The 57,671-nt window shown below is 70.4% G+C and carries 47 protein-coding genes and 2 pseudogenes (1 of these 49 running past the window's edge); 17 read left to right on the forward strand and 32 right to left on the reverse strand.

Annotation, left to right across the window (positions count from 1 at the left end):
* The 5 genes from pgi to tkt all read right to left on the reverse strand — a co-directional run.
* Positions 1–1,529, reverse strand: a 1,529-nt coding sequence (gene pgi, locus AB0D14_RS32945) for a glucose-6-phosphate isomerase (RefSeq protein ID WP_362786440.1), incomplete at its 3' end; no start/stop codon positions are given.
* On the reverse strand, positions 1,522–2,454 hold the full coding sequence (gene opcA / locus AB0D14_RS32950) for a glucose-6-phosphate dehydrogenase assembly protein OpcA (protein WP_362786442.1): 933 nt from the start codon (positions 2,452–2,454) through the stop codon (positions 1,522–1,524). The genes opcA and pgi, both read right to left, overlap by 8 nt.
* Positions 2,451–4,247, reverse strand: a complete 1,797-nt coding sequence (zwf, locus tag AB0D14_RS32955) for a glucose-6-phosphate dehydrogenase (RefSeq protein WP_362786444.1) — start codon at positions 4,245–4,247, stop codon at positions 2,451–2,453. The genes opcA and zwf overlap by 4 nt, the downstream gene beginning before the upstream one ends.
* Complete coding sequence (gene tal / locus AB0D14_RS32960; RefSeq protein ID WP_362786446.1) at positions 4,244–5,413, reverse strand: transaldolase; 1,170 nt, start codon at positions 5,411–5,413, stop codon at positions 4,244–4,246. Before tal ends, zwf begins: the two co-directional genes overlap by 4 nt.
* A 20-nt stretch (positions 5,414–5,433) precedes the next feature.
* Positions 5,434–7,539 carry a transketolase gene (tkt, locus tag AB0D14_RS32965; RefSeq protein WP_362786447.1) on the reverse strand — a complete coding sequence of 702 codons (2,106 nt, stop codon included), beginning with the start codon at positions 7,537–7,539 and terminating at the stop codon, positions 5,434–5,436.
* Positions 7,540–7,685: 146 nt separating this feature from the next.
* Between tkt and AB0D14_RS32970 the strand changes: the two genes are divergently transcribed.
* On the forward strand, positions 7,686–8,618 hold the full coding sequence (locus AB0D14_RS32970) for an AraC family transcriptional regulator (RefSeq protein WP_362786448.1): 933 nt from the start codon (positions 7,686–7,688) through the stop codon (positions 8,616–8,618).
* 130 nt (positions 8,619–8,748) lie between these two features.
* On the opposite strand, the gene AB0D14_RS32975 is transcribed toward AB0D14_RS32970, so the two are convergent.
* From AB0D14_RS32975 to AB0D14_RS32985, 3 genes are all read right to left on the reverse strand, one after another.
* Complete coding sequence (locus AB0D14_RS32975; RefSeq protein ID WP_362786450.1) at positions 8,749–10,125, reverse strand: glycoside hydrolase family 16 protein; 1,377 nt, start codon at positions 10,123–10,125, stop codon at positions 8,749–8,751.
* A gap of 324 nt (positions 10,126–10,449) precedes the next feature.
* Positions 10,450–11,208, reverse strand: coding sequence for an IclR family transcriptional regulator (locus AB0D14_RS32980; RefSeq protein WP_362786452.1), 759 nt, complete (start codon positions 11,206–11,208; stop codon positions 10,450–10,452).
* Positions 11,209–11,221: 13 nt separating this feature from the next.
* Positions 11,222–11,656: a MarR family transcriptional regulator gene (locus AB0D14_RS32985; RefSeq protein WP_362786454.1), complete on the reverse strand. Its 435-nt coding sequence runs from the start codon at positions 11,654–11,656 to the stop codon at positions 11,222–11,224.
* Between the two features lie 323 nt (positions 11,657–11,979).
* Between AB0D14_RS32985 and AB0D14_RS32990 the strand changes: the two genes are divergently transcribed.
* From AB0D14_RS32990 to AB0D14_RS33005, 4 genes are read left to right on the forward strand one after another with little or no spacing between them, the layout of a single operon-like run.
* On the forward strand, positions 11,980–12,927 hold the full coding sequence (locus AB0D14_RS32990) for an SDR family oxidoreductase (protein WP_362786456.1): 948 nt from the start codon (positions 11,980–11,982) through the stop codon (positions 12,925–12,927).
* A gap of 21 nt (positions 12,928–12,948) precedes the next feature.
* Positions 12,949–13,824 carry an amidohydrolase family protein gene (locus AB0D14_RS32995; protein ID WP_362786554.1) on the forward strand — a complete coding sequence of 292 codons (876 nt, stop codon included), beginning with the start codon at positions 12,949–12,951 and terminating at the stop codon, positions 13,822–13,824.
* Between the two features lie 52 nt (positions 13,825–13,876).
* Positions 13,877–15,403 carry a long-chain fatty acid--CoA ligase gene (locus AB0D14_RS33000; protein WP_362786457.1) on the forward strand — a complete coding sequence of 509 codons (1,527 nt, stop codon included), beginning with the start codon at positions 13,877–13,879 and terminating at the stop codon, positions 15,401–15,403.
* 11 nt (positions 15,404–15,414) lie between these two features.
* Complete coding sequence (locus AB0D14_RS33005) at positions 15,415–15,870, forward strand: MaoC family dehydratase (protein ID WP_362786459.1); 456 nt, start codon at positions 15,415–15,417, stop codon at positions 15,868–15,870.
* 53 nt (positions 15,871–15,923) lie between these two features.
* Here AB0D14_RS33005 and AB0D14_RS33010 read toward each other — a convergent pair whose 3' ends face one another.
* From AB0D14_RS33010 to AB0D14_RS33040, 7 genes are all read right to left on the reverse strand, one after another.
* Positions 15,924–16,751 (reverse strand): PaaX family transcriptional regulator C-terminal domain-containing protein, encoded by an 828-nt coding sequence (locus tag AB0D14_RS33010; protein WP_362786461.1) that lies wholly within the window; start codon positions 16,749–16,751, stop codon positions 15,924–15,926.
* A 139-nt stretch (positions 16,752–16,890) separates the two neighbouring features.
* Positions 16,891–18,594 (reverse strand): histidinol-phosphatase, encoded by a 1,704-nt coding sequence (locus AB0D14_RS33015; protein WP_362786463.1) that lies wholly within the window; start codon positions 18,592–18,594, stop codon positions 16,891–16,893.
* A 102-nt stretch (positions 18,595–18,696) separates the two neighbouring features.
* Positions 18,697–21,621 (reverse strand): glycoside hydrolase family 2 TIM barrel-domain containing protein, encoded by a 2,925-nt coding sequence (locus tag AB0D14_RS33020; protein ID WP_362786465.1) that lies wholly within the window; start codon positions 21,619–21,621, stop codon positions 18,697–18,699.
* Positions 21,621–22,487: a carbohydrate ABC transporter permease gene (locus AB0D14_RS33025; protein ID WP_362786466.1), complete on the reverse strand. Its 867-nt coding sequence runs from the start codon at positions 22,485–22,487 to the stop codon at positions 21,621–21,623. Before AB0D14_RS33025 ends, AB0D14_RS33020 begins: the two co-directional genes overlap by 1 nt.
* Before the next feature lie 14 nt (positions 22,488–22,501).
* Complete coding sequence (locus tag AB0D14_RS33030) at positions 22,502–23,464, reverse strand: sugar ABC transporter permease (protein ID WP_362786468.1); 963 nt, start codon at positions 23,462–23,464, stop codon at positions 22,502–22,504.
* A 1-nt stretch (position 23,465) separates the two neighbouring features.
* Positions 23,466–24,752: an extracellular solute-binding protein gene (locus AB0D14_RS33035; protein ID WP_362786470.1), complete on the reverse strand. Its 1,287-nt coding sequence runs from the start codon at positions 24,750–24,752 to the stop codon at positions 23,466–23,468.
* A gap of 50 nt (positions 24,753–24,802) precedes the next feature.
* On the reverse strand, positions 24,803–25,876 hold the full coding sequence (locus AB0D14_RS33040) for a carbohydrate kinase family protein (RefSeq protein WP_362786472.1): 1,074 nt from the start codon (positions 25,874–25,876) through the stop codon (positions 24,803–24,805).
* 177 nt (positions 25,877–26,053) lie between these two features.
* Here AB0D14_RS33040 and AB0D14_RS33045 point away from each other — a divergent pair, with 177 nt between their 5' ends.
* The 3 genes from AB0D14_RS33045 to AB0D14_RS33055 all read left to right on the forward strand — a co-directional run bounded on the left by AB0D14_RS33045 (position 26,054) and on the right by AB0D14_RS33055 (position 31,291).
* Entirely contained in the window at positions 26,054–26,803 is a 750-nt protein-coding gene (locus tag AB0D14_RS33045) for a DeoR/GlpR family DNA-binding transcription regulator (RefSeq protein ID WP_362786474.1), read from the forward strand.
* A gap of 64 nt (positions 26,804–26,867) precedes the next feature.
* A complete protein-coding gene (locus AB0D14_RS33050; RefSeq protein ID WP_362786476.1) occupies positions 26,868–28,205 on the forward strand; it encodes a 6-phospho-beta-glucosidase in 1,338 nt (445 codons plus the stop codon).
* A gap of 29 nt (positions 28,206–28,234) precedes the next feature.
* Positions 28,235–31,291 (forward strand): glycoside hydrolase family 38 C-terminal domain-containing protein, encoded by a 3,057-nt coding sequence (locus AB0D14_RS33055; RefSeq protein ID WP_362786478.1) that lies wholly within the window; start codon positions 28,235–28,237, stop codon positions 31,289–31,291.
* A 158-nt stretch (positions 31,292–31,449) separates the two neighbouring features.
* Here the strand turns inward: AB0D14_RS33055 and AB0D14_RS33060 are convergent, their stop codons facing one another.
* Positions 31,450–32,616 carry an ATP-grasp domain-containing protein gene (locus AB0D14_RS33060; RefSeq protein WP_362786479.1) on the reverse strand — a complete coding sequence of 389 codons (1,167 nt, stop codon included), beginning with the start codon at positions 32,614–32,616 and terminating at the stop codon, positions 31,450–31,452.
* A gap of 428 nt (positions 32,617–33,044) precedes the next feature.
* On the opposite strand from AB0D14_RS33060, the gene AB0D14_RS33065 reads away from it, so the two are divergent.
* Together AB0D14_RS33065 and AB0D14_RS33070 are read left to right on the forward strand one after the other, a co-directional pair.
* On the forward strand, positions 33,045–33,950 hold the full coding sequence (locus AB0D14_RS33065; RefSeq protein ID WP_362786481.1) for a metallophosphoesterase: 906 nt from the start codon (positions 33,045–33,047) through the stop codon (positions 33,948–33,950).
* Positions 33,898–34,605, forward strand: coding sequence for a 4'-phosphopantetheinyl transferase superfamily protein (locus AB0D14_RS33070; protein ID WP_362786483.1), 708 nt, complete (start codon positions 33,898–33,900; stop codon positions 34,603–34,605). Before AB0D14_RS33065 ends, AB0D14_RS33070 begins: the two co-directional genes overlap by 53 nt.
* A 60-nt stretch (positions 34,606–34,665) precedes the next feature.
* Here AB0D14_RS33070 and AB0D14_RS33075 read toward each other — a convergent pair whose 3' ends face one another.
* Together AB0D14_RS33075 and AB0D14_RS33080 are read right to left on the reverse strand one after the other, a co-directional pair.
* On the reverse strand, positions 34,666–34,893 hold the full coding sequence (locus AB0D14_RS33075; protein ID WP_362786484.1) for a hypothetical protein: 228 nt from the start codon (positions 34,891–34,893) through the stop codon (positions 34,666–34,668).
* A gap of 304 nt (positions 34,894–35,197) precedes the next feature.
* Complete coding sequence (locus tag AB0D14_RS33080) at positions 35,198–35,857, reverse strand: helix-turn-helix transcriptional regulator (protein WP_362786486.1); 660 nt, start codon at positions 35,855–35,857, stop codon at positions 35,198–35,200.
* Between the two features lie 277 nt (positions 35,858–36,134).
* On the opposite strand from AB0D14_RS33080, the gene AB0D14_RS33085 reads away from it, so the two are divergent.
* Positions 36,135–36,818, forward strand: a complete 684-nt coding sequence (locus AB0D14_RS33085; protein WP_362786488.1) for a hypothetical protein — start codon at positions 36,135–36,137, stop codon at positions 36,816–36,818.
* A gap of 40 nt (positions 36,819–36,858) precedes the next feature.
* On the opposite strand, the gene AB0D14_RS33090 is transcribed toward AB0D14_RS33085, so the two are convergent.
* The 4 genes from AB0D14_RS33090 to AB0D14_RS33105 are packed head-to-tail and all read right to left on the reverse strand — an operon-like array spanning position 36,859 to position 40,245.
* A complete protein-coding gene (locus AB0D14_RS33090; RefSeq protein ID WP_362786490.1) occupies positions 36,859–37,680 on the reverse strand; it encodes an ABC transporter ATP-binding protein in 822 nt (273 codons plus the stop codon).
* A 20-nt stretch (positions 37,681–37,700) separates the two neighbouring features.
* On the reverse strand, positions 37,701–38,480 hold the full coding sequence (locus AB0D14_RS33095; protein WP_362786556.1) for an ABC transporter permease subunit: 780 nt from the start codon (positions 38,478–38,480) through the stop codon (positions 37,701–37,703).
* Positions 38,481–38,500: 20 nt separating this feature from the next.
* A complete protein-coding gene (locus AB0D14_RS33100) occupies positions 38,501–39,274 on the reverse strand; it encodes an ABC transporter permease (RefSeq protein ID WP_362786492.1) in 774 nt (257 codons plus the stop codon).
* Positions 39,271–40,245: an ABC transporter substrate-binding protein gene (locus tag AB0D14_RS33105; protein ID WP_362786494.1), complete on the reverse strand. Its 975-nt coding sequence runs from the start codon at positions 40,243–40,245 to the stop codon at positions 39,271–39,273. Before AB0D14_RS33105 ends, AB0D14_RS33100 begins: the two co-directional genes overlap by 4 nt.
* 184 nt (positions 40,246–40,429) lie before the next feature.
* Here AB0D14_RS33105 and AB0D14_RS33110 point away from each other — a divergent pair, with 184 nt between their 5' ends.
* Positions 40,430–41,245: an IclR family transcriptional regulator C-terminal domain-containing protein gene (locus tag AB0D14_RS33110; RefSeq protein ID WP_362786496.1), complete on the forward strand. Its 816-nt coding sequence runs from the start codon at positions 40,430–40,432 to the stop codon at positions 41,243–41,245.
* Here the strand turns inward: AB0D14_RS33110 and AB0D14_RS33115 are convergent.
* Genes AB0D14_RS33115 through AB0D14_RS33125 form a run of 3 tightly spaced genes read right to left on the reverse strand, consistent with a single transcriptional unit; the run spans position 41,196 to position 43,455 of the window.
* The gene (locus tag AB0D14_RS33115) at positions 41,196–42,191 is read right to left on the reverse strand and encodes a PDR/VanB family oxidoreductase (RefSeq protein WP_362786498.1); all 996 of its coding nucleotides are present in this window, start codon (positions 42,189–42,191) and stop codon (positions 41,196–41,198) included. The two genes, AB0D14_RS33110 and AB0D14_RS33115, sit on opposite strands and share 50 nt — an antisense overlap.
* Positions 42,188–42,394, reverse strand: coding sequence for a hypothetical protein (locus AB0D14_RS33120; RefSeq protein ID WP_362786500.1), 207 nt, complete (start codon positions 42,392–42,394; stop codon positions 42,188–42,190). Before AB0D14_RS33120 ends, AB0D14_RS33115 begins: the two co-directional genes overlap by 4 nt.
* Positions 42,391–43,455, reverse strand: a complete 1,065-nt coding sequence (locus tag AB0D14_RS33125) for an aromatic ring-hydroxylating dioxygenase subunit alpha (RefSeq protein ID WP_362786501.1) — start codon at positions 43,453–43,455, stop codon at positions 42,391–42,393. The genes AB0D14_RS33120 and AB0D14_RS33125 overlap by 4 nt, the downstream gene beginning before the upstream one ends.
* A gap of 266 nt (positions 43,456–43,721) precedes the next feature.
* Between AB0D14_RS33125 and AB0D14_RS33130 the strand changes: the two are divergent.
* Positions 43,722–43,884, forward strand: a pseudogene (locus AB0D14_RS33130) (IS110 family transposase); the annotation flags it as partial.
* A gap of 115 nt (positions 43,885–43,999) precedes the next feature.
* Here the strand turns inward: AB0D14_RS33130 and AB0D14_RS33135 are convergent.
* Both AB0D14_RS33135 and AB0D14_RS33140 read right to left on the reverse strand, forming a co-directional pair.
* A pseudogene (locus AB0D14_RS33135) lies at positions 44,000–44,374 on the reverse strand (GntR family transcriptional regulator); the annotation flags it as partial.
* Complete coding sequence (locus AB0D14_RS33140) at positions 44,367–45,170, reverse strand: hypothetical protein (protein WP_362786503.1); 804 nt, start codon at positions 45,168–45,170, stop codon at positions 44,367–44,369. The gene AB0D14_RS33140 and the pseudogene AB0D14_RS33135, both read right to left, overlap by 8 nt.
* A 412-nt stretch (positions 45,171–45,582) precedes the next feature.
* Between AB0D14_RS33140 and AB0D14_RS33145 the strand changes: the two genes are divergently transcribed.
* Positions 45,583–47,643, forward strand: a complete 2,061-nt coding sequence (locus AB0D14_RS33145) for a phosphocholine-specific phospholipase C (protein ID WP_362786504.1) — start codon at positions 45,583–45,585, stop codon at positions 47,641–47,643.
* Positions 47,644–47,778: 135 nt separating this feature from the next.
* Positions 47,779–48,624 carry a phospholipid scramblase-related protein gene (locus AB0D14_RS33150; protein ID WP_362786506.1) on the forward strand — a complete coding sequence of 282 codons (846 nt, stop codon included), beginning with the start codon at positions 47,779–47,781 and terminating at the stop codon, positions 48,622–48,624.
* A 66-nt stretch (positions 48,625–48,690) separates the two neighbouring features.
* Here the strand turns inward: AB0D14_RS33150 and AB0D14_RS33155 are convergent, their stop codons facing one another.
* Both AB0D14_RS33155 and AB0D14_RS33160 read right to left on the reverse strand, forming a co-directional pair.
* Positions 48,691–49,650, reverse strand: coding sequence for a DMT family transporter (locus AB0D14_RS33155; RefSeq protein ID WP_362786508.1), 960 nt, complete (start codon positions 49,648–49,650; stop codon positions 48,691–48,693).
* The gene (locus tag AB0D14_RS33160) at positions 49,647–50,495 is read right to left on the reverse strand and encodes a phosphatase PAP2 family protein (RefSeq protein WP_362786510.1); all 849 of its coding nucleotides are present in this window, start codon (positions 50,493–50,495) and stop codon (positions 49,647–49,649) included. Before AB0D14_RS33160 ends, AB0D14_RS33155 begins: the two co-directional genes overlap by 4 nt.
* 292 nt (positions 50,496–50,787) lie before the next feature.
* On the opposite strand from AB0D14_RS33160, the gene AB0D14_RS33165 reads away from it, so the two are divergent.
* Positions 50,788–51,411, forward strand: a complete 624-nt coding sequence (locus AB0D14_RS33165; RefSeq protein ID WP_362786511.1) for a TetR/AcrR family transcriptional regulator C-terminal ligand-binding domain-containing protein — start codon at positions 50,788–50,790, stop codon at positions 51,409–51,411.
* Positions 51,412–51,602: 191 nt separating this feature from the next.
* Here the strand turns inward: AB0D14_RS33165 and AB0D14_RS33170 are convergent, their stop codons facing one another.
* On the reverse strand, positions 51,603–52,610 hold the full coding sequence (locus AB0D14_RS33170) for a DUF2510 domain-containing protein (RefSeq protein ID WP_362786513.1): 1,008 nt from the start codon (positions 52,608–52,610) through the stop codon (positions 51,603–51,605).
* Between the two features lie 418 nt (positions 52,611–53,028).
* On the opposite strand from AB0D14_RS33170, the gene AB0D14_RS33175 reads away from it, so the two are divergent.
* Entirely contained in the window at positions 53,029–55,704 is a 2,676-nt protein-coding gene (locus AB0D14_RS33175; protein WP_362786515.1) for an AAA family ATPase, read from the forward strand.
* Positions 55,705–55,764: 60 nt separating this feature from the next.
* Here AB0D14_RS33175 and pcaD read toward each other — a convergent pair whose 3' ends face one another.
* Positions 55,765–56,880 (reverse strand): 3-oxoadipate enol-lactonase, encoded by a 1,116-nt coding sequence (pcaD, locus tag AB0D14_RS33180; protein ID WP_362786517.1) that lies wholly within the window; start codon positions 56,878–56,880, stop codon positions 55,765–55,767.
* A gap of 38 nt (positions 56,881–56,918) precedes the next feature.
* Positions 56,919–57,671 carry the 3' portion of a 3-carboxy-cis,cis-muconate cycloisomerase gene (gene pcaB, locus AB0D14_RS33185; protein WP_362786558.1) on the reverse strand. It continues 546 nt past the right edge of the window, so the window shows 753 of its 1,299 coding nt (coding positions 547–1,299); its start codon lies off the right edge, out of view; the stop codon is at positions 56,919–56,921.

Here is a 57,671-nt window from a genome sequence, read left to right on the forward strand (position 1 = left end):
TCGACGCCCCACTGGTCGAAGGAGTCGATGTTCCAGATCGCGCCCTGCACGAACACCTTGTGCTCGTAGAGGGCGATCAGCTGGCCGAGGACCGAGGGGGTCAACTCGGCGGCCAGGACGGTGGTGGTCGGGTGGTTGCCGCGGAACGTGCGGTGCGGCACCTGTTCCTCGGGCACCCCCTCCGCCCGCACCTCGTCGGCGGTTTTGCCGAACGCGAGCGCCTGGCCCTGGGCGAAGAGGTTCGCCATCAACAGGTCGTGCTGCGCGGCGAGTTCACCGCCGAGCTCGGCGACCGGGTTGACGAAGCCGATCAGGTCGGCCGGGATCGTCTTCGTGCCCTGGTGGAGCAACTGGTAGTAGGCGTGCTGCCCGTTGGTGCCGGGCGTGCCCCACACCACAGGGCCGGTCTGCCACTCGACCGGCCTGCCCTGGCGGTCCACGGACTTGCCGTTGGACTCCATGTCGAGCTGCTGGAGGTACGCGGTGAACTTGGACAGATAGTGCGAGTACGGCAGCACCGCGTGCGACTGGGCGTCGAAGAAGTCGCCGTACCAGACACCCAGCAGGCCCAGCAGCAAGGGCGCGTTGGCCTGCGCGGGGGCCGTACGGAAGTGCTCGTCGACGAGACCGAAGCCGTCCAGCATCTCCCGGAAGCGGTCCGGGCCGATCGCGATCATCAGGGACAGGCCGATGGCGGAGTCGAACGAGTAGCGCCCGCCGACCCAGTCCCAGAACTCGAACATGTTGGCCGTGTCGATACCGAAGTCCGCGACCTTCTCCGCGTTCGTCGACAGCGCCACGAAGTGCTTCGCCACGGCCTCCTGACCGGCCTTGAGCCCGGTCAGCAGCCAGTCGCGCGCCGAGGTCGCGTTGGTGATCGTCTCGATGGTGGTGAAGGTCTTCGAGGCGATGACGAAGAGCGTCTCGGCCGGGTCCAGGTCCCGCACCGCCTCGTGGAGGTCGGCCCCGTCGACGTTCGACACGAAGCGGACCGTCAGGTCCCGGTCGGTGAAGGCGCGCAGCGCGTCGTACGCCATCGCCGGGCCCAGGTCGGAGCCGCCGATGCCGATGTTGACGATGTTGCGGATGCGCCTGCCGGTGTACCCGGTCCACTTGCCCGAGCGCACCTGCTCGGCGAAGTCGGCCATCCTGTCGAGCACGGCGTGCACCTTCGGCACGACGTTCTCGCCGTCGACCTCGACGACCGCGTCGCGCGGGGCGCGCAGCGCGGTGTGCAGGACCGCCCGGTCCTCGGTGACGTTGATCCGCTCACCGCGGAACATCGCGTCGCGCAGGGTGAACACACCGGTGGCGGTGGCGAGTTCCTGGAGCAGCGCGAGCGTCTCGTCGGTGATCAGATGCTTCGAGTAGTCGATGAACAGGTCACCCACCCGCACGGTGTAGCGCCGGGCGCGCTCCGGGTCGCGTCCGAACAGCTCGCGCAGCTGCGGATGGAGGAGCGGCCCTGCCCGGTGGTCCTCCAGTGCGGTCCACTCGGGCCGGTGGGTGAGCTTCGGAGCGTCAGACACGGCTCGCTCCTTGGGTGTCGTCCGCGCGCAGGGCGACGGCGTACATCTCGTCCGCGTCGAGCCGGCGCAGTTCCTCGGCGATCAGCTCGGAGGTGCTGCGGACCTTCAGCGCGAGGGTGCGCGAGGGCTGACCGGGCAGGGACAGGGTCGCGAGCGGGCCCTCGGGGCGGTCGATGACGATCTCGCCGTTCTCGGTGCCGAGCTTCACTGCGGTGACCACGGGGCCGGCGGTGACGACCCGCTCGACCGAGACATTGAGGCGGGCCTCCAGCCAACGGGCCAGCAACTCGGCGCTCGGGTTCTCGGCCTCGCTCTCGACGGAGGCCGAGGTGATCTTCGTACGGGCCTGGTCGAGGGCGGCGGCCAGCATGGAACGCCAGGGCGTCAGCCGGGTCCAGGCCAGGTCGGTGTCGCCCGGCGCGTACGCGGCGGCGCGCGCCTCCAGGGCCGCGAGCGGCGTCTCCACGGCGTACATGTCGGTGATGCGGCGCTGGGCGAGGGCGCCGAGCGGGTCCTTGACCGGGACCTCCGGCGCGTCCACCGGCCACCAGACGACGACCGGCGCGTCCGGCAGCAGCAGCGGCAGGACCACCGAGTCGGCGTGGTCGGACACCTCGCCGTACAGCCGCAGGATGACCGTCTCACCGGTGCCCGCGTCGGCCCCGACCCGTACCTCGGCGTCGAGGTGGGAGTTCGTGCGGTCGCGAGGGCTGCGGGCGTGCCGCTTGATGACGACCAGGGTGCGCGAGGGGTGCTCGTGCGAGGCCTCCTCGGCCGCCTTGATCGAGTCGTACGCGTTCTCCTCGTCCGTCACGATGACCATCGTCAGGACCATGCCCACGGCAGGCGTGCCGATGGCGCGGCGGCCCTGCACAAGGGCCTTGTTGATCTTGCTTGCCGTGGTGTCGCTCAGGTCGATCTTCATGGCCTGCGCCAGCTCCGTCCGTCTCGTGCGAGCATCTCGTCGGCTTCCCCGGGGCCCCAGCTGCCCGAGGCGTACTGCGCCGGCTTGCCGTGGGTGTCCCAGTACTCCTCGATCGGGTCGAGGATCTTCCAGGACTCTTCCACCTCCTGGTGACGGGGGAAGAGGTTGGCGTCGCCGAGCAGTACATCCAGGATCAGGCGTTCGTACGCCTCCGGGCTGGACTCCGTGAACGACTCGCCGTACGCGAAGTCCATCGACACGTCCCGGATCTCCATCGACGTACCCGGCACCTTCGATCCGAAGCGCACTGTCATGCCCTCGTCGGGCTGGACGCGGATGACGATCGCGTTCGCGCCGAGTTCCTCGGTGGCGGTGGAGTCGAAGGGGGAGTGCGGGGCGCGCTGGAAGACGACGGCGATCTCGGTGACACGGCGGCCCAGGCGCTTGCCGGTCCGCAGATAGAAGGGGACGCCCGCCCAGCGGCGGTTGTCCATCTCCAGCTTGACCGCGGCGTAGGTGTCGGTCGTCGACCCGGGGTCGATGCCGTCCTCTTCGAGATAGCCGGACACCTTCTCGCCGCCCTGCCAGCCCGCCGCGTACTGGCCGCGGACGGTGTGCTCGCCGAGGTCGTCCGGCAGCTTCACGGACTTGAGGACCTTGAGCTTCTCGGTGAGCAGCGAGTCGGCGTCGAAGGCGATGGGCTCCTCCATCGCGGTCAGCGCCATCAGCTGCAGGAGGTGGTTCTGGATGACGTCACGGGCCGACCCGATGCCGTCGTAGTAGCCCGCGCGGCCGCCGATGCCGATGTCCTCGGCCATCGTGATCTGCACGTGGTCCACGTACGACCGGTTCCAGACGGGCTCGTACATCTGGTTGGCGAAGCGGAGCGCCAGAATGTTCTGGACGGTCTCCTTGCCGAGGTAGTGGTCGATGCGGAACACCTGCTCCGGGTCGAACACCTCGTGCACGACCCGGTTCAGCTCGCGCGCGCTCTTCAGGTCGCGGCCGAACGGCTTCTCGATCACCGCACGCCGCCAGGACCCCGCGGGCGCCTTGGCCAGGCCGTGCTTCTTGAGCTGCTTGACGACCTTGGGGAAGAACTTCGGGGGTACGGAGAGGTAGAAGGCGTAGTTGCCGCTCGTGCCCTGCGAACTGTCCAACTCGTCGACCGCTGACCGCAGTTGGTCGAACGCCTGGTCGTCGTCGAAGTCGCCCGGGATGAACCGCATGCCCTCGGCGAGCTGCTGCCAGACCTCCTCGCGGAACTCGGTACGCGCGTGTTCACGGACCGAGTCGTGCACGATCTGCGCGAAGTCCTCGTCCTCCCAGTCGCGCCGGGCGAACCCCACGAGGGAGAAGCCGGGCGGAAGCAGCCCGCGGTTGGCCAGGTCGTAGACGGCCGGCATGAGCTTCTTGCGCGAGAGGTCGCCCGTCACACCGAAGATGACCAGACCGGAGGGGCCGGCGATCTTGGGAAGGCGGCGGTCCTGGGGGTCGCGCAGGGGGTTGTCCCAGGCGTCCGCGAGGTCCAGGACCTGGGCGAGGGACTGCGGCGCGAGGTCGGCCGCGGTCGCGTCTGCGGGTGTGTCCGTGGGCGCGTCCGGTGCCGCGCCGGCCGTGGCCGCGGAAGCGTCGGCCTTCGTACCGCTCGTCGCGGCCTTCACGGCCTTCACGGCTTTCCTGGCCCTTGTCGTGGCCCTTGTGGCCTTCGTGGCCTTCGCCGCCGGGGCGGGGGCGTCCGGTGCCGTGCCGGCCGCCTCCGCCGAGGTTCCCTCGGGAGGGTTCTTGGTCATTTCCCGTCAACTCCCTTGCTGCTCAGCGAGACGGCGACCGCGTCCAGCAGCTCGCCCCAGGCCGCCTCGAACTTCGCGACGCCCTCGTCCTCCAGCTGCCGTACGACCTCGTCGTACGAGATGCCCTGCTTCTCGACGGCCTCCAGGTCCGCGCGGGCCTGGGCGTAGCCGCCGCTCACCGTGTCGCCGCGGATCTCGCCGTGGTCGGCGGTGGCGTTCAGCGTGCCCTCGGGCATCGTGTTGACCGTGCCGGGTGCGACCAGCTCGTCGACGTACAGCGTGTCCTTGAAGGCCGGGTCCTTGACGCCGGTCGAGGCCCACAGCGGGCGCTGCTTGTTGGCACGGGCCCCGCCGAGGGCGGTCCAGCGACCACCGTCGCGTGTTGGATTGTCGGCAGGGCCGAACTTTTCCTCGTACGCCTCGTAGGCGAGCCGCGCGTTGGCGAGTGCCGCCCTGCCCTTCAGCGCGAGCGCCTCGTCCGTGCCCACCTTCGTCAGCCGCTTGTCGATCTCGCTGTCGACGCGGGAGACGAAGAAGGAGGCGACGGAGTGGATGGCGGAGAGGTCGAGGCCCGCGGCCTGTGCCTTCTCCAGACCGGCGAGGTAGGCGTCCATCACCTCGCGGTAGCGCTCCAGCGAGAAGATCAGCGTGACGTTGACGCTGATACCGAGGCCGATGACCTCGGTGATCGCGGGCAGCCCCGCCCTGGTCGCCGGAATCTTGATCATCACGTTCGGGCGGTCGACCAGCCAGGAGAGCTGCCTGGCCTCGGCGATCGTCGCCTTCGTGTCGTGGGCCAGCCGCGGGTCGACCTCGATGGAGACCCGGCCGTCCCGGCCGCCGGTCTCGTCGTACACGGGCCGCAGTATGTCGGCGGCGGCGCGGACGTCGGCGGTGGTCATCATCCGTACGGCCTCGTCGACCGTGACGCGCCGCGTGGCGAGGTCGGCGAGCTGCTCCTCGTACCCCTCACCGGAACCGATCGCGGCCTGGAAGATGGAGGGGTTGGTCGTGACGCCGACGACGTGCCGGTTCTCGATGAGTTCGGCGAGGTTGCCGGACGTGATGCGCTTACGGGACAGGTCGTCGAGCCAGATGGAGACGCCTTCGGCGGAGAGCGCCTTCAGGGGGTCGGCGACGGCGATTGTTTCGGTCACAGTGATCATCTTCCTTCGTGCGGGCGGGATCAACCGCGCGGGGCGGCGGGGCCGGTGGTCGAATCGAGGGAGGCCCGCGCGGCCGCGGCCACGTTCTCGGCCGTGAAGCCGTACTCGGCGAAGAGGGTCTTGGCGTCGGCGGAGGCGCCGAAGTGCTCCAGGGAGACGATGCGTCCGTTGTCACCGACGTACCGGTACCAGGTGAGGCCGATGCCCGCCTCGACCGCCACGCGGGCCTTCACGGATGTCGGCAGGACGCTCTCCCGGTACTCGGCGGACTGCTCCTCGAACCACTCCACGGACGGCATCGACACCACACGGGTGCCCACTGACTCGGCTTCCAATTGTTCGCGTGCCGCGACGGCGAGCTGGACCTCGGAGCCGGTGGCGATCAGGATCACGTCGGGCGTGCCGGTGGAGGAGTCGCGCAGGACGTACCCGCCCTTGGCCGCGTTCTCGTCGGCCTCGTACGTCGGTACGCCCTGACGGGTGAGGGCCAGGCCGTGCGGGGCCGGGTTCGTCGCGTGCCGCCTGGTGATCTCGGCCCAGGCGATCGCGGTCTCGTTGGCGTCGGCCGGGCGTACGACGTTCAGCCCGGGGATGGCGCGCAGCGAGGCCAGGTGCTCGACCGGCTGGTGGGTCGGGCCGTCCTCGCCGAGCCCGATGGAGTCGTGCGTCCAGACGTACGTCACCGGGAGCTGCATGAGGGCGGACAGGCGGACGGCGTTGCGCATGTAGTCGGAGAACACCAGGAAGGTGCCGCCGTAGATGCGCGTGTTGCCGTGCAGCGCGATGCCGTTCATCTCCGCGGCCATGGAGTGCTCGCGGATACCGAAGTGGATCGTGCGGCCGTACGGGTCCGCCTCCGGCAGCGGGTTGTCCGCCGGGAGGAACGAACTCGTCTTGTCGATGGTCGTGTTGTTGGAGCCCGCGAGGTCGGCGGAGCCGCCCCACAGCTCGGGGAGCACGTCGCCGAGTGCCTGGAGGACCTTGCCGGAGGCCGCGCGGGTCGCCACGGAGGTGCCCGCTTCGAACGTCGGCAGTGCGGCTTCCCAGCCCTCGGGCAGCTGCCCGGCCACGATCCGGTCGAAGAGCTTCGAGCGCTCGGGCTGCGCCGTACGCCACTCGGCGAGCAGCTTGTTCCAGGTGGTGTGGGCCTCGGCGCCGCGGTCGAGGGCGCGCCGGGCGTGCTCGATGACCTCGTCGGAGACCTCGAAGGACTGCTCCGGGTCGAAACCCAGCCGGCGCTTGGTGGCCGCGATCTCCTCCGCGCCGAGGGCCGAACCGTGCGAGGCCTCGTTGTTCTGCGCGTTCGGGGCGGGCCAGGCGATGATCGTGCGCATCGCGATGATCGAGGGGCGCCCGGTCTCGTTCCTGGCGGCGGTCAGTGCCTCGTACAGCGCGTGCACGTCGATGTCGCCGTCGTTGTCGCCGTCCGTCGAGGGCTCGATCCGCTGCACGTGCCAGCCGTACGCCTCGTACCGCTTCAGCACGTCCTCGGAGAAGGCCGTGGCGGTGTCGCCCTCGATCGAGATGTGGTTGTCGTCGTAGAGGAAGACGAGGTTGCCGAGCTTCTGGTGGCCGGCGAGGGAGGACGCCTCGGCGGAGATACCCTCCTCCAGGTCGCCGTCGGAGACGATGCCCCAGATGGTGTGGTCGAAGGGCGACTCGCCCTCGGGGGCGTCCGGGTCGAACAGGCCGCGCTCGTAGCGGGCGGCCATCGCCATACCCACCGCGTTGGCGAGACCCTGGCCCAGCGGTCCCGTGGTGGTCTCGACCCCGGCCGTGTGGCCGTACTCCGGGTGACCCGGCGTCTTCGAACCGTGGGTGCGGAACGCCTTCAGGTCGTCCAGCTCCAGCTCGTAGCCGGAGAGGAAGAGCTGGGTGTAGAGGGTCAGCGAGGTGTGGCCGGGGGAGAGGACGAAGCGGTCGCGGCCCGTCCACTCCGGATCCGCGGGGTCGTGACGCATCACCTTCTGAAAGAGGGTGTACGCCGCCGGGGCCAGACTCATCGCCGTCCCCGGGTGGCCGTTGCCGACCTTCTGCACGGCGTCCGCCGCGAGCAGCCGGGCCGTGTCGACGGCCCGCCGGTCCAGTTCGGTCCACTCCAGGCTGTCAGGTGTCTGCGCACTCATCTTCAAGTAATCCTCGCTGGAAGCCCGATAACTCGTCTGATGCGTTCAACCTTAAAAGTCTGACTTTTCATCGGGAAGGTCTCCCTGTGTCAGCCTTTGGTGAAAGTGGGACAGTGACCACGGGACCGAGTCGACACGAGAAGGACATGGCGGACACAAGTACCCAACACGAAGACGGGCACAAAGACGGGCACGAAGAGGGATACGAAGACGGCCGGACCGGGATCAAGACCTTTCCCTTCCCCGTCGGCCGCAGTGTCCTCGGCGTGGGCATGCAGGTGGGCCCGATGGGGGCAGGCCGCAGCTGGCATCTGGGTGAGCAGATCGAACGTGTCCACCGCATCGACTACCACGTGGTCCTGCTCTTTCGGGGCGGTCCCGTCCGGCACATGATCGACTTCGACGAGTACGAGGCGGGGGACGGCGAGATCCTCTGGATCCGTCCCGGTCAGGTACACCGCTTCTCCTCCGCGGCGGACTACCGCGGCACGGCCCTGATCATGCAGCCCGGCTTCCTGCCCCGCGCCACCGTCGAGGCGGCCGGTCTCTACCGCTACGACCAGCCGCCACTGCTGCGTCCCGACCCGGCCCAGCTCACCGCGCTGCGGAACTCCGTCGCCCAGCTGGAGCGCGAGTACGTCGACACGGGCACCCTGCCGCTCAGCCTGCACACCGCCGTGCTGCGGCACACCCTGACCGCGTTCCTGCTGCGCCTGGCCCACCTGGCGGCCGGCGCCGCCGACACCGCGCACGAACAGGCCGACAGCACCTTCACGCGCTTCCGCGACGCCGTCGAGAAGGGCTTCGCCACCAACCACAGCGTCAGTGCCTACGCCGACGCCCTCGGCTACTCCCGGCGCACCCTGGTCCGCGCGGTCCGCGCCGCGACGGCCGAGACCCCGAAGGGCTTCATCGACAAAAGGGTCGTCCTGGAGGCCAAGCGACTGCTGGCCCACACGGACATGCCGATCGGCCGTATCGGCGCCGTCGTGGGGTTCCCCGACGCGGCCAACTTCTCCAAGTACTTCACCCAGCACACGGGGACGACGCCGGTGACGTTCCGGGCGGAGCTGCGCTGAGGGGAGCTGCGCCGAGACGTGTGTGGGTCGAGACGTCCGCGGGTCGAGACGTGTGTGGGTCGAGACGTGTGTGGAGGGGCGGCCGTCCGGGCCGCCCCTCCACGTTCGAATCCTTGCCGCACCTACGGTCTCAGTGACCGAAGTTGAACCAGTTCACGTTCACGAAGTCCGCCGGCTGGCCGCTGGTGAAGGTCAGATAGACGTCGTGCGTCCCGGTGACGTTGCTGATGTTCGCGGGTACGGTCCGCCAGCTCTGCCAGCCGCCGGTGTTGGCCAGGGCGAAACTGCCGATGGGAGTGCTCGTACGGCTGTCGAGGCGGACCTCGACCAGGCCGCTGACGGCGTTCGCCGCGCCGCTCGCGATCCGGGCGGTGAACTGCCTGGCCGCCGAGGAACCGAAGTTGACGCCCTTGTACTGCACCCAGTCGCCGTTGGCGAGCGCGCCGATGTTCTGGCCGCCGCCCGAGTCGGTGGTGGTCTCGGTGATCGTGCCGCTCTGGCTGTCGAACGACTCGGCCTGGATCGCGCTGTACGCGTCACGGTTGCCGGTCGGGGGAGGGGTGGTGCCGCCGCCCGCCTGGAGCACCTGCACGTAGTCCACGACCATCGGGTTGCCGGGCACCGTGGCACCGTCCGGTCCGCCGCCGAAGGCATCGACGAAACCGCCGCCCATCGCCACGTTCAGGATGATGAAGTACCCGTGGTTCGTGGCGTTCGCCCAGGTCGTCGCGTCGACCTGGTTCGCCCGTACGGTGTGGTAGTTGACGTTGTCGACGTAGAAGCGGATCTCCTCCACGCTCGTCGAGCGGTCCCACTCCATGGCGTACGTGTGGAAGCCCGCCTGGCAGGTCGTTCCGGGGCAGGCCGTGGAGCCGCCGAGGCCGGTCGTCTCGTTGCACGGGCCACCCGGGCTGGTGCCGCAGTGCATCGTGGCCCACACGGTGTTGAGACCCTGGACGTTCTCCATGAGGTCCAGCTCACCGACGCCCGGCCAGTTCTGGTAGTTGCCGCGGTAGGGCGCGCCCAGCATCCAGAACGCCGGCCAGTAGCCGCGGGCGGCGGCGCCCGTCACGTTCGGCATCTGGATACGGGACTGGACGCGCAGCTTGCCGCCGGCGGCCGGCTGGAAGTCGGTGCGGTTGGTCTCGATACGGCCCGAGGTCCAGTTGCCCGAGGCGTCTCGCCGCGGGGTGATGCGCAAGTTGCCGGTGCCGTCCAGCGCCACGTTGTTCGTGCTGGACGTCATGTTCTCGATCTCGCCCGTGCCCCAGTTGGAGGGTCCGCCCGGGTAGCCGTGGCCGGTCGCGTACTGCCAGTTGGAGGTGTTGACGCCGGTGCCCGCGGAGCCGGTGAAGTCGTCGACGAAGACCTGGGTCCAGCCGCTGGGCGGCGTGGGCGCGTCGGCGGCCGCGGACCCGGCCGCCGCCAGGCTCAGCACGCCGACCAGCGCGACGAGCGTGCGCCGCAGTCGACCAGGTCTCGCAGGTATGCCGGAAGTTTCCGTCATGGGTGCCTCTTCGGGTACGGAGTTGGGGGGTGCGGGGACGGTACTGAGAGCGCTCTCATCGCAGCTGCGCGGCCAATGTGCTCTTCGGCACTCCGGTCGTCAAGAGGTAAAGCAGAGAAAGGCCGCAGGGCGCCGGGGAGTTCACACCGTGAAGGAGGGAGGAGACGGGGACGGACGGGGCACATAAGGGAACGGCTGCGTCCGGCAGCAGCCATGGCCGGACCCACGGCGAAGGTCGGCCCCAGGCCGATCTGCAGGCCGTCCCGGTATCCGGGCGGTGCCGGCGCCGCGTCCTCACCGGTGAGAGGGGCATCCGCCGCCCGCTCAGGTGGCCGACGGCTCCGGCTGCCACCCCAGCGCCCTGGAGATCCCGCGCGCGGCGAGCCGTACCGCGGGGACCAACGCCGGGGTCTGCGCGTCCCGTTCGGGCACCACGACCGAGACGGCCGCGACCACCGAGTCGCCCGCGCCGCGCACCGGCGCGGCCACCGACAGCGCGTCGACCGTGATCTGACGGTCACTCACCGCGACACCCGAGTACCGGACTTCGGCGAGGGCGCGGCGCAGCGTGGCCGGGTCCGTGAGGGTGTGCGGGGTGAAGCCGGCGAGCGGTCCGCCGCAGTACGCCTCCTGGAACGCCGGCGCGCAGTGGGCGAGCAGGGCGAGTCCCACACCCGTCGCGTGCAGCGGCCAGCGCGCGCCCACCTGGATCTTCACGCCGACGGCCGAACGGCCGGAGATCCACTCGATGTAGACGACCTCGGAGCCGTCCCGGACGGCCAACTGCACGTTTTCGTGCGTGGCTTCGTACAGGTCCTCCAGGAACGGCAGCGCGATCTGCCGCAGCGCGAGCCCCCGCGGGGAGAGTGCCGCGATCTCCCACAGCCGCAGGCCCACGTGGTAGACGCCGGCCGCGTCGCGTTCCAGGGCGCCCCAGTCGGTGAGCGCGCCCACCAGCCGGTGGGCGGTGGTGAGGGAGAGCCCGGCCCGGCGGCTGATGTCCGTGAGGGAGAGCGCCGGGTGACCGTGGTCGAAGGCGGCGAGCACGGCCAGCAGGCGGTCGGGTGCGGACAGCGAGGTCATGGGCCGCGCCGCTCTACGAGCCGGAGTCGAGCTCGGTCTCGGCGACCCGTCGCAGCAGCGTGTGCAGGATGTTCCGCTCGGCGGGGTCGAGGGGCCGGAGCAGGTCGTTCGTCACGCGCAGCCCCGCCTCGTCGGTGTCGCGCAGGAAGGCGCGCCCGTCCTCGGTCAGTACGACGGTGCGGCTGCGGCGGTCGTCGGGGGACGGGCGGCGCTCGGCGAACCTGAGTTTCTCCAGGTCGTCGACGAGGCCGACGATCGCGCTCGGGTCGTAGCCGAGCCGCGAGCTCAGCTCCCGCTGGAGCGCCCCCTCGGAGGTGGCAAGGAAGCGCAGCAGCGCGTAGTGCCGCAACCGCAGCCCCGACTCCTGGAGGAACGTGTTGAACATCTGACCCGAGCGCAGACCCAGCCGGTACAGCAAGTAGCCGGCGTCCGCGTGCAGTCCGCGCATCCACGGTTCCTGGTCGTCGATGGAGGCGGGGCCCGCGGCGGGGTCTGTGGCATGTGGCTGGCGGACGATGGCGGGCTCCCTGGTCCTGGCCCCGTGCGGGGCGCGGTACTGCGTAGCGGTGTTGCGTAGTGGTGCTGCGTGGCGGTGCTGCGTATGGGACCAGCATGGCGCACAGATCGAACGGCAACAACTATTGACGTCAACAATTATTGTCCTTAGCTTCGATCTCGTAACCGCCCCAGCCTGCCCTCGACAGCGTTCCCGAGCACCTTTCCCGCCCCGACATCTTTCCGACCCGAGCACCTTTCCTGAAGGGACACCTCGTGCCCAGCATCGATCTCACCGGCAAGGTCGCCGTCGTCACGGGCTCCGGCCGAGGCCTGGGCCTGGCCTATGCGCACGCCCTCGCCGCCGCGGGCGCCTCCCTGGTCGTCAACGACGTGGACGAGGCCGTCGCCGGGCAGGCCGTCAAGGCGATCACCGCCGCCGGCGGCACCGCCGTGGCCGAGGTGGTCGCGGTCGGTACCGCCGAGGCCGCGGACCGTCTGGTGGCCCGCGCGGTCCAGGAGTTCGGCCGCCTCGACGTCCTGGTCACCAACGCGGGCATCCTGCGCGACAAGGTGCTGTGGAAGATGACCGACGACGACTTCGACGCGGTGATCACCACACATCTGAAGGGAACCTTCACCTGCGCCCGCGCCGCCGCCGTACGGATGCGCGAGCAGGGCGAGGGCGGCACGCTGATCCTGGTCGGCTCGCCGGCCGGGCAGCGCGGGAACTTCGGGCAGACGAACTACGCCGCGGCGAAGGCGGGTATCGCCGCCATGGCCCGTACGTGGTCGATGGAGCTGGCCCGCGCCGGTGTCACCGTCAACGCGATCGTGCCGGTGGCCGCGACCGCGATGACCGAGACCATCCCGGCCTTCGCGCCCTACATCGAGGCCATGCGGGGCGGCGAACCCCTGCCGGACTTCCTGCGCAAGGGCGAGGGCTTCGGCACCCCGGAGGACTGCGCCGCCCTCGTCCCGTTCCTGGCCTCCGAGGGGGCCCGCGGGGTGACCGGCCAGGCCATCGGCATCGGCGGCGACAAGGTGACTCTGTGGTCCCACCCCCAGGAGATCCGGGCGGCGTACGCCGACGGTGGCTGGACCCCGCAGACACTCGCCGACGTCTGGCCGAACTCGCTGGGGGCCGAGCCGCAGAGCGTCGGCATCCCCGCGCCGAAGACCCCCGCGCCGGAGACCCCCGCGCCGAAGACCTCGGAGGCGTGATCCATGGCGAACACCGATGTCATCGATGTCGCGGAACTCGTCGCGATCGACGTCCACACCCATGCCGAGGTCTCCTCCAAGGGCGCGTCCTCGCTCGACGACGACCTGCACGCGGCGTCCAGCGCCTACTTCAAGGTCGAGGGCAAGCGGAAGCCGACCCTTGAGGAGACGGCCGCCTACTACCGCGAGCGGAAGATGGCCGCAGTGATCTTCACGGTCGACGCCGAGTCGGCCACCGGCACCGAGCCCGTCCCGAACGAGGAGGTCGCCGAGGCGGCCGCCGCCAACCCGGACGTGCTGATCCCCTTCGCCTCCATCGACCCCTTCCGTGGGAAGGCGGGAGTGAAGCGGGCCCGCCGCCTGGTGGAGGAGTACGGGGTGAAGGGCTTCAAGTTCCACCCCAGCATCCAGGGCTTCTTCCCCAACGACCGGTCCGTGGCGTACGGCTTGTACGAGGTGATCGAGGAGACCGGCGCCATCGCCCTCTTCCACACCGGGCAGACCGGGATCGGGGCCGGCGTCCCGGGCGGCGGCGGGATCAGGCTCAAGTACTCCAACCCGCTGCACGTGGACGACGTGGCCGCCGACTTCCCGCACATGAAGATCATCCTGGCTCATCCGTCCTTCCCCTGGCAGGACGAGGCCCTCGCGGTCGCCACCCACAAACCGGGTGTCCACATCGACCTGTCCGGCTGGTCGCCGAAGTACTTCCCGCCGCAACTCGTGCAGTACGCGAACACGCTGCTCAAGGACAAGGTGCTGTTCGGCTCCGACTATCCGGTCCTCACCCCGGACCGCTGGCTCGCCGACTTCGCGAAGCTGCCCATCAAGGACGAGGTCCGGCCCAAGATTCTCAAGGAGAACGCGGCCCGGCTGCTCGGGCTCACGAAGGCATAGCCACCAAGCCGTAAAGCTCACCCCATGTGCGACGAAGGGCAGGGGCACGGACATGCGCAATGAGGGACTGGGGTCGTGGCCGGCTCGTCGGGCCCGCAAGACCCCCCACCGCACCGCCCTGATCCACCACGACACGACACTCACGTACAGCGGACTGTACGAGCGCACCACCCGCCTCGCGCACGCCCTGCGCGCCCGAGGAGTGCGCCGCGGCGACCGGATCGCCTACCTCGGCCCCAACCACCCCTCCTACCTGGAGACCCTGTTCGCGGCGGGCACGCTCGGCGCGGTCTTCGTCCCGCTCAACATCCGTCTCGCCGGCCCCGAGATCGCCCACCAGCTCGACGACTCCGGCGCGAAGGCCCTCGTGTTCGGGCCGTCCTTCGAGGGGCAGGTCGCGGGACTGCCGGGCCACAGCGATGTGCGTACGTACGTCCAAGTGGGCGCCGAATACGACCAGGTGCTCGCCTCGGCCTCCGACGAGCCGATCGACGAACCCGTCACCGCCGACGACACCTGCGTCATCATGTACACCTCGGGCACGACGGGCCGCCCCAAGGGCGCGATGCTCACCCACGGCAACCTGACGTGGAACGCCGTCAACGTCCTGGTCGACCAGGACCTGATCGCGGACGAACGCGCCCTGGTCAGCGCCCCGTTGTTCCACACGGCCGGGCTGAACATGCTCACTCTGCCGGTCCTCCTCAAGGGCGGTACGTGCGTCCTGGTCGAGGCCTTCGACCCGGCGGCCACCATCGACCTGATCGAACGGCACCGGATCACCTTCATGTTCGGCGTGCCCACCATGTTCGAGCAGGCGGCCCGCCATCCGCGCTGGGCCGAGGCCGACCTGTCCTCGCTGCGGATGCTCAGCTGCGGCGGCTCACCCGTGTCGACCGCGCTCATCGCCGCCTACCAGGAGCGGGGCCTGACCTTCCTCCAGGGCTACGGCATGACCGAGGCCTCGCCCGGCGTGCTCTTCCTGGACGCCGAACACGCGGTCGCCAAGGCGGGTTCGGCGGGCGTGCCGCACTTCTTCAGCGACGTGCGCGTCGTACGGCCCGGCCTCGCCCCGAGCGAGATCGCCGACGTCGGCGAGACCGGCGAGATCGTCGTACGAGGGCCGCATGTCATGCCCGGCTACTGGGGGCTGCCCGACGAGACCGCGGCCGTGTTCAGCGACGGCTGGTTCCGCAGCGGGGACGCCGCCCGGATCGACGAGGACGGCTATGTGACCATCGTCGACCGCATCAAGGACATGATCATCTCGGGCGGCGAGAACATCTACCCCGCCGAGATCGAGGAGCAGCTCCTCGCCCACCCCGACATCGTCGAATGCGCGGTCATCGGCGTGCCCGACGAGAAGTGGGGCGAGGTGCCGCGCGCGGTCGTCGTGGTGCGCGAGGACGTCGAGCTCGACCCCGACGAGGTCCTCGCGTCCCTCGCCGGACGCCTCGCCAAGTACAAGATCCCGAAGTCGGTGGTCCTCGCGGAGGAGCTGCCGCGCACCGCCTCCGGCAAGCTCCTGAAATCCCGTGTCCGCAAGCGGTACGGGACCGACTCCCACAACGCGCAATGAGAGAGGCCCGCATGAGCATGACCGTGAACGGCGTCGACGAACTGAGGAAGCTGGCCGGCGGCGATCTCGGCACCAGCGAGTGGATCGAGGTCACCCAGGAGCGGATCAACACCTTCGCCGACGCCACGGGGGACCACCAGTGGATCCACGTCGACGCGGAGAAGGCCGCGGCGGGTCCCTTCGGGGCGCCCATCGCGCACGGCTATCTCACCCTCTCCCTCTTCATCCCGCTCTTCACCGAGTTGCTGGACGTCCAGGGCGTGACCACGAAGGTCAACTACGGGCTGAACAAGGTGCGGTTCCCCTCGCCGGTGAAGGTCGGATCGCGTATACGGCTCGTGGGCAAGCTGGCAGGTGTCGAGGACGTGCCGGGTGGGGTGCAGATCACCGTCGACGGCGTGATCGAGATCGAGGGGGCGGCCAAGCCCGCCGCGGTGCTGCAGAGTCTGTCGCGGTTCTACGTCTGAGGCGGCCCGGCCGAGGATGTGACACAGGATCTACCGGGGATGCGACACAGGATCTAGAGGGTCGACCGTACCGGCACCAGGTCCAGGAGCCGTTCCGCGGCGTCCTGCGCGAGCGGGGTCAGCCGGGTGTACACCGTCCGGAACGTCTTCTCGGCCTGGTCGGCGGGCCAGTCGTCCGGCAGGTGCTTGACCGGCAGGCGCGGGTCCCGCCGGACGACCTGCAGCCACTCCGTCGACAGGCGCAGCCGCAGCGCGAGCGCTTCGTCGGTCTCGGGCTCCGTGGTCTCCCAGCGCTGCCAGCGGCCGGCGAACGTCTCGTAGCGCGCGGCGAGTTCGTCCAGCTCCCAGGTCTCCTCGATCATCGCGCTGACGTCCATGCCGGCGTCCGCGTGGGCGCGGAAGATCTTCACATGGGCGGACAGGCCGAGTTCGGCGACGAGCCCGGAGACATCGGCCTCGCCGGGCGCGATCCACAGCCCGCCGAACAGCGGGCCGAAGCCGCTCCACGTCAACTGCGCCCGCAGATCGTGCCGTTGGCGCTGCCAGGACTCGGGCAGTGAGAAGCCGAGCAGGGTCCAGGTGCCGTCCCACTGACGATTGACGGCCCCCTCCTCCCAGATCCGCTGCTCGCCGTCCCGCAGCACGGCCTCGGAACGCTCGGTCAGCGCGAAATACATCCGGCGGCCCTCGCGCTGGCGCCGAAGCAGGCCGCGGCCGACCATGCGCGTCAGTGTCGAACGGGTCGCGTGCTCGCCGACGCCCGCGCGCCCGAAGACGTCGATGACGCTTCCCGAGTACACGCAGACGTCTCGGCCGAGCACCTGGTCGCCCAGGAACGACAGCATGAGGGACTGGGGCCGCAGGGCCTCGTCAGTGGTCACCCGGCCCACGGTACGCCCGTCGATCAGCTTGTGACCAGGTAGTACGAACCCGTCCACCGCTCCCGCACCGGGCACCCCGGTGTCCCCGGATCACCCCCGGCTCCGCCGCGGGGCCCCGAGCGGCGACCCGGCGGCAGCCTCACCGGCGGCCGTCCGTGACCTCCACGAACACCGGGTTCGAGTAGAACCACGTGTCGGCCCACGGGTCGCCGTCGCCGGGCGCGTGCGCGATCGGTCCGTGCGGGTCGACGGAGGCGCCCAGGTACCCGGCACCGTGCCGGTTGCCGTCGCTGCCGCGCAGCCGTACGTAGAAGGACTCGTCCCCGGCGGTCAGCGGGACGCGCAGGGTGTACGTGCCTGTGCGGCCGGACACGTCCGCCGTGTGCACGACCTTCGTGTCGGGCGCACGCCAGCCGTCCCGGTCCGCCGCGGGGCCACGCACCGCTCCGCGGATCACGTCGACGTGGGCGAGTTCGGGCAGGATGCCGTGCGGGTTGGGGCGCGAGGCCGTGGTCACGGTGACGTGCAGGGTGAGCCTGTCCCCGCTGCGGACCCGCAGGCGCCCGCCCAGCGTGACGCCCCGGCCATGGTCGCGGTCCCGCTTGAGCCGTACGTCGAGACCGTCGAGCAGATGCCCGTGGTCGAGCCAGACCCGGCCCGCGCGCAGGCCCGCCATCACCGAGCGGTAGCCGTAGCCGGTCGCGCCCACATGGGTGCGGCTGAACTGGCCGGGCCAGAAGTCGCCGCCGGGCTGCGGTTCGGTGGTGTTCACCGGGTCGGGCAGACGGCCGGTGTTGTCGAAGTCCCGCCCGGCCGGCCAGTCACCGTTCTTCCAGGTGTCGAACACCACCCGGTGCACATCCGAGTTGGTGGTGATCGTGAACAGCCTGCCCTCGGCGAGCAGGGCGTCCCACATACCGCCGACGGTGGCCGTCATCCAGTCGAACCCGCCGTAGGTGACGTACGCGTCCGCCGGATAGCCGGGCCAGGAGTCCGCCGACGGCTTGTTCTCGTACTCGCCGCGTATCGACGTCGGACCGCGCCAGCCGGGTATGGCGCCGCCCTGTGCGCCGGGCGCGCCCTCCATGCCGATCATGATCTCGGGGGCCGCGTCCCGCCAGCCCCGCAGCTCGTGCGGCGAGTCGATGCCGAGCCGCGACGGATGGTTGGCGAGGACCAGCACGTCGTCCACGTAGCCCGAACGGCGCTGCTCGGCCAGCCACTTGATGGCCGCGACGGCGTGCGCCTCGTTGCGCGGGGTGTCCGGGTGGGTGGGGCCGCCCGCCGTGTAGCCGAGCAGTTTGCCGTCGTAGGCCAGCTCGAACCGCGTGAGCAGGTCCACCTCGTGGCGGCCGGGCGCCGCGAAGACGGTGCAGTGCTCGGCGCCCGGGATGTACCACTCCAGCCCCTGGAATATCAGCTGACGCGGGTTGGCGGCACGCGCCTTCAGGATCTCCTCGTGCTCCAGCCTCGCCCCGTACTTGGCGTGCCCGACGTTGGAGTGCTCGTTGAACACCATCCAGTCGAGGCCGTACCCGGCGCTCGCCCGGGCGAGTTGCGAGAAGGTGTACTTCGCGTCGTGGCTGTAGACGGAGTGCACGTGGTGGTCGCCGACCAGGTAGGCGAGACGCGGATCGCTGCCGCCGAGGCCCCCGCCCCGACCCCCGCCCCTGCTGTTGTCCTGGTCGGCCGCGGACGCCGGCGCCGCGAGCGGACCGGCCGCGAAGACGGCACCGAACAGGCCGGCCCGGCGCAGAAGCTGTCGTCGGGAGACGCCCTGCGCGTCGAGCGAGGCGGGGGAGACGGACGGGTCGGCCCAGTCGGGCAGCTGCTGCTCGGTCATGGTCTGGAGAGTCCCTCCGGGGCTCGATGTGTCAGCGGTTCATCGACGACGTGACGGGCGGAATGACGAGCGGTGTGACGGGCAGGGCGCGTTCGGCACGGGTCAGAGCACGCGCAGCGTCCACTCCCACCGGTGGGTGCCCGGCGCGACGAGGTACCCGGCCGAAGTGTCGGGCCCGCACGACGCCGTGCCGAGACCTCGGTGCGCGGCGTCGAGGTGCACGACACAGCCGGGCCGCGGAACCAGCTCGTCATGGTGCGCGGCAGCCGCCAGATCCTCGGCCCGGTACCGGTTGACGGAGACCTGCCCCGGCGACCCCAGCTCCACCGCCAGCCCTGTGGCGTCCGGCGCCGACAGCGTGAACCGGCGCACTCCGTGCCGGCCACCGCTCTCCTGTGGCCGCAGATACGGCGTGAACAGCTCGTCCACCGGGAGCGAGTGGTGCCCCACGGGCGCGCCCCCGCTCCGGTCCGGGTACGACTCCCAGGGACCCTGCCCGTACCAGTCCAGTACATCGAGTCCGGGAGCCGTCTCGAAGACCGTGCCGACCCGGGCCACGTCGTCGAGCCCCTCCGGCAGTTCGGCCGACTCCTCGACGCGGAGACCGCCGGTGACGGCGGTGAAGACCTGCTCGTGGCGGACGGGCCCGGCCCCGGTCGCGTACTCGCTGAGCACGACGACCCGGGAGCCCTCCTCGCGCACGTCCACGACCTTGCGTACGAGCGCGTCCAGACCCCAGTCGTGCCAGCGGGCCGCCATGCCGCCCAGCTCGTCGTTGTCGGTGGGCGCCCGCCACAGCGAGAGCACGGGCGCGGACGTCAGCAGAGGATGGACCAGCAGCGCGTCCTCGTCCAGCGGGACGGCCTGACCGGAGGCGGGCTCCGGCGGGGCGTCGGCGACCGCGGCGCTCAGCCGGACCTGCGGCAGACACACCTCCGTGCCGAGCGGCGCCCACGCCTCGTCGTCCGCGGTGGTGACCCGCAGGGTCAGCCAGACCTCGCCGGCGGAGGGCTCGGGAGGCGGGAACGGCAGCGGCACCGCCGCCGACCCGCCCGGCGGTACGTCGGGCAGTTCGGCCGGCGCGCTCAGCGAGTCGCCGTCGGCGCGTACGAGACGCCACTCGGCGGTCAGCCACTGCAGGCCCCGGAAGTGCTGCCGGTTGTGGATCCGGAGCACCCCCTCGTCGTACGTGAGGCGGACCGGCCCGGCGATCTCCCGGTGCTCGTACATCACGGGCTTGGGGGTCCGGTCGGGGAACACCACGCCGTCGGCGATGAACGCCCCGTCGTGGATCGTCTCGCCGAAGTCGCCGCCGTACGCCCAGCGGTGGCCGGGCGCGGCGACACCGCTGTCGTACTGGCCGACGCCACCTCGGCCGGCCGGTCGTCCGTCGTTCACACGCTGGAGGATGCCGTGGTCCCAGAACTCCCAGATGAAGCCGCCCTGAAGTCCCGGGGTGGACTCGATGGCGGCCCAGGTGTCGGCGAGCGTGCCGTTGCTGTTGCCCATGGCGTGCGAGTACTCGCACTGGATGAGGGGCTTGGTCTGCCTCCCCGACAGGGCGTGCGCGACGCAGTCCTCGATCGGCGCGTACATCGGGCACGCGATGTCGGACGCGAGCGACCGGTCCGCCCAGTCGATCTTGGCGGCTCCCTCGTACTGCACCGGCCGGGTCGGATCGTGGCGCCGCACCCAGCCCGCCGCCGCGTCGTGGTTGGAGCCGTAGTCGGACTCGTTGCCCAGCGACCAGATGATGATCGACGGATGGTTCTTGTCGCGCAGCACCATGCGGGAGACCCGGTCCACGAACGCGGCGAGATAGCGGGGGTCGTCGGCGATCTCGTGGGCGTGGTCGTGCGACTCGATGTTCGCCTCGTCCACGACGTAGAAACCCAGCTCGTCGGCGAGGTCGTACAGCGCCGGGTCGTTCGGGTAGTGGGAGGTGCGGACCGCGTTGAAGCCGAACCGCTTGAGGACGACCAGGTCCGCGCGCATGTCGTCCGCCGTGACCGTGCGTCCGGTCAGCGGATGGAAGTCGTGCCGGTTCACGCCCCTGATGTAGACCCGCTCGCCGTTGACCAGCAGGTCCCGGCCGACGATCTCGACATCCCGGAAACCGACCCGGTGGTGCGAGGCGTCGGCGACCGAACCGTCGGCCCGGTGCAGCCGCACGGCCAGGTCGTACAGCTCGGGTGTCTCGGCCGTCCACGGGCGCACGTCCTGCACGGTGGTCCGCAGCCGCGCCTCGCCGAGGAAGTCGGACACCCGCATGTCCTCGGCGTTGAGGCGGTCGAACTCGGTGTCCTGCGCGAGGAGCTGGCCGTCCAGAGCGGCGGTGACGTACCAGCCCTCGGGGAGCGGCCCCGCCGCGTCGCGCACCTTGCAGTCCACGAGCAGATCGCCGTCCCGCCGCGCGCGCACGGTCACGTCCGCGAGGTGCAGCGGGTCGGTGGCGTACAGCAGCACCGAGCGGGTGATCCCGGCGTGCCACCAGTGGTCCTGGTCCTCGATGTGCGAGGCGTCGGACCACTTGACGACGGTGAACCGTACGGTGGCGGGGTTCCCGGGGCGTACGACGTCGGAGAGGTCGAACTCGGCCGCGAGGTGGGAGTCCTTGGAGAGGCCGACCGGTTCTCCGTCGACATGGACGAGGAGGACGCTCTCGGCCGCGCCGACCTGCAGGACGATCCGGCGCCCGGCCCACTCGGCGGGGATGTCCACGGACCGCTCGTAGACGCCCGTCGGGTTCGCGGCGGGCGAGTGGGGCGGAAAGTGGTCCCACGGCATCTGGATGTTGGTGTACTGGGGCAGGTCGTCGGCGCTCTGCATGGTCCAGACGCCGGGTACGTCGGTGAGTGTCCACTCGCCCGAGGGGCCGTTCGGCGCGGGCAGCAGCTGGAAGTGCCAGGAGCCGTCCAGGGACAGTGCGCCGGAGCGCCGGTCCACCGCGTTCATCGGCAGTCGCTGCCAGGAGGTCGTCTCCGGCGACTCCCAGGGGCGCAGCGACAGCAGGTGATCGTTTCGCATCAGCGGATGGCTCCCTTGCCGAGGTCGGCGATGATCTGTTTGGCGCCGATCGCGAAGACGATCAGCAGAGGGATCAGGGCCAGTACCGCACCCGTCATGACCATTCCGTAGTCCGTGGTGCCGTGGACTCCGTTGAGCTGGGACAGGGCGACCTGAAGGGTCACGTTGTCCGGGTTGGTGAGGGCGATCAACGGCCAGGCGTAGTCGTTCCACTGGCCCATGAACGTGAAGATGCCGAGGAAGGCCAGACCGGGCCGGACCACGGGCAGGGCCACGTGCCAGTACTGGCGCAGGAAGCTCGCACCGTCGATCTTCGAGGCGTCGAGCAGCTCGTCGTGGATCGCGCTCTTCATGTACTGCCGCATCCAGAAGATGCCGAACGCGTTCGCGGCGGCCGGCACGATCAGCGCGGTCATCGAGCCGATCCAGCCCAGCTTCGCCATGATCACGAACTGCGGGATGGCCTGGAGCTGTGCGGGCACCATGAAGATCGCCATCATCAGGGCGAACAGCGCTCGGCGGCCCGGAAAGTGGAACTTGGCGAAGACGAACGCGGCCAGCGAGTCGAAGAAGAGGACGAGGAACGTCACCGAGACGGCGACGAGCAGCGAGTTGAACATCGAACCGAAGAAGTCGACGTTGTCGAAGAGCTTGCCGAGGTTGTCGTCGAAGTGCGAGCCGGGCAGCAGCTTGGGCGGGTAGGAGAAGATCTCGGTCGACGTGTGCGTCGACATGACCACGGCCCAGTAGAACGGGAAGACCGAGAGCAGCAGACCGACGATCAGGACCAGATGGAGTGCGATGCCGCGCCGCTGGTCGCCCTTGACGCCCCGGCCCTGGCGTGTGCCGAATTTGATGGATGCCATGGTGGCGGGGCCTCCTAGTCTTCGCCCCGGCGCTGTACCAGACGCCAGTTGATGATCGAGAAGATGATGACGACGAGGAAGATGCCCCAGGCCACGGCCGCGCCGTAGCCGAAGTCGTTGTTGTCGAAGGTCTGCTGGAAGAAGTAGAGGACCATGGTCTGGCCCGAGTGACCGGGCCCGCCCGCGAAGGACGAGTTGTTGTCCGTGGTCTGCAGCAGCACCTGGGGCTCGGAGAAGGTCTGCAGCCCGGTGACCGTCGAGATGACGAGCACGAAGAGCAGCGTCGGACGCAGCAGCGGCAGCGTGATCCGGAAGAAGGTCTGCACGGGCCCGGCGCCGTCCATCCGCGCTGCCTCGTACAGCTCGCCCGGGACCGTCTGGAGTCCCGCGAGGAAGATGATCGCGTTGTAGCCGGTCCACTGCCAGGTCATCAGGGTGGCGATGGCGATCTTGATGCCCCACGGGGTGTTCAGCCAGGCCACCTGGTCGATGCCGACTGCCTGCAACAGGGCGTTCACCAGGCCGAAGTTGGTGGAGAACACCGAGCCGAAGATGATCGCGACCGCCACGATCGAGGTGACGTTCGGCAGGAAGTAGGCGAAGCGGTAGACGTTCTTGAAGCGGACCGCCGAGTTGAGCATGACGGCCGTGAGCATCGACAGGAAGATCATGGGGAAGGTGGCCAGCCCCCAGATGACGAGCGTGTTCCCGATCGAGTCCCAGAACTGACTGTCCGACAGCAGATAGCGGTACTGCGAGAGCCCCGCGAACTCCATCGAGCCGAGCCCGTCCCAGCGGTGGAACGACAGGTACAGCGAGAAGCCGACCGGGATCAGACCGAAGACCAGGAACAGCAGATAGAAGGGGGAGATCGCGGCGTACAGCCGCCAGTAGCTCAGGATGCCCTTCTTGGGATGGGCGGCAGGAGTCTCGGCGACGGGCGGCGGAGGCGTGTCCAGCACAGGTGCGGTAGCCATGTCAGTAGGTCACCCCCAGATGGTCGGCGATGCGCCTGCACTTCTTCATGGCGTCCCTCCAGGCGTGCTCAGGGTCCTTGCCCAGAACGGAGAAGTTCTTCAGCTCGTCGTCGATCGGCGTCTTGAGCGCGACGTCGTACGGGCTGTTGTAGGCGACGGGAACCTTCTCCGCCGCCGGCCCGAAGACGTCCATGGTGATCTGGTCGCCGAAGAACGGGTCGGGTTCACGGAGCTTCTTCATGTCGTACGACGCCATGGTCGACGGGAAGAGCACCGAGTCGACGAAGCCCTGCGCCTGGTTGTCCGCGTCGAGCATCCAGGTGATCACCTCGAAGGCCTTTTCCGGTTCCCGGCACGCCTTGGTGATCGCCAGGAACGAGCCGCCGATGTTCGACGGCCCTCCCGGGCAGTCGGCCACTCGCCACTTGCCCTTGGTCTTCGGAGTGTTGAGCTTGATGTCGCCGGCCGCCCAGGAGGCGTTCAGCTGGCTGGGGAGCAGGCCACGCTCGGTGGCGGAGATGTTGTCCGGCGTCCCGTTGATGATCTTCGAGACCAGGCCGCGGCGGGTGGCCTCGACGGCCCGGTCCCAGGCTCTGCGCACATGTTCCTGGTCACCGATGAAGTGCCGGTCCTTGTCGACCCACCGCTTCGTCGTCTGGTTGACCGAGATGCCGTAGATGCTGAGGGCGTCGGTGAGGATGAACGCGCCGGGGACACGCTTCTTGAGCTGCTCCCCGGCCGCCATGAACTGGTCCCAGGTGGCCAGTTCCCTGGAGACGTCCTCGGGTTCGTACGGGAGCCCGGCCTTCTCGAAGGCGGCCGGCTGGTAGTAGTGCGCGACCGGACCGCAGTCGATCGGGAAGCCGACCATCGAGCCGTCCTCGGCGATGCCCTCGTTCCACTTCCAGGGCAGGTACTGGTCCTTGAGCTTGTCCGCTCCGAGCGTGCGCAGGTCGATGAACTGGTCGGAGTTGGGCAGGTACGAGGCCATGTCCTCGCCCTTGAGCCCGACGATGTCCGGGATGTGGGCCCGCCCGGTCAACGTGGTCATCAGCTTGGAGCGGTAGTAGCCGCCGATCTGGATGGCCTGGAGGTTCATCGCGCTGTCGTAGCGCGCCTTCGCCTGGTCGACGACCTTGGGACTCAGGCCACCGCTCCAGTACCAGAGAACCATGTTCCGGCCCGTCGAGCCGGTCGGTACGGCGCAGCCGGACGCCAGGCCGCCGAGCGCCGTGGCGGCCGTACCGGCCAGACCCGCGCGGAGCAGGCCCCTTCGTGAGAGCCGCACAGCTCCCACCGCCTTTCGCATGTGTTCGGTCTTCGCATCAGGGGGACGCGTCAGAGGAGACGCGTCGTAGGAGATGCGTCAGGGGAGATGGGGAAAGCCGTGGGGGCCGGTGGGGTCACCGGGGCGTGGGGGACCGGAGGGCCGGGATCGGTGGGCATGCGGTCGGCCAGGAAGCCGTACGCGCGCCGCAGTTCGGGGTTGTCGAGCGAGCGCCACCACTGGTGGACGCCGTACCAGCCGGGCGCGGCCAGGGCCCCGCCGTGCTGCCGTACGGAGAGTCCGGCGGCCAGCACCGCGAAGCGCAGCCGTTCCTCCAGCGGCCAGCCCTCCAGCGAGGCCGCGACGAAACTCGCGCCGAAGACGTCTCCGGCACCCGTCGCGTCCAGGACGTCGGTGGGGAGGGCGGGCACGTCCGCGTACTCGCCCGTGCTCTGGTCGACCGCGAGCGCGCCGTCGCGGCCGCGCGTGACCACCGCCACCGGCACCAGCTCGGAGAGCTTGGAGAGCGCGTCGGCCGCGGTGTCGGTGCGGGTGTACGCCATCGCCTCGCCGTCGTTCGGGAGGAAGGCGTGGCACAGGGCGAGCTGGTCGAGGAGGTCCGAGGACCACTGCTGGGTGGGGTCCCAGCCGACGTCCGCGTAGATCTTCGTGCCGTTCGCGGCGGCCCTGGCGAGCCATTCGCGGGGTTCGGCCTCGATGTGCACGAGGGCCGTGCGCGCGGCGGGCGGGTCACCCATCAGCACGTCCTGCGAGTACGGGGGCTCCTGGCCGTGGGTGACCAGGGCCCGGTCGTGGCCGTACGCGATCGAGACGGTGACCGGGGTGTGCCAGCCGTCCGCCGTACGGGAGAGCGAGAGGTCGATGTGCTCCTGACCTGCGAGGACCTCGCGGCAGTACGCGCCGTAGTAGTCGTCGCCGAACACCGTGGCCAGGGAGGTCGTGAGGCCGTAGCGGGCCGCGGCGACGGCCAGGTTCGCGATCCCGCCGGGGCTCGTGCCCATCCCGTCGGTCCAGATCTCCTCGCCGGGAGTCGGCGGTTTGCCCAGGCCGGTCAGGACGAGGTCGTAGAAGAGCAGCCCGGTCAGCAGCACATCGGGCCGCGCGTCGGGCCGTTCGTCACCCACGAGCGCATCCTCTCGTCAAAACTCTTCACATTCGGTGCAGGTAGGTGCACGCAGGTGCACATCAGCGCACGGGATTGTTTTCGGTGGACAGGATCGTGCGCGTCTCCGGCTGATTTGGCAAGAGTCGAGCAGAACTGAGCATAGAAATGATTGGCAATGACGAGTACTGTTCGCCGCGTGCTGGCAGAGCGACGACATCAACTCATCCTGCGGGCCCTGCGCTCCGGTGGCCCCGCGGCCGTGACCGACCTCTCGGAGCAGCTCGGCGTGAGCCCCGCCACCGTCCGGCGCGACCTGCTCAAGCTGGAGGAGGAGGGCCTGCTCACCCGCGTGCACGGTGGGGCGGTGGCCGAGGAGGGCGACCAGCCCTTCGCCGAGGTCGCCGAGGTGCGCGTCAGCGAGAAGGACGCCATAGCGCAGCGCGCGGCGGCGCTGGTCGAGGACGGCCAGTCCGTCCTGCTCGACATCGGCACCACCGCCTACCGGCTGGCCCGGCAACTGCACGGCCGCCGGATCACCGTGATCACCAGCAACCTGGTGGTCTACGAGGAACTGGTGGACGACGAGGCCATGGAGCTCGTGCTGCTCGGGGGCATGGTCCGCCGCGAGTACCGCTCCCTGGTCGGCTTCCTCACCGAGGACAACCTGCGCCAGCTGCATGCGGACTGGCTGTTCCTGGGAACAAGCGGAGTACGGCCGGGCGGGCAGGTGATGGACACGACCGTCGTCGAGGTGCCGGTGAAGCGCGCCATGATCAAGGCGGCCGACCGGGTCGTGCTGCTCGCCGACCGCGCCAAGTTCCCGGGAACGGGCATGGCCAGGGTCTGCGGGCCCGAGGAACTGGACGTCGTGGTGACCAACGGACCGGCGGACGCCGGGACGCGGGCCGCCCTGGAAGAGGCGGGTGTGCGCGTGGTGCTGGCGTGACCGTCGTGCGCGAGGGCCCGACGACAGGGCCCGGGACCCCGAGGAACAGCGAAAGGGCAGTTGCGTGAAGCTGACGATTCTGGGCGGCGGCGGATTCCGCGTGCCGCTCGTGTACGGAGCGCTCCTCGGGGACCGCGGCGAGGGCCGCGTCACCGACGTCGTTCTGCACGACCTGGACCAGGGGCGGCTCTCGGCCGTCGCCCGGGTCCTCGCCGAGCAGGCGGCAGGCGTCCCGGACGCACCCGTCGTGACCGCCACCACGGATCTCGACGAAGCACTGCGCGGTGCCGACTTCATCTTCTCCGCGATCCGGGTCGGCGGCCTCGAAGGCCGCGCGGCCGACGAGCGGGTCGCCCTCGACCAGGGCGTCCTCGGCCAGGAGACGGTGGGCGCCGGCGGCGTCGCCTACGGCCTGCGCACGGTGCCCGTCGCCGTCGACATCGCGCAGCGGGTCGCCCGGCTCGCGCCCGACGCCTGGCTCATCAACTTCACCAACCCGGCGGGCCTGGTCACCGAGGCCATGTCCCGCCACCTCGGTGACCGCGTCATCGGCATCTGCGACTCGCCGGTCGGCCTGGGCCGCCGTATCGCCCGCGTGCTGGGCGCCGAGCCGCGCGAGGCCTGGATCGACTACGTCGGACTCAACCACCTCGGCTGGGTGCGCGGACTGCACATCGCCGGACGCGACGAACTCCCGCGGCTGCTCGCCGACCCGGACCTCCTCGGCTCCTTCGAGGAGGGCAAGCTCTTCGGCACCGACTGGCTCCAGTCGCTCGGCGCGATCCCGAACGAGTACCTGCACTACTACTACTTCAACCGCGAGACCGTCCGCGCCTACAGCCAGGCCGAGAAGACCCGCGGCGCGTTCCTGCGCGACCAGCAGGCCCACTTCTACGAGGAGATGAGCCGCCCGGGCAGCGCCGCCCTCACCGCCTGGGACCGCACGCGCGCCGAGCGCGAGGCCACCTACATGTCGGAGAACCGGGAGACGGCCGGCGCGGGCGAGCGCGAGGCCGACGACCTCTCCGGCGGCTACGAGAAGGTGGCACTCGCCCTGATGCGGGCCATCGCCCGTGACGAGCGCACCACGCTCATCCTCAACGTCCGCAACCAGGGCACCCTCTCGGTGCTCGACGCGGACGCCGTCATCGAGGTGCCGTGCCTCGTTGACGCCAACGGCGCGCACCCGGTCGCCGTGGCCCCGCTGCCCGACCACGCGACCGGCCTGGTGTGCGCGGTGAAGGCGGTGGAGCGCGAGGTGCTCGCCGCCGCCGAGTCGGGCTCGCGCGCGACGGCCGTGAAGGCCTTCGCCCTGCACCCGCTCGTCGACTCGGTGAATGTCGCCCGAGGGCTGGTCGACGGGTACACCGCGGTCCATCCTGGGCTGGCCTACCTTAAGTAAGCGCTTTCCCCGCTACCTGGAGACTTGAGATGCACGACGAACGCCGGCGGATCGAAGAGCGCGTCGAGCGCGTCCACGACCAGCGCGTCAAGGCCGCGATCTACGCCGCCTCCGTACCCTTCGAGGTCGAGGCCTGGCAGGCGCCGGGAGAGCCCGTTCCCTTCGAGGAGGCCGCGGCCGCCCCGTACGCGCCGTTCGCGATGGACACCCCGTGGGGCCCGCCCTGGGGCACGACCTGGTTCCGGATGCGCGGGCAGGTGCCCGCCGAGTGGGCGGGCCGGCGCGTCGAGGCCGTCATCGACCTCGGCTTCGTCGGTGACTGGCCCGGCAACCAGGCAGAGGCCCTCGTCCATCTCACGGACGGCACACCGCTGAAGGCGGTCAACCCGCTCAACCAGTACGTGGCGATCGCCAACCCCGCGGCCGGCGGCGAGACGATCGACTACCTGGTCGAGGCGGCCTCCAACCCGGACATCCTCGCCGACGACTTCTCGAAGATCACGCCGATGGGTGACGTCCGCACCGCAGGCGACAAGCCCCTCTACACCTTCAAGCGGGCCGACCTCGCGATCCTCGACGAGGAGGTCTGGCACCTCGACCTGGACATCCAGGTACTGCGCGAGCTGATGCTGGAACTGGGCGAGCACGACCCCCGCCGGCACGAGATCACGTACGCCCTGGACCGGGCCCTGGACCTGCTGGACCTGGACGACGTCTCCGGCACGGCGGCGGACGTACGGGCCGCGCTCAAGCCCGCCCTGTCCAAGCCCGCCAACGCCAGCGCCCACATCCTCTCCGGCGTCGGCCACGCGCACATCGACTCCGCCTGGCTCTGGCCGATCCGCGAGACCAAGCGCAAGACCTCCCGCACCTTCTCCAACGTCACCTCGCTGGCCGACGAGTACGACGACTTCATCTTCGCCTGCTCACAGGCCCAGCAGTACGAGTGGGTGCGCGACAACTACCCCAAGGTCTGGGCCCGCATCCAGGAGTCCGTCAAGAAGGGCCAGTGGGCGCCGGTCGGCGGCATGTGGGTCGAGGCCGACGGCAACCTGCCCGGCGGCGAGGCCGTCGCCCGCCAGCTCATCCACGGCAAGCGGTTCTTCATCGAGCACTTCGGTGTCGAGACCAAGGGCGTCTGGCTGCCGGACTCCTTCGGCTACAACGCGGCGTACCCGCAGCTCGCCAAGCTGGCCGGCAACGAGTGGTTCCTCACCCAGAAGATCTCCTGGAACCAGACCAACAAGTTCCCGCACCACACCTTCTGGTGGGAGGGCATCGACGGCACGCGGATCTTCACCCACTTCCCGCCGATCGACACCTACAACGCCCGCTTCAGCGGCGAGGAGATGGCCCGCGCCACGCACAACTACCAGGAGAAGGGCGTCGCCACGCGCTCGCTGGCCCCCTTCGGCTGGGGCGACGGCGGCGGCGGCCCCACCCGCGAGATCATGGAACGGGCCCGCCGGCTGGCCGACCTGGAGGGCTCGCCGAAGGTCGTCGTCGAGCACCCCGACGACTTCTTCGCCAAGGCCCGCGAGGAGTACCCCGACGCCCCGGTCTGGGTCGGCGAGCTGTACCTGGAACTGCACAGGGCCACCTACACCTCGCAGGCCCGCACCAAGCAGGGCAACCGCAGGAGTGAACACAGGCTCCGCGAGGCCGAGTTGTGGGCCACGACGGCCGCGCTGCACGCCTCCGGCTACACCTACCCGCACGAGAAGCTCGACCGGCTCTGGAAGACGGTCCTGCTCCACCAGTTCCACGACATCCTGCCCGGCTCCTCGATCGCCTGGGTGCACCGGGAGGCGGAGGCCGAGTACGCGCGCGTCGCCAAGGAGGTCGAGGAGCTGACCGCCGAGGCGATCACCGCACTCGGCACGGGCGGCGCCCGCGTCTTCAACACGAGCCCGGCCGAGCGCCGCGAGGTCGTACGGGCCGCCGACGGCTCCCTGGCCCACACCGTCGTCCCCGCGAACGGCAGCGCGCCCCTCGGGACCGGCACCGGTGAGGCGCCCAGCCCCGTGACGGTCGACGGGCGGGTCCTCGACAACGGCCTGGTCCGCGTCGAGGTCGCCGAGGACGGCACCCTGTCCTCCGTACGGGATCTGCGCGCAGGCGGCCGTGAGGTCCTCGCCGGCCAGGGCAACCTGCTCCGGCTGCACACGGACCTCCCGAACCACTGGGACGCCTGGGACGTCGACAAGCACTACAAGAACCGCTACACGGACCTGCTGGACGCGTCGTCCGTGACCGTGTCCGCCGAGGACCCGCTGCTCGGGGCGATCCGTGTGGAGCGTTCCTTCGGCAACGGCTCGCGCATCACCCAGACGATCAGCCTGCGCGCCGGCAGCCCCCGCATCGACTTCGAGACGGACATCGACTGGCACGAGGCCGAGAAGTTCCTCAAGGCGGGCTTCCCGGTGGACATCCGGGCGGCGCACTCGTCCGCCGAGATCGCGTTCGGCCACATCCAGCGGCCCACACACACCAACACCAGCTGGGAGTCGGCCCGCTTCGAGGTCTCCGGCCACCGCTGGGTCCACCTCGGCGAACCCGGCTACGGCGTGGCGGTCATCAACGACTCCACGTACGGCCACGACGTCTCCCGCACGGTCCGCGAGGACGGCGGTACGACGACCACGGTCCGGCTCAGCCTGGTGCGCGCCCCGCGCATCCCGGACCCGGAGGCCGACCAGGGCAGGCACCGCTTCACCTACGCGCTGCTGCCGGGCGCGACCATCGAGGACGCGGTCGCCGAGGGCTACGCGCTCAACCTGCCGCTGCGGGTGGCGGACTCGGCCGGCACGCCCGAACCGGTCGTCTCCGTGGACGGCGAGGGCGTGACCATCGAGGCGGTCAAGATCGCCGACGACAGCTCGGGCGATGTCGTCGTACGCGTCTACGAGTCGAGCGGCGGCCGTGCCCAGGGCACCCTGCGCACGAGCTTCCCGCTGGCCGGCGCGCAGATCACCGACCTCCTGGAGCGCCCCCTCACGGCGGCCGACACGGACGGGAACAGCGTCTCCGTCACTCTGCGCCCCTTCGAGATCCAGACGCTGCGACTGGCCGTGGGGAAGCGATGACCGCGCTCATGAACCGCTGAGGAAGCGGTAGGAGGCCTGGTCATGGCGGGTACCCGGTGGGTTCACCGGGTACCCGCCATGACGAGCGGCCGACCGACCGGACGCGCCCCCGCCCGGAGAGCGGGAGGTGACACGTGCGCCTGGTCGGTATGAATCGATCAGACGGTCAAGGGCCTGTCCGAGGTCTGTGAAGACTGCGCAACCTGAGCCGAATGGGTTGCCTGAGCCGTCTGTGCGCCCGCGGTGGCGTCCGGGGCCGGCACGGGGACGTCGAGGTCCAGGTCCGCGTGGAGCGGCGCCGACACGGGACGTACCGCGCGCGGCCCGGAGACCACCGCGTAGTCCTGGCCGAGGAACGGCGGGACGAGATCGCCGGGCTCCTCGCCGAGCGCCAGCTGTACGGCGGCCCACGGAGCGTTGATCCCGCACTGCGAGAGCTGGTGCAGACCACCCGCGGGGCGGGTGTTGACATCCATGAGGACCGGCTTGTCACCGAACATCCGGAACTGGATGTTCGTCAGGTAGTGCAGTCCGAAGCCCTCCGCGAGGACCCGCGCCGGCTCGATGAACGACGGGTCCAGCGTGAAACCGCGCCGCCGCCCGTTCTTCGTACGGCCCACGGCCATCCGGACCCGGCCGTCAGGACCGGTGAGGCAGTCCACGGACACCTCCGGCTCTCCCAGAAGGGGCATGACCAGCCAGTCCACGGGCTCGTCGGCCTGCTGCAGCGCCTGGACGACCAGGTCGAGCGGCATGTACGGGCTGGGGAAGCCGCTGAGGTGCATGAGGGAGAAGGGGGTGCGCGTGATGATGCGGAAGCCGACGCCACCCGCTCCGGAGGCCGGCTTGAAGCACGCCTTGTGGCCTGCGGCCTCCAGCTCGTCGACCGCCGCGATCAGCTCGTCCGCGGTGCGGACCCGCGACCACGGAGGCACCGGCACGCCGAGCTTCTCGACGGCCTCGTACGCGTCGACCTTGTCCTGGAAGGTGTGCACGGCCTCGGCGGGGGGTGCGAGCAGCGCCGTACCGACCGCGGCGAAGTCCTCGCGGTGCTCGGCCAGGGCCGCCTGGTGCAGGACGGGCACGAGCACGTCGATGGAGTGCCGGGCGCACTGGTCGAGCGCGTACTCGACGTAGGCGGCCGGGGACAGCCCCTGCGGCTCCATCGCGGCGAAGTCCGCGGCGGCCAGGATGGGGGAGTCGGGGTCACCGTGGGTGGCGTGGATCTCGACCGCGCGGCCACATGGATTTCGCCGTAGCTGATCCATGAAGAACACGTTCTCCGCGTACGTGCGGTTGAGCCAGACGCGTACGCGAGAGACCATGCAGGCCGCCTTTCAGGGTTCACGGGCACGGCAAAACAGGCCAGGCCCGGCCAAGTGGTTAAATGGGTACACAAAACCGCCGTTCGAAAACGGTAGTTCGTGGCGGTTGTGTATGGCCGATCATAGGGCTTCCTGAGCAGTGGTGCTGCTACGGGCGTGTTACGGGATCGGTTGGACGGGCCCGCCGGAGCTCCCGAGGCAGGTCAGAGCCCGTGTGCACCGTCACACGCTCCGTCGGCCGAACGGCTTCCGACGGCAGCGACCACCGCGGCTTCGAACGGCTGCCGACGGCTTCCGGCGGGAGCGACCACCGCGGCCCTGAACGGCTTCCGACAGCGGAGACCGCCTTGTACGGTGGAGCGCGCGTGTGTTCTTGTGTTCCCATCCGGGCGGCCGAGTGGCGTCCCGGCCCGCGGAGGGGGGCGAGGGTGACGACGGCTGACCGTCAGGGCCGGTTGCTGGCCATCAGCGACCTGCACATCGGATACGCCGAGAACCGCGCCCTCGTCGAGGCGATGCGCCCCGAGACCGACGAGGACTGGCTCCTGGTGGCCGGTGACGTCGCGGAGACGGTGGCCGACATCCGCTGGGCCCTCGAAACCCTCAGCGGCCGCTTCCGCAAAGTGATCTGGGCGCCCGGCAACCACGAGCTGTGGACCCACCCCAAGGACACCGTCACCCTGCGCGGGGTGGCCCGCTACCAGCATCTCGTGGAGCTCTGCCGCGAGTTGGGCGTGACCACCCCGGAGGACCCGTACGCCGTGTGGGAAGGACCCGGCGGACCGGTCGCCGTGGCCCCGCTCTTCCTCCTGTACGACTACTCGTTCCTGCCCGCGGGCTGCACGACCATGGAAGAAGGTCTCGCGTACGCCCGTGAGACCGGCGTCGTCTGCACGGACGAGTACCTGCTGCACCCCGACCCGTACCCCAGCCGCGAGGCCTGGTGCCGGGCCCGGGTGGCCGAGACCGGACGCAGGCTCGCGGAGATCCCCGCCGAGCTGCCCACGGTGCTGGTCAACCACTACCCGCTGGACCGGCACCCGATGGAGATCCTCTGGTACCCGGAGTTCGCCATGTGGTGCGGCACCCGGCTCACCGCGGACTGGCACCGCACCCACCGGGTGGCTGCCATGGTCTACGGTCACCTGCACATTCCCCGCACCACCTGGCTCGACGGCGTCCGCTTCGAAGAGGTGTCGGTGGGTTACCCGCGCGAGTGGCGCAAGCGCTCGGAACCACCGGGCAAGCTGCGCCGCATTCTGCCGATGGAGGTCGGATCCGGTGATCGAGGAGCTGCTCCCGGAGTCGGTCGTGGCCGTGGAGGCACACGCTGACGACCACGCCGAGGGCACCCGGGGCACGACGCGGTACCCCGAGCTGTATCCGGAGGAAGAGGCGCTGATCGCGCGCGCCGTCGAGAAACGGCGCCGTGAGTTCACCGTGGTACGCGGCTGCGCGAGGCGCGCCATGGAGAAGCTCGGCGTGCCCCCACAGGCTCTCCTGCCCGGTGAGAGGGGAGCCCCGCGGTGGCCCGCCGGACTGGTCGGCAGCATGACGCACTGCGAGGGTTATGCCGCCGCAGCACTGGCCCGAGCCGTGGACCTGGCCTCGCTCGGCATCGACGCGGAGCCCCATCAGCCGCTGCCGGAGGGCGTGCTGTCGTCGGTGGCGCTGCCCGACGAGGACCGGCGGCTGCGCGTCCTCGCCGGGGAGCATCCCCTGATCCACTGGGACCGGCTCCTGTTCAGCGCCAAGGAGTCGGTCTACAAGGCGTGGTTCCCCCTCACGGGTAAGTGGCTCGACTTCGCCGAGGCGGACATCGAGGTCTTCATGGATCCCGGACACACCATGTCCGGCGGTCTGCGCGCCGGACTCCTCGTGCCCGGTCCGGTGGTGGACGGCCGTCGCGTCGGCCGCTTCGAAGGACGCTGGAGGGTGAGCCGGGGACTCGTGGCGACCTCGGTGACCGTGCCACGCGGGCAAGGCTGAGCGCCGCCCCCGGCAGCGGGGGAGTCTTCCCGCTCCCGTCGAAGGAGTGACGGTGGCTCATCACACCTCCGGGCACCATGTGTGCAGCAGACGGAAGAACGCCTCTTCGTTGCCCGTGAGGCCGGCCGCGGCCAGTGCGCTCTCCGCCTCCGCGAGGGCGGCGGGCGGCACGACGGGTGGCCGGCCCGCCGCGGACGGGCCGTCCAGCGTGGCTCGTACGGTCTGCAAGAGACGCAGATAGGCCTGCACGGCGGTGCGTTCGTGATCGGTGAGTACGGCTGTCGGCATCGGACGGCTCTCCCGGTTCGGCTCGGCTTCGGCGCTTCGGTCTCGCGCGCGCCGCCGCACAGCGGTGGCGCTGGGTCCAGCTTGCCGTCCGCCACTGACAATGCCCTTTCCGCACGCGTCCGTTCGCCCGGTCGGCCGAGCCGGCGCATGACGGGCGAGGGCTCAGAAGCCCCCTGGGCCCAGGGGGCTTCTGACAGGTGGACCAGGTGTCAGAGGCCCTCTGACAGGCCGGACACGTCGGAGCTGAGGCGGTCGGGACGCATGCCGTTCCAGCGTGGGACCACGGCAGTTCCCCGTCCCCGGATCACGACTCGGGGCGCTTGACGCTCTCCAGGAGCATGTCCAGCCACTCGGCGACCTTGTCCCGGTGCTGGTCGGTGGGCAGCTGCGCGGCCCGCCAGGCGATGCCACGGACCCCGTGGTCCTGCAGCAACCGCTCCAGCGGGTCGTCCGCGGTCGCCGGGTCCGCCTGCCGCTCCCGGTCGGCGAGCCGCTGGAGCAGATCCTGCTCGGTGCGCTGGAGGGCGCCGGCGAGCGCCTCCGGGTCCTCGGCGGTGAGGAAGCCGGCGTGTACGCGGAAGAAACGCTGGATGGCGTCGCAGTGCTCCATGGTCGGGCGCCGGTCGCCGTTGATGAGCGCGCCCGCCTGCTGACGCGACATGCCCGCGCCGTCGGCGATCTCCTGCTGGGTGTAACGGCGGCCGCCCGGCTTCAGGCGCGTACGGCGCAGCAGGCCGAGGCGTTGCAGGAAGCGGGCCTGGAGGTCGGGCTCGCCCGAGGGTCTCCCGTTCAGCAGGGACCGGACCACGGCCTCCGGGACACCCGACGCGGCGGAGAGGCGGTCGGCGTCGAAGAACTCGCTGTGCGGGGCGCCGAGTCGGTCCGCCAGTTGGGCGACTCGGGCCACGACGGCCGGCAGCAGACCCGTCGCCGTGGCGCCCGGAACCTCGAAGCCATCCGTCACCGACAGTTCTCCTACGTCTCTATCGACCGACCGCTGTGGGGGAACCGGATCCCTCGGACGTGAAGTCCCTGTGGGGATCCGTGATGTGCAGCGTGAACTGCCCGAAGACCGGAGAGTAGCCCCTTGGTCGAACTCACATCCAGGTGTCGCCACAACTGTGGCGGGATTCAGCCGTCAACGGGCTTCAAATGCCACGATAGTTGACACCGCTCCAACCGGGGTAGCAGGATCACGACGCCGCGTGAAGGCCGCATAGGCAAGAGGGGTGGACCTCCCGATGGCGTACCAGGCAGGAGGGCCCCGGCCGAAGCCGCGGCCTGTCCCCGAGAGCCTTGAGGCCCAGGCATACCTTCAGGACTACGCAGTACTCCTGGACGCCGTTTCTTTTCCGTCCGTCGTCCTCGACCACCGCTGGGACGTCGTGCTGGCCAACGGTGCGTTCGAGACACTTTTCCGGGAGGTCGGCCCGCACCCCACCGCGATGCCGGGCGACAACTTCCTGCGGTTCGTCCTCTTCCATCCGGACGCGGGTACGGTCCTCGCCGAGCACGAGTCGAGCTGGTGTCTGCCGATGCTGGCGCACTTCGCCGCTGCCGTGGAGCGGTACGGCCACGATCACGGGCTCCAGTCGATCCTGCGGGACATCGCCCAGGACCCGATCATGGACGCCGCCTACCGGCACGGCCTGCCGCACTGGATCCGCTCGGTCGGCCCGCACGCCGTCGAGCACGACGGCGCGGTGCGGCCGCTGCTGCACCCGGATCCGAGGTGGGGGAGCACCTGCCGGATCGTCGGCGAGACCCCCAAGTCCCTTCATGACATGGGATACACGCGGCTGACGCTGGTCCTGCGCGAGGCCCACCGTCCAACCCCGGCGACGCGCCGGACGAGCCGGGCCGGGACCGGCCGGGGACGACGCGCAACGAGCCACCTCAGCGTGGTCCCCGCCGCCGAGGCGTAACGATCCCCGGGCGCCCCCCCCGGGCGATCCCTGGGCTGACTCAACGCGGTGGAGGCGTGTCCGACTTGAGAGCCTCCACCGGGCGGTCGGCCGGTGCTCCGCGTTTGGCCGCCTGGATCTGCTCGTACACATGGGTCCGCAGTTCGGCGAAGCGCGGGGCCACCCGGGTGTGCAACTGGTCCCGGTCGGCCGGGAGATCGATCTTCAGCTGCTCCTGCACGACGGTCGGGGAGGAGGAGAGGATCAGCACCCGCTCGCCGAGGTAGACGGCCTCGTCGATGTCGTGCGTCACGAACAGGATCGTGATGCCCCGCTGCCGCCACAGACCGCGGACCAGATCCTCCAGATCGGCACGGGTCTGGGCGTCGACCGCCGCGAACGGCTCGTCCATGAGCAGCACTTCGGGCTCGTACGCCAGGGCTCGGGCGATGGCCACCCGCTGCTGCATGCCACCCGACAGCTGCCACGGGTACGCGCCCGCGGCGTCCGTGAGCCCGACGGACTCCAGGGCGTCGGCGACCAGCTCACGCCGTCTGGCGCTGCTCAACCTCTTCTGTCTGAGAGGCAGTTCGACGTTCTCGCCCACCCGCTTCCAGGGGAACAGGCTGCGCCCGTACTCCTGGAAGACGACTGCCATGTCCGGAGGCGGCCCGGTCACCCGGCGGCCCCCGATCAGCACCTCGCCGGCCGTGGGTGTGAGCAGTCCGCCCACGCACTTCAGCAGCGTCGTCTTGCCGCAGCCCGACGGCCCGACGAGACACACGAGTTCACCGGCGTCCACCGTGAAGGTGAGGTCGCGCACCGCCTCCACTCGTCGGCCCGATCCCTCGTAGACCTTCTTGAGGCCGTTTACGTCGAGCATGGACCGCCCTTTCACGAGGTTCACGACGACCGCCGGGAAGCGTCGCGCAGACCGTGGTACCAGCCGAGCACGCGTCGCTCGACCAGCCGGAGGACAACCGACAGGACGAACCCGAGCAGACCGAGCAGCAGGATCCCGGTCCACATGTCGGGGATGGCGAAGCCGCGCTGGAACTGGACGATGGTGAAGCCGAGCCCGTTGCTGGCGGCGAACATCTCGCTGATGACCATCAGGATGATGCCGATGGACAGGGCCTGCCGCAGACCCGCGAAGATCTGCGGGCTCGCCGAGCGCAGCACCAGGTGCCGTAGCCGGGCGACGCCCGTGATGCCGTAGGAGCGGGCCGTCTCCGACATCACGGAATCGACCGCGCGCACGCCCTCGACGGTGTTGAGCAGGATCGGCCAGACGCAGCCGCTCGCGATCACCGCGATCTTCATCGTGTCGCCGATCCCCGCGAACAGCATGATGACCGGGACGAGCACGGGCGGCGGCACCGCGCGCAGGAACTCAAGCACCGGTTCGCACACGGCCCGTACCCGGCGGTACGAGCCGATCACCGTGCCGAGTGCCACGCCCGCGAGGGCCGCGCACGCGTAACCGGCCGTCAGGCGCACCAGGCTGGGCAACACGTCCCCGCGCAGCCGCTCACCGGTCCAGACGTCCGGGAACGTGGTGAGGATGGTCCGCAGCGGCGGCCAGTAGATGTCCGTGCTGTCGTCCGACGCGAACCACCAGGCCACGACGAGCACGGCGGGCAGCGCGACGACGAGGAGGAGCCGCAGCAGGACACCCCTCACGCCGTCGATCACGTTGCCGCTCACACCGCCACCTCCCCGCGTACGGACTGGTGCCAGGCCAGCGCCCGCCGCTCGACGGCCCGCGCACCCACGTTGATGAGCAGCCCGAGCAGACCGGTGACCACCACCAGCGCGTACATCTCCGGCACCGCCTGGGAGGTCTGGGCGACGGCGATCCGCGCGCCCAGCCCCGGCGCCCCGATGACGAGTTCGGCGGTCACGGCGAGAATCAGCGCCACCGCGGCGGCCAGCCGCACACCCGTCATGACGTACGGGAGGGCCGTGGGCCACAGCACATGACGGATCCGCGCCCAGGGGCCGAGCCCGTACGAGCGGGCGGTCTCCTCGGCGACCGGGTCGACGTCCTGGACGCCGTACATGACCTGTACGAGGACCTGCCAGAACGACGCGTAGACGACCAGCAGGAGCACCGAGCGCAGTTCGGTTCCGTACAGCAGCACGGCGAGCGGGATCAGCGCGACCGACGGGATCGGACGCAGGAACTCGATCGTCGAGGCGGTCGCCTCGCGGAGGTACGGCGTGACCGAGATCAGGACTCCCGCGAGGATGCCCGCGGTCACGGCGATCGTGAGCCCGATCGCCCAGCCGGTGAGCGTGTCCCCGAGCGCGGTCCAGAACGCGTCGTCGGCCAGCTCCTTCGCGAGCGCGTCGGCGATGCGGCTGGTCGGCGGGAAGTAGTCCTCGTCGACGAGGCCGAGCCGCGGCACCGCCTCGCCGAGGGCGAGGAAGGCCGCGAGCCCGGCTGCGCCCAGAACGGCGTTGGCACCCCTCACGGCAGCAGCTTGTCCAGATCCGGCGCCTTCTCGAACAGGCCGTCCTGCTCGCCCAGTTCGGCCAGCCTCTCGATGGAGCGCCGGTCCGGCTCCGCGGGCCACCGGGGCAGCACGAGCGACTCCACCAGAGGCTTGGGGATCTTCGTGTAGGTGGTGATGATCTCGCGGACCTCCGCCGGGTGGCTGTCGGCGTACTCCAGGGACTCGACGGTCGCCGCCTGGAACTTCTTCACCATCTTCGGGTTCTTCTGGATGTACTGCTGGGAGGCGAAGTACATGGCCACGGTGAGTTCGGGCGACACGTCGACGAAGAGCGACGCGATGGAGGTGCCGCCCTTGGCCTTGATCGTGGCGAGCGCGGGTTCCACGACACAGGCCGCGTCCACCTGACCGCCCTCTATCGCGGCCGGCATCTGGTCGAAAGGCATCTCGACGAACTTGACCTTGGACGGGTCGCCGCCGTCCTTGCGGACCGACTCCCTGGTCGAGGTGTCACAGATGTTGTTGAGCGTGTTGGCGGCGACCTTCTTGCCCTCCACGTCCTTGGCGGACTTGAGGGGGCTGCCCTTCTTCACGGCGAGCTCCGCGAAGTCGGCGCCCTTCTTGCCGGTGGACGCGACACCGTTCGCCACGGTCTTGACCGGCACGTTCTTGGACTGGGCGGTCAGCAGGGACGTCATGTTGCTGAAGCCGAAGTCGAACTGGCCGGAGACCACGCCGGGCACGATGGCCGCCCCGCCCTGCGCACTCGTCAGTGACAGCTTGATGCCCCGCTCGCTGTAGAAGCCCTTCTTCTGGCCCAGGTACAAGGGGGCGACGTCGACGATGGGGATGACGCCGACCTTGACCGTGGTGGTGCCCCCGGATGCCTTGTCGGATCCGTCGTCCGCTCCCGGGGAGTCGGACGAACCGCAGGCCGTCGCGGCGACGAACATGGTGCCGGTCACGAGGCCGATGAGCAGGCGACGCATGACTCCCCCTACTGGGACAGTTCTTCGACAGGCTGTGCGCAGACCGCACAGAAGTGCTCAGCGGGAACGTAGAACCTGCCCGGGGGAGAGGTCAATGCCCGTGACACGCACGGTCGTTGACAGTTGCCGAAGTGTGCTCCTAGCGTGCGCAGAGCGCACCCCCGTGCGTCCCGTGGAGGCGACGATGCCTGCTGGAGCCCGCGAACCGCATTTCGTCCGTTCCTTCGAGCGCGGCCTCGCGGTCATCCGCGCCTTCGACGCCGACCATCCGGAACTCACGCTCAGCGAGGTGGCGCGGGTCAGCGACCTGACCCGCGCGGCGGCCCGCCGCTTCCTGCTGACGCTCTTCGACCTGGGATACGTGGAGACGGACGGCCGGATGTTCCGGCTCACCCCGCGCGTCCTCGAACTCGGCTACTCGTACCTGTCCAGTTTCACCCTGCCGCAGATCGCCGAGCCGCATCTGGAGCAACTCGTAGCGGAGACAAGGGAGTCGTCGTCCCTGTGCGTACTCGACGGCGACGACATCGTGTACGTCGCACGCGTGCCGACGCACCGCATCATGACCGCGACGATCACGGTGGGCAGCCGCTTCCCCGCCCAGGTGACCTCGGTGGGCAGGGTGTTGCTCGCGCAACTGTCCGACGAAGAGGTCGACACCCGCCTGGCGCGCGCCGAACTGCGGCCCCTGACGGCCCGCACGATCGTCTCGGCCGATCTGCTGCGCACCGAGTTGCGCCGGGTGCGCCGCCAGGGGTACGCGATCGTCGACCAGGAACTGGAGGAGGGGCTGCGCTCGGTCGCCGTCCCGGTGCGCGACCGGGACGGCGAGGTGGTGGCGGCGGTCAACATCCCCGTACACGCCAGCCGCAACTCCATGGAGTCCGTACGCCGTGACCTGCTGCCCCATCTGCTGGCCACGGTCGCCCGGATCGAGGCGGACCTGCGGATCACAGGTCGAGCACGAGGCGCTTCCCGCGGCACCGGGACACACAGATGAGCATGGTCTCGCCGGCCTCGCGCTCGTCGTCCGTGAGCACCGAGTCCCGGTGGTCCGGGGTGCCGTCGAGGACGTCCGTCTCACAGGTCCCGCAGGTGCCCTCGGTGCAGGAGAAGAGCACCTCGACGCCTGCCGCCCGCACGGTGTCGAGCACGGAGACGTCCGCGGGGACGGTGAGCGTGCGGCCCGAGCGCTCCAGGACCACTTCGAACTCGGTGCCGGTGTCGGTGTCGATGTCGGTGTGCGGGCCCGCACCCGCACCCGGCTCCTGCGCCTTGGGCCGGGCGGGCTGGAAGCGCTCGACGTGCAGGGAGCCCCTGGGCCACCCCGCGCACCGCTCCTCCACCGCGTCCAGCAGCGGACCGGGGCCGCAGCAGTAGACGAGCGTGTCCGGCCGGGGTGCACCGAGCACGGAGGCGAGGTCGAGCAGCCCGCTCTCGTCCTGTGGGGCGACGCGCACCTTGTCCCCGTAGCGCTTCAACTCCTCGGTGAATGCCATGGAGTCGCGAGTCCGCCCGCCGTAGAGCAGCGTCCAGTCGGCGCCCGCCGCCTCGGCCGCGGCCAGCATCGGCAGGATCGGGGTGATGCCGATGCCGCCCGCGACGAAGCGGTAGCGGGGTGAGGGCAGGAGACGGAAATGGTTGCGCGGGCCGCGTACGCGGACCTTGCCGCCGGCCGCCAACTGGCCGTGCACATGGGCGGATCCACCGCGTCCGCCGGGTTCGCGCAGGACCGCGACGCGCCACTCGTGCCGGTCGGCGGGATCACCGCACAGGGAGTACTGCCGCTCCAGGTCCGGACCCAGGAGTACGTCGATGTGGGCGCCCGGCTCCCAGACCGGCAGTTCCTCGCCCAGCGGATGACGCAGGGTCAGGGCGAGCACGCCGTCGGCCGCCAGGTCCCGTCGCTCGACGACGAGTTCGGCTTCGTACGACTGCGAGGTCATGAGCTGTTTCCTTGAGGAACGTCCGGAACACGCGGGACGTGCGGGACGTGCGGGAGGTGTCCTTCGGGGTGGCCGAGCATCCACTCCCACATCTCGACGGGGTCCTCGGCGGTGTGCTCGGCCTGGCAGTGACAGGTGCCGTGCAGCACGTCCGTGCCCGGCAGCCAGTCGATGCGGTAGATCTCACCCGTCGGGCTGGTCACTGGACCTTCTCCATGGGCTTCTCGCCCTCCTCGACCAGCCGGGCGAGGATACGGCGGGCGGCCAGACCACCGGTGTCGATGTTGATGCTCAGCTCCTGGTAGCCGGTCCGCTCCGTGCCGAGCGTCCGCTGCAGCAGGTTGAGCGCGTCGACGTCCTGCATCACGACGGTGTGGTTGTTGCCCCGCAGGAACTCGGTCACCTCGGCGTCGTCGGTCGCCCAGTCGCGCGAGACCATCCAGAAGTCGTACACCTTGCCGTCGGCGGAGGGGGTGATGGCGTACGTGATCTCGGTGTGGAAGCCGTTCGGGTCGCTGCCGTCCGGCTCGGGCACGACACCGGCCGGGGCGATCCGGCTGTGCAGCAGGTACAGGCACGGCGCGTGGTACTCGATGTCCTGCCACCGGGTGATCCGCCCTTTGATGCCGGTCGACCTGGCGTAGAACGGCGGGCACTCGGCGTCGTCCATGTGCCGGCTCACCCGCACGATGCCCGCGCCCTCGTCGACCTCGGTGGTGATCGGCGTCTCGGCGACCTCGGGGGTGCCGATGTAGCCGCCGTGCAGATAGGTCTCGTGGGACAGGTCGAGGAGGTTGTCGACGAGGAGGCCGTAGTCGGCGTCGATCGGCTCCATCCCGCTGACGGTGACCCAGCCGGGGGAGTCGAGGTGCCTGGCCCGCGGGATCGTCTCCGCGTCGGCGAGGGCCGGGTCGCCGATCCACACCCAGATCAGGGCGTCCTGCTCGACCACCGGATAGGCGGCGACCCGCGCGGTGCGGGGGACACGTTTCTGCCCCGGTACGTACACACAGGCGCCCGTCGTGTCGTACGTGAAGCCGTGGTAACCGCAGACGATCCGGTCGCCGTCGAGCCCGCTCGCGGAGAGGGGATAGCGACGGTGCACGCAGCGGTCGTGCAGCGCGACGGGCCGGCCGTCCTCCTCGGTGCGGTAGAAGACGAGCGGCTCGCCGAGAATCGTCCGGCCGAACAACTCCCGGCCGACCTCATGCGCGTAGGCGGCGACGTACCACTGGTTCCTGGCAAAAGCAGTCATGTGCGGCATGAGCGGGTCCCGTCATCCTCGACGTCGTGTTGGAAACACCATGACGACGTCACCCACGCCCCGGCAATAGGACTTCCGTCGGGTGGAAACTCCCTGGTCACCGCTTGCCGCTTGCCTCGTGGCAGTCGGTTTGCTTCACCGCTCCGGCCGAGACCGGAACAGGTGCCCTTTTGGCTTCGGGTGGTCGGCGTCGTCAAGGCGTTGGTTGTGGCACAGGGGACCTGGGTGTCGTTCGTGCCGCACGTCAGCAGTACCTTGGTCCGCGGCCAGAGTCCCGTCGGTTCTACGGCCGCAAGAAAGCGGAAGGAGAGCGGCACACCCGGAGCGTGCCGGCTCTCGCCCGCCGGCGAGTCAACGCCTTGTGGGTGCTTCTGTGGGACAGGCGGGACGTGTTGCCGGGTCATACCACCCGTCACCGCGGCAGCTTGACGACAACATCGGGAAGCTCTTTGTCCCTTGCCGTGGTGTTGTTCGCTCCTGTGACGCCGGCCGCCCTGGGGCCGCTCTTCCCGCTTCCGGCAGCGGGCGAAGAGGAAGCGTGCCCCGGGTCCAGGGCGTCACGGACGGCGGTCAGGATGTCCTCGGTGTCGGCGCCGAGTGCCCGGGCGGCCGAGGTGAAGTCCCGTGCCAAAGTGGTGAGTCGGCCGGCATCGTGCGCGTGTGGATCCGGCGGGAGCGGCGCGACCCTGGTGCCCGCGCCACGGCGGGTGCGGATCAGCTCGGCGGCCTCCAGCTCGCGGTAGGCACGGGCCACGGTGCCCGGCGCCAGACCGAGGTCGGTCGCCAGTTGGCGCACGGTCGGCAGGCGCTCACCCTCGGCCAGCCGGCTCGTGCGGATCAGTGCTGCCAACTGGGCGCGGATCTGCTCGTACGGCGGTACCTGGCTGGTGGTGTCGACGCGGACTGCGGGGTCACTCATCGTCGAAAGTCTCCTCGCCGGCTGCCTCGTCGTCGACCGCCCTGGGTGCCACCACGGTGACCAGGGACCATCCGAAGGTGAACATGCCCAGCAGGCCCAGGGGGCAGATCGCCGCGATGGTGGCAACGCCCAGCGGGCCGGCGCAGGCCTTGTCCGTGAGTGCGACGAAGATCATCAACACGACGAGCAGTACCTGGCTCGACACGAGCAGCCCCCAGGCCCCGGTGATGGCCCACGCGCGGTCACGGCGCTGCTGTTCATCGCCTGTTCCGTGGGCGATGCGGCGCAGGGCCCATACGCAGACGGGGGTTGCGACCGCGAGTGCGGCGAACATCGGGCCGCTGTAGTACAGACCGGGCCAGGGCCCCAGGGATGTGCGTATCCCTTCGCAGGTGACGTTGAGGACGCCCCCCGCTCTGTCGGGCCGGTCGACGTCGGAGGACGCCGTGACCGCGCCGATCGCCAGCAAGGTCACGAGGAGCACCGTCTGCAGAAGAAGCAAGGGCGCCATGCGGGGCGGCACTTGGTCCCGGACGAGGCGCGGGGCGAGGCTCGCGGTGCGTACCGCTTCCTGGGGTTGCAGGGCGAGGGCCTCGCCGAGGAAAACGCCGCCCACCGCGCACAGGCCGAAGCCGGTGATGGCGAACACGAGCGGCATCGTGATGTCGCCGCTGTCCATCGTGATCAGACGCTGTGCGGCCACGATGCCGATGGCCAGACCGGACCAGCGGGCGTAGTGGTCGGCGTGGTCGAGGATCCGGGACTGGAGTGAGACGGCGTCGAGCATGTCGACCATATGGAGATCCCCCCGGAGCATCTTGTATCAAGCGGTGCGTACAAGATGTCCCGACCGGAACGTTGTGTCAAATGCTCGGTACAAGGAAAAGCGTGCACCAGGGCATGCTTCTTTGGCGCTCAGCAACCCGTCGGTTCACGGAGAAGCCCGTCGGTCCACGGAGAAGAGGGGGCAGGGTCGCGGCGGCACGTGAGGGCCTCGCTCGGACGCGGCCTGCCGTGCGGCCCGCCTCCCCGGTGTGCTCCTTCAGGAAGAGGACCGGCACCTCACGTACTGCCGTCTTTCACGCAGGCGCCACGCGCCCCTTCCCTGACGTTTGTTGCTCTTGGAACACTCGCTTCGCGCACGTTCCGGCATCCGCAGGTTCGTCCGTCAGTCGCCCGTACCCGTCAGGACGAGAGGTCACCCAGTCATGACCGAAGTGAATCGGCGCCGTTTCCTGCAGCTCGCGGGCGGTACCGCGGCGTTCACCGCGCTGTCGGAGAGCATCGCCAAGGCCGCCGCCATCCCCGCCGGTTACCACCGCGGCACCATCGAGGACGTCGAGCACGTCGTCGTCCTCATGCAGGAGAACCGTTCCTTCGATCACTACTTCGGCGCGCTCCGAGGTGTCCGCGGTTTCGGCGACCCGCACCCGGTCGCGCTCGACAACGGAAAATCCGTGTGGCACCAGTCGGACGGCACCAAGGATCTGCTGCCCTTCCGTCCGGAGGCCGACGACCTCGGCATGCAGTTCCTGGAGGGTCTGCCGCACGGCTGGCCCGACGGGCACGCCGCCTACAACGGGGGCAAGTACGACAAGTGGGTCCCCGCGAAGGGTGCCACGACCATGGCGTACCTGACCCGCGAGGACATCCCGTTCCACTACGCGCTCGCCGACACCTTCACGGTCTGCGACGCGTACCACTGCTCGTTCATAGGCTCCACCGACCCGAACCGCTACTACATGTGGACGGGCTTCACCGGCAACGACGGCAAGGGCGGCGGCCCCGTCCTCGGCAACGACGAGGTCGGCTACGACTGGACGACGTACCCCGAGCGGCTGGAGAAGGCCGGGATCTCCTGGAAGATCTACCAGGACATCGGCGACGGCCTGGACGCGGCCGGTTCCTGGGGCTGGATCCAGGACGCGTACCGCGGCAACTACGGTGACAACTCGCTGCTCTACTTCAACAAGTACCGGGGCGCCAAGGCCGGCGACCCGCTCTACGACAAGGCCCGCACCGGCACCGACGCCCGCAAGGGCGAGGGCTACTTCGACCAGCTGCGCGCCGACGTCGTGGGCGGCAAGCTGCCGAAGGTCTCCTGGGTCGCGGCGCCCGAGGCGTTCTCCGAGCACTCCAACTGGCCGTCGAACTACGGCGCCTGGTACATCTCCCAGGTACTGGAAGCGCTGACCGCCGACCCCGAGGTATGGGCGAAGACGGCCCTGTTCATCACGTACGACGAGAACGACGGCTTCTTCGACCACCTCGTCCCGCCGCTGCCGCCCCGCTCCGCCGACCAGGGCAAGTCCACGGTCGATGTCGGCCCGGACCTCTTCGCGGGCAACTCGACCCAGGTCGCCGGCCCGTACGGTCTCGGCCCACGGGTGCCGATGCTCGTCGTCTCGCCCTGGAGCAAGGGCGGTTACGTCTGCTCCGAGACGCTCGACCACACCTCGATCGTCCGGTTCCTGGAGCGCCGCTTCGGTGTCGAGGAGCCGAACATCTCGCCGTGGCGCCGGGCCATCTGCGGCGACCTGACCTCCGCGTTCGACTTCTCCCGCAAGGACAGCAGGCCGGCCGGACTACCGGACACCGACGCGTACGAGCCGCCGGACAAGGAGCGGCACCCGGACTACCGGCCGACCCCTCCCGCGGACCCGAAACTGCCCCGGCAGGAGCGCGGCATCCGGCCCGCCCGCCCGCTCCGGTACGTGCCGTGGATCGACGGTTCGGCCGACGTGAAGGCCGGGAAGTTCACGCTGACCTTCGCCTCGGGGAGGAAGGCCGGCGCCTCCTTCCACGTGACCTCCGGGAACCGCACCGACGGCCCCTGGGTCTACACCACCGAGGCCGGCAAGAGCGTCTCGGACACCTGGAACTCCGCGTACTCGAACGGCTCGTACGACCTGACCGTGCACGGGCCCAACGGCTTCCTCCGCGTCTTCAAGGGCCCCGGCAGGACCGCCGGACCAGAGGTCACTGCCCGTCACGGCGGGGGCGACGGGAACAGCATCGAGCTGACCTTCACCAACAAGGGTGCCCGCACGGTGAACCTCGAACTCACCGACGGCTACGGCGGCAGGTCCAGGTCGTTCAGGGTGCGGTCCGGCGCGACCGTGCGGCACACCGTGGACCTGCGCGCCGGCAAGCGCTGGTACGACCTCACCGTCGATTCCGACGCGGACGGTTCGTTCCTGCGCCGGTTCGCCGGGCACGTCGAGAACGGCCGGGCGGGCGTCAGCGACCCGGCGATCGCCACGGCGTAGAAGGGTGTAGCGGGCGTGGGGGCGTGGGGACATGGGGGCGCGGAGGTGCGACGGGGCGCGGGAGGTGCGACGAGTCCCACCGAGACCTTTGACCGGACTGGTCATGTACCTGCGGGATCGGGGTAGTGTGCCCCGGTGACCACGCATTCGAACACACCTGCAGGCTGGTATCCGGATCCGCAGGGCGCGCCCCCGACCCTGCGGTACTGGGACGGCGCCCAGTGGACCCAGCACACCAACCAGGACCAGCAGCAGACTCCGGCCGTGCAGCAGCAGGCACAACCTGCTCAGCAGGTTCCGCAGCAGGCGGCGGATTCCGATCCGCGCGTCCAGCGGCAGGTGCAGCAGCAGGCCGGGGTCGCGGCGAACGCGGCCGGTGGCGGCAGCCTGTTCACCGAGCCGGTCCTGGTGGTGAACCAGAAGGCCAAGCTGATCGAGCTGACCAACGAGTACAAGGTCATGGACCAGCAGGGCAACCAGCTCGGCTCGGTCGTCCAGGTCGGGCAGAGCGCGCTGAAGAAGGTGCTGCGCTTCTTCGCCAGCCTCGACCAGTTCATGACGCACAAGTTCGAGATCCGTGACGCGTACGGCCAGCCGCAGCTGCTGCTGACCCGGCCCCGGAAGTTCCTGAAGTCCCGGGTGCTCGTGGCACGTCCGGACGGTTCGCCGGTCGGTGAGATCGCCCAGCAGAACATGTTCGGGAAGATCAACTTCGCGATCAAGGCCGACGGACAGCAGATCGGCGCGATCAAGGCGGAGAACTGGCGCGCCTGGAACTTCGCGATCGTCGACCACGCCGACAACGAGGTCGCCCGGATCACCAAGACCTGGGAAGGCCTCGCGAAGACGATGTTCACGACCGCGGACAACTACGTCCTGCAGATCCACTTCCAGCTGCAGGAGCCGCTGCTGAGCCTCGTGGTGGCGACGGCCCTCACCGTCGACACGGCGCTCAAGCAGGATTCACGCGGCCTGGGCTGAGGCCGGGCGCCCTTTCCTGGAGCGATTCGGAGCGCGTCAGAGCAGGCTGCAGCAGGTCGGCGCGGGTCAGAGTGGTGTGAGGTGCCCGGACGCCGGTGGCGTCGGGGCCGGCCGGCGAGGCAGCAGGGACGGCTCGTACGGGGCCGGCCGGGGCTCCAGTGCGAGGACCGCGGCCACGGGGTGCTGCTCGGACTCCACCGCCGCGGGCTCCGGTGCGGAACGCGACAGCGTCACCACGCCCCAGGCGGCGACCGCCGCTCCGGCTCCCGCGAGGAGCAGCCCCGCCGCTCCGCCCTGCAGCCGTTCGCCGAGGAGCGAGAGGCCGATCACCGCGGCGGCGATCGGATTGGCCAGCGTCACCACCGCCAGCGGCGCGCCGAGTCCGCCCCGGTAGGCGGTCTGCGACAGCAGCAGGCCGCCCGCGGCGAGGGCCGCGACCAGCACGGCCACCACGATCACCTGCCCGCTGAGCAGCGGACCCGAGCGGTCCGTCACGGCGACGGTCACGGTCTGGGTGAGCGCCGACGCGACCCCCGAGGCGAAGCCGGACGCGGACGCGTGCCGGAGCCCGGGACGCGCGCCCGGCCGGGCCAGTACGCCTATGAGGGCCGCGGCGGCGCCCGTCACGGCCAGCGCCTGCGGGACGCTCAGCACGTCGTCGGGCGCGGGTCCGGACGCCGTGACGAGCACGGCGGAGAGCCCGGCCAGTGTGAGCGCCGTACCACGCCACTCGACCGTGCTGACCCGACGCCCCGCCAGCCGCGCGCCCAGCGGCACCGCGGCGACCAGAGTGAGCGCGCCGAGCGGCTGGACGAGGGTGAGCGTCCCGTACTTGAGGGCGGCCACATGCAGCAGCGCGGCCCCCGCGTTGAGGCCGACCGACCACCACCAGGCACCGCGGCCCAGCAGGCGCAGCATTCCGGCGTCGGTGGTCCGGGAGGCCAGTCGTTCCTGCGCCACCGCTGCGGCCGCGTACGCGACGGCGGAGATCAGGGAGAGGGCGACGGCTACGAGGGTGGCGCTCATCGTCCGGCTCCCACAAGCTCGGGCGCTTCCGGCGCGACGGATACGCCCTGCCCGCCCGGATCCCGCGGTACGGGGCTGTCGGCGCCCTCGCGCTCCCGGCCGGGCTCGGCGGTGTCCGCTGTCCGGCGCGGCGGGCGCAGGACGGCGAGGGTGATGCCGAGGAGGGCGGCCGCCACGATCGCGTCGAGCCAGTAGTGGTTCGCCGTACCGACGACCACCAGCAGCGTCATCAGCGGATGCAGCAGCCACAGCGGGCGCCAGCGGGACCGGGTCGCGGCGATCAGGCCGATCGCGACCAGCAGGGCCCAGCCGAAGTGCAGCGACGGCATCGCCGCGAACTGGTTCGAGAGGGAGTCGGCCTCGGGCGAGGCGCCGTACACCGTGGGTCCGAACACCTGGCCGGTGTCCACGAGGCCCGTCGCGGCGAGCATGCGCGGCGGGGCGAGCGGGAATGTGAGATGGACCACCAGGGCGGCGGCCGTGACCACGGCGAGGACCCGTCGGGCCCACACGTAGTGCCGGGGCCGCCGCAGGTACAGCCAGACCAGGAAGGCCGCCGTGGCGGGGAAGTGGACGGTCACGTAATAGGTGTTGGCGATGTGGACGAGGGTGTCGCCGTGCAGCATCGCGGACTGTACGGAGCCTTCACCGGGCAGGTGCAGGAACCGTTCGAGGTCCCACACGCGGCGCGCGTTGTCGAAGGCCTCGGCGGTGTGGCCGGTGGCCAGCTGTCGGCCGAGCTTGTAGACGAGGAAGAGGCCCGCGACGAGCAGGACCTCACGGACCAGGGGCGGCCGCGGTGTCGCGGCGGATCCCCTCTGTGCAGGCTCGGTTGGGCGTTCCATCCCCCGGCCCCTTTGCTTGACGGTCTCAACGTGTGCTGGTGCGTGGTGAGCCCAGGAGGGGATCCACTCGACACGAGGGTGGGTCCTGTCCAAGGCTCATCGATACGACAGTGTACCGATACGAAGGCGTTCCGGTACGCCAGCGTTCCGGTACGCCAGCGTTCCGGTACGTTAGCGTTCCGGTACACTGGCGTACCGATAGGGCGTCCGCGGGACCGGGAGCCACACCGCACCGGAACATCCGCAGGCGCAGGCCCGCCGGGCACCGCCGGGACGAGCGAGGGGAAGCGTCATGACGTCGCAGGCAGCGGAGGGGCCGGAGACGGTCGCCGCCTCGCGCCGCTCCAAGATCACGGCCGAGCGTGAGCAGGAGTTCTTCGACGCCGTGCTCGACCAGGTCCGCGCGTGCGGCTATGACGCCCTGACCATGGAGGGCGTCGCCGCCAGCACCCGGTGCAGCAAGTCCACGCTCTACCGGCAGTGGAAGACGAAGCCGCAGTTCGTGGCAGCCGCCCTGCGCGCCAACCACTGCCCCAAGTTCATCGGCATCGACACCGGCTCACTCGCCGGTGACCTGCGCGCGGTCGCCCGTACGGCGGGCGAGCGGTCCGACGAGGACACCAGGCTCATGCAGGCGCTCGGACAGTCCGTGATGCTGGACGAGGAACTGAAGCGCGCGCTGCGCGACGCCCTGGTGGAGCCCGAACTCGACGCGCTGCGGGCGATGATCGGGCGCGCGGTCGAGCGGGGAGAGATCACGGCCGACCATCCGGTACTGGAGTTCCTGCCGGCGCAGTTGCTCGGCGTGCTCCGCGTCCGTCCCCTCCTGGAGGGGCGGCCCGCGGACGCCGACTACCTCCTGCGCTACGTGGAAGTGGCCCTGCTGCCCGCCCTCGGGCTGTCCGGGTCCCCTTGAGACCCAGGCCGCCGTCCATGGGATGACTGGACGGTGACCTGATCGCGCCGCACCGTGGGGACGGGGGCGGCGCGCACCCCCCGGCCGGGTGGGGTTCCTCTTGAGCGGAGAGGCGCCCCACCCGGCCGTCGTACGTCCTGCACGTGCGGCGCGTTCTATGCGTCCTGCAGGTTCGGCACGTCCTGCACGTCCTACACGTCCTGGCCGTTGCCCCCGCCGCCGGCGGACTCCTTGATGCCCTTCGTGATGTCGTCGATCACGGACTGCTTGGGCGCCGCGGACCCGACGTCGAGGCCGAAGCGCACGACGACGAGCTGCTTGGCGTTGGCCGGCGCAGGGAAGACCAGCGACTCGACGTAGCCGTCAGCACCCTTGCTCGTGACGACCTTCCAGCGGACCGCGTAGCCCTTCTGCCCGGCCACGGTGACCGCCTTGGAGGAGAGTTCGTCGTGCGAGGTGATCTTGCCGTAGCTCTTGCCGCCGTAGGACTCCTCGGCGTTCTTGGAGATGTCCTCCTTGGCGGCGGCCTCGGCGGTGGTGGCCTTCAGCTTCAGCGCGAGCGCGGGAGCGGAGTACGCGCCGCCCCGGGTGCAGGTCGCCGAGGTGTCGCCCGGGCACTTGTAGGAGTCCTTGGACGTCACCTGGGCGCCCACCTGGATGGTCTCGCCGCTCCAGTCGTCGGGCACGGGGAGGCTGATGCCGTTGACGGGGTCGGCGGCGAAGCCCTTCTCGGTCTGCCGCGGCTGCGGGACCCCGCTCTCGCCGCCGTCCTGACCGCCGGGACCGCCCTGGCCGCCGCCGTCCTGGCCACCGTCCTGTCCCTGCGGGCCCCCCGGCAGCGTCGGAGTCGGCTGGGCGTTGCCCTGCTCCACGCTGCCCGAATCGTCGTCGGCGGTCAGCGCGTACACACCGCCGCCGATGCCCGCGAGTACCGCGACGGCGACGGCGACGGCTATCGCCGTACGCACTCCGCGCCGTGGCCCGCCCGGATGCGCGCCCGCGTACGAGGCGCCCGTGTACGGGGCTTCCGAGTACGGGGCTCCCGGTGGATACGCCGGGGGACCGCCCCATGCGGCGGCCGACTCCGCGGGGCGGGTCTGGTCCGTCCATGTACTGCCGTCCCACCAGCGTTGCGTGGCGGGACCGTCACTTGTCTGCCCGGGATCGGGATACCAGCCTGGGGGAGTCGCCTGCGTCATGGGTCCACCGTATGAGGTGCGGGTGAAAACCGGATGAGAGGAGCCCGATCAAAGTCACTCGAATACCAGACGCACCGGCTGGTCCGCGCCCCGAGGCATCGGCGGAAACTGGACATCAGGCCGATCACCCGCACCGGCTCAACTCCTCTTCCCGGCAGGCCCGGTTCCGTCCCGTACCCGCTCCTCGTTCCTCCCGCCTCGCGACGACGTTGAAAGGCAGCTTCAGTTCGCGGCTGTCGGCAGTCAACAACTTTCACCCCGCCCGTGGGGGGCAGGCGCCCCGGGCCTCCCTTCCGTCCTCGCCTGTCATCCGTGACGGCAACAGGTGTCCCGACCAGGCTCCATCGCGCCTTCCGGAGGGCTAGGCTCGATGCCTGTACGCCGTTGGGGCGACCTGGCGACCTGGGGAGGTAGCGGTATGACGGAGGCAGGGCCGGGTGCGGCCGCCTCGGCACCGCTCTGGGAGCGCGACGCCGAACTCGCCGCGGTCGTGGAGGCCGTCGACGCCCTGTGCGCCGGTTCCGCCGCGGGCAGCCTGCTGGTGTTCACCGGCGAGGCGGGCATGGGCAAGACCGCGTTGCTCGCCCGGGTCCGTGCCGTCGCGGAGGGCCGCTGCACGGTGTGGTCGGCCCGTGGCGGCGAGACCATCACGTCCGTTCCGTTCAATGTCGTCCGGCAGTTGCTGCAGCCCGCGCTCGTGGCGCTGATGCCCGACGAGGCGCGCGAGTACTTCGGCGACTGGTACGACATCGCGGGCCCCGCACTCGGCATCGCCGAGCCGGGCGCGCGCCAGGCCGACCCGCAGGGCGTCTGCGACGGCCTGGTCGCCGCCGTGCGCAGGCTCGCCCGGCGGGAATGGCCGCTGGTGCTGATCATCGACGACGCCCACTGGGCCGACCAGGAGACCCTGCACTGGCTGGAGGCGTTCGCCGAGCGCCTCGACGACCTGCCCGTCCTCGTCGTGGTCGCCAAGCGCCCCGGGGACGCCACCGGCGAGAGCGCCCGCCACCTCGACGCGATCGGCGCGCTGGCCCGCCCGATGCCCCAACTGCGCGCACTGACCCCGGACGCCACGGCCGGACTCACCCGCGCCACGCTCGGCGCGCACGCCGACGCACCGTTCTGCCGCGAGGTCTGGGCGGTCACCGGCGGCAACCTCTACGACAGCGTGGAGCTCCTCGCCAAGGTCCTGGACACCGAACTCGCACCCGTCGAGGACTCGGCCGCCGAGTTACGGGCCCTGAACCGCTCGGCGCGCGGCCGCGGACTCGTCGACCGGCTGGAGGGGCTCGGCGTCGACGCCACGAAGTTCGCCTGGGCGGCCGCCATCCTCGGTACGCAGATCTCCGTGGACCTGGCCGCCGAACTGGCCGGCATGCCGCGGGAAGAGGCGGAGCGCTGCGCCGCGCGGCTGAGCGTGGCACGCATCCTCACCGAGGTCGACCGGACGCCCGACCGATCGGGCGACGGCGAGCTGGAGTTCGTCCACCCGCTCATCGCGACCGCCGTCTACCGCTCGATCCCGGACGCGCTGCGCACCGCGATGCACGGTGTGGCCGCCTCGGTCGTCACCGCTTCGGGGCTCGGCGCCGCCGCGGCCTCCCGCCACCTGCTGGAGGTCCACCCGGACGACGACCCCGAACTGGTCGAACAGATGCGGGAGGCCGCCGGTGAGCACCTCGCCGTCGGCGCCCCGGACGCGGCCCGCCGGTGTCTGGAACGCGCCCTCCTGGAACCGCCGCTTCCGGACGTCCACGCGCGCGTGCTCTACGAACTGGGCTGCGCCACGCTCCTCACCTCGCCCGCGACCACGATCACGTATCTGCGGCAGGCACTCACGGTGCACGGCCTGGAGGAGGAACTGCGGGTCGACGCGGTCTGCCGACTGTCCTCGGCGCTCGTCCACAACGACCAGCTGGAGGAGGCCGTCGCCACGGTCGACGCGGAGGCCGCCCGGTTGCAGCCCGGCCCCGCCCGGATGCGTCTGCAGGCCGTGCACTACATGTGGGAGGGCATCCACGCCGGCGAGGAGGACGCGCCGGGCCGCTCCCGCCGTCTTGCCGAGCTGGCGAAGCCGCTCACCGGCCGCGACAACTCCGAGCGGGCCCTGCTCATCCTGCGCGCCTTCGACGCCATGACCCGCGGGGAGAGCGCCGAGGAGGTCGCCGAACTCTGCGACCGCGCGCTCGTCAACGGCCGGCTCGCGCCGGGCCTCGGCTGGACCGACACCGAGTGGAGCTTCGAACTCCTCATGATGCTCGGCATCTCGTACACGTACACCGACCGGCTCGACCGCGCCGAGAGCCTTTTCACGGAGGCCCGGCGCTCGTACGAGTCGGCCGGCTGGAGCGGTGGCCACCTGGCCCTCGCGCACGCCTTCAGCGGGTACGTACTGCGCAGACGGGGCCGGCTCAAGGACGCGGAGGAGTCCCTGCGCGAAGCGCTGCGGCTCGCCGACCGGGTGGGCCGCGGACTGCCCATGCACTGGTCCGCGGCGTGCATGCTCATCGACACCCTGCTGGCCCGCGGCCATGTCGGCGCGGCCGAGGAGATCGCCGAACGGTACTCCTTCGAGCCGCCCCACCCGTCCACGATCGTCCTGCCGGACGCCCACTCGATAAGGGGCCGCCTGCTCATCGCCACCGGTCGCGTCGAGGAGGGCGTGAACGAGCTGGAGACCGCCGAGAAGGTGTCGGAGTCCCGTGGCGGGCACAACACCGTGATGGCGCCCTGGGCCGGCGACCTCGCCCGGACGCTCGCCGTCGAGGACCCGCGACGCGCCGCGGAGGTGGCCGCCGACGCCCGCGTCCAGGCCGAGCGCTTCGGCACGGACACGGCCATCGGCGAAGCTCTGCGCTGCGCCGCCGCCCTGGAGACCGGTCAGCGCAGGATCTCTCTCTACGCCCAGGCGGTCACGTACCTCGAAGCGTCACCCTGCGCCTACGAACACGCCGAGGCCCGCGTCGAGTACGGCGTCGTGTCCCGCTCCGTCACGGAGATCAACCGCGGTCTGACGCTGGCGCGTTCCTGCGGTGCGGACGGACTGGTGGCCCGGGCCCGCGAAGCGCTGGACTCGGCCGGGGCCGCCCGCTGAGACCTGGCCCCCACGCATCCGCGGCCGAAGGCAGAGACGTCTGCCCGCCCGACCGGCAGGTCACCCCGTGGCCCGGTCCTCCTCGGTGAGCACCCGCTGGGCCACGGCGAACGCCGAGTTGGCCGCCGGAACCCCGCAGTACACGGCCGTCTGCAGCAGGACCGCGCCGATCTCCTCCGGCGTGAGCCCGTTGCGGCGGGCGGCGCGGACGTGCATCGCCAGCTCGTCGTAGTGCCCGTGCGCCACGAGCGCGGTCATGGTGATCATGCTGCGTTCGCGGCGGGCCAGCGTCTCGTCCGTCCAGATCTCACCCCACGCGTACCGTGAGATGAAGTCCTGGAACCGCGCCGTGAACGCGGACTGCCGAGCCTGCGCCCGGTCCACGTGCTCGTCGCCGAGCACCTGCCGCCGCACCTCCATCCCCCGCCCGGCGTCACCGTCGAAGTGCGCGCGCAGCGCGGTGAGCACGGCCCGCGGGCACTGGGCGGGCGCGAGATGCGAGGCGCCCGGGATCTCGACGAGCGAGGCGCCCGGTACCGCGTCGGCGATCTCCCGCAGATGCGCGGGCGGGGTCGCCGGATCCTCCCGCCCGGCGACGAGCAGCGTGGGAGCGCCGATGCGTGGCAGCTGCTCACGGAGGTCGAAGGAGGCCAGCGCGTCGCAGCACGCGGCGTACGCGTCCGGGTCCGCCGTCCGGTGGTCCTCGATCAGCTCGGGGACGGTGAAACCGGGCGTGAACCAACGGGAGCCGGCGCTCTCGGCCAGCCCGGCCAGTCCCTGGTCCCGTACGAGCGCGGCCCGCTCCTCCCACGGCTTCGAGCCGTTGAAGTGCGCAGAGGAACAGATCACGGCGAGCTTCTCCACCCGGTCCGGGTGGTGGACCGCGAGATGCAGCCCCACCGCGCCGCCGAGCGAGACACCGGCGTAGGAGAACCGGTCGATGCCCAGGAAGTCGGCGAGCGCCAGGACCAGCGCGGCGAGGTCGGCGACGGTCGCCCCCGGGCCGATCAGGCCGGCGGGGGAGCCGCCGTGGCCCGGCAGGTCCCAGCGCACGACCCGGTGCGTGACGGAGAGTTCGGGCGCGACCTTGTCCCACAGGGCCGTCGATGTGCCGAGGGACGGGCCGAGGAGAAGCGGGGGAGCGGAGACGGGTCCCTCGGCGCGGTGATGCAGCAATGTGCCTTTGGGTGGGGGTGGTTGGTCGGTCCGGCTGATCAACGTCGCTCCAGGGCGCGGTCGGTGAGGGTTCCGGCTGAGCCGGTGTACCGGGTGGGATCGGTGAGGGCCGCCAGGTCGAGATCCTTCAACTCGGGCTCTCCGGCGAGGAGTTCCGCCAGGGGCCGGTCCTCGGCGACGGCCCGCTGGGCGGTCCGGGTGAGCAGCTCCTTGGCGCGGGCGCGCCCGAGCACCGGTGCCAGTTCGGCGGACAGCCGCTCGGAGACGATCAGGCCGTGTGTGAGGTCCAGGTGGGCGCGCATCGCGTCCGCGTGCACCTGGAGACCCTCGGTCAGTTCGGCCGCGTCCCGCGCCGCGCCGCCGACCAGGCGGAGCAGGTCGCGCAGGGGCTCCCACTCGGCGTGCCAGACACCGGCGGGCCGTTCGTCCTCGGCCGGCAGGCATCCGTACAGCGTGGCCGCGAGCTGCGGTGCCCGGCGGGCCGCGGCGGCGACCAGCGTGGCACGCACGGGGTTGGCCTTGTGCGGCATGGCCGAGGAGCCGCCGCCCGTGCCCTCGCTCAGCTCGCGGATCTCCGTACGGGCGAGGGTGAGCACGTCCGCGGCCGTCTTGCCGAGGGCGCCCGCGGTGAAGGCGAGGGCGCCCGCCAGGTCGGCGACCGGTGTCCTGAGGGTGTGCCAGGGCAACACCGGTGTGGAGAGGCCCAGTTCGCGGGCGTACGCCGCGACGAGAGCCCCGGTGTCCGAGGCGCCGTACGCGACGAAGGCCGCCAACGTGCCTGCGGCGCCACC

The sequence above is a fragment of the Streptomyces sp. NPDC048484 genome (genome assembly GCF_040651415.1).
Lineage (GTDB): Bacteria > Actinomycetota > Actinomycetes > Streptomycetales > Streptomycetaceae > Streptomyces.

Bases quoted from the DNA above. Each gene is read 5' to 3' on its own strand.
- tkt (WP_362786447.1), bottom strand. From the start codon at position 7,539: ATGAGTGCGCAGACACCTGACAGCCTGGAGTGGACCGAACTGGACCGG.
- AB0D14_RS33085 (WP_362786488.1), top strand. From the start codon at position 36,135: ATGGCGTACCAGGCAGGAGGGCCCCGGCCGAAGCCGCGGCCTGTCCCC.
- tal (WP_362786446.1), bottom strand. From the start codon at position 5,413: ATGATCACTGTGACCGAAACAATCGCCGTCGCCGACCCCCTGAAGGCG.
- AB0D14_RS32980 (WP_362786452.1), bottom strand. From the start codon at position 11,208: ATGACCTCGCTGTCCGCACCCGACCGCCTGCTGGCCGTGCTCGCCGCC.
- AB0D14_RS33160 (WP_362786510.1), bottom strand. From the start codon at position 50,495: ATGGAACGCCCAACCGAGCCTGCACAGAGGGGATCCGCCGCGACACCG.
- zwf (WP_362786444.1), bottom strand. From the start codon at position 4,247: ATGACCAAGAACCCTCCCGAGGGAACCTCGGCGGAGGCGGCCGGCACG.
- AB0D14_RS33125 (WP_362786501.1), bottom strand. From the start codon at position 43,455: ATGCCGCACATGACTGCTTTTGCCAGGAACCAGTGGTACGTCGCCGCC.
- opcA (WP_362786442.1), bottom strand. From the start codon at position 2,454: ATGAAGATCGACCTGAGCGACACCACGGCAAGCAAGATCAACAAGGCC.
- AB0D14_RS32985 (WP_362786454.1), bottom strand. From the start codon at position 11,656: ATGCGCGGACTGCACGCGGACGCCGGCTACTTGCTGTACCGGCTGGGT.
- AB0D14_RS33145 (WP_362786504.1), top strand. From the start codon at position 45,583: ATGACCGAAGTGAATCGGCGCCGTTTCCTGCAGCTCGCGGGCGGTACC.
- AB0D14_RS33155 (WP_362786508.1), bottom strand. From the start codon at position 49,650: ATGAGCGCCACCCTCGTAGCCGTCGCCCTCTCCCTGATCTCCGCCGTC.
- AB0D14_RS33020 (WP_362786465.1), bottom strand. From the start codon at position 21,621: ATGCGAAACGATCACCTGCTGTCGCTGCGCCCCTGGGAGTCGCCGGAG.
- AB0D14_RS33110 (WP_362786496.1), top strand. From the start codon at position 40,430: ATGCCTGCTGGAGCCCGCGAACCGCATTTCGTCCGTTCCTTCGAGCGC.
- AB0D14_RS33000 (WP_362786457.1), top strand. From the start codon at position 13,877: ATGCGCAATGAGGGACTGGGGTCGTGGCCGGCTCGTCGGGCCCGCAAG.
- AB0D14_RS33055 (WP_362786478.1), top strand. From the start codon at position 28,235: ATGCACGACGAACGCCGGCGGATCGAAGAGCGCGTCGAGCGCGTCCAC.
- AB0D14_RS33005 (WP_362786459.1), top strand. From the start codon at position 15,415: ATGAGCATGACCGTGAACGGCGTCGACGAACTGAGGAAGCTGGCCGGC.
- AB0D14_RS33170 (WP_362786513.1), bottom strand. From the start codon at position 52,610: ATGACGCAGGCGACTCCCCCAGGCTGGTATCCCGATCCCGGGCAGACA.
- AB0D14_RS33025 (WP_362786466.1), bottom strand. From the start codon at position 22,487: ATGGCATCCATCAAATTCGGCACACGCCAGGGCCGGGGCGTCAAGGGC.
- AB0D14_RS33060 (WP_362786479.1), bottom strand. From the start codon at position 32,616: ATGGTCTCTCGCGTACGCGTCTGGCTCAACCGCACGTACGCGGAGAAC.
- AB0D14_RS33175 (WP_362786515.1), top strand. From the start codon at position 53,029: ATGACGGAGGCAGGGCCGGGTGCGGCCGCCTCGGCACCGCTCTGGGAG.
- AB0D14_RS32975 (WP_362786450.1), bottom strand. From the start codon at position 10,125: ATGACGGAAACTTCCGGCATACCTGCGAGACCTGGTCGACTGCGGCGC.
- AB0D14_RS33165 (WP_362786511.1), top strand. From the start codon at position 50,788: ATGACGTCGCAGGCAGCGGAGGGGCCGGAGACGGTCGCCGCCTCGCGC.
- AB0D14_RS33090 (WP_362786490.1), bottom strand. From the start codon at position 37,680: ATGCTCGACGTAAACGGCCTCAAGAAGGTCTACGAGGGATCGGGCCGA.
- AB0D14_RS33030 (WP_362786468.1), bottom strand. From the start codon at position 23,464: ATGGCTACCGCACCTGTGCTGGACACGCCTCCGCCGCCCGTCGCCGAG.
- AB0D14_RS32970 (WP_362786448.1), top strand. From the start codon at position 7,686: ATGGCGGACACAAGTACCCAACACGAAGACGGGCACAAAGACGGGCAC.
- AB0D14_RS33140 (WP_362786503.1), bottom strand. From the start codon at position 45,170: ATGGTCGACATGCTCGACGCCGTCTCACTCCAGTCCCGGATCCTCGAC.
- AB0D14_RS33015 (WP_362786463.1), bottom strand. From the start codon at position 18,594: ATGACCGAGCAGCAGCTGCCCGACTGGGCCGACCCGTCCGTCTCCCCC.
- AB0D14_RS33115 (WP_362786498.1), bottom strand. From the start codon at position 42,191: ATGACCTCGCAGTCGTACGAAGCCGAACTCGTCGTCGAGCGACGGGAC.
- AB0D14_RS33075 (WP_362786484.1), bottom strand. From the start codon at position 34,893: ATGCCGACAGCCGTACTCACCGATCACGAACGCACCGCCGTGCAGGCC.
- AB0D14_RS33105 (WP_362786494.1), bottom strand. From the start codon at position 40,245: ATGCGTCGCCTGCTCATCGGCCTCGTGACCGGCACCATGTTCGTCGCC.